57 protein-coding genes and 1 pseudogene are annotated in these 57,026 nt (G+C 54.4%); 18 read left to right on the plus strand and 40 right to left on the minus strand.

Annotated features, from left to right (window positions below; translation table 11 throughout):
- Positions 1–149 precede the first annotated feature (149 nt).
- The 6 genes from I6E39_RS03220 (at position 150) to ftsH (ending at position 8,254) form a co-directional block, all read left to right on the plus strand.
- Entirely contained in the window at positions 150–2,132 is a 1,983-nt protein-coding gene (locus I6E39_RS03220; RefSeq protein WP_235379982.1) for a DHH family phosphoesterase, read from the plus strand.
- A gap of 122 nt (positions 2,133–2,254) precedes the next feature.
- Positions 2,255–2,704, plus strand: a complete 450-nt coding sequence (gene rplI, locus I6E39_RS03225) for a 50S ribosomal protein L9 (RefSeq protein ID WP_235379984.1) — start codon at positions 2,255–2,257, stop codon at positions 2,702–2,704.
- A 147-nt stretch (positions 2,705–2,851) separates the two neighbouring features.
- Positions 2,852–4,207 (plus strand): replicative DNA helicase, encoded by a 1,356-nt coding sequence (gene dnaB / locus I6E39_RS03230; RefSeq protein ID WP_235379986.1) that lies wholly within the window; start codon positions 2,852–2,854, stop codon positions 4,205–4,207.
- 127 nt (positions 4,208–4,334) lie between these two features.
- Positions 4,335–5,765: a tRNA lysidine(34) synthetase TilS gene (gene tilS / locus I6E39_RS03235; RefSeq protein WP_235379987.1), complete on the plus strand. Its 1,431-nt coding sequence runs from the start codon at positions 4,335–4,337 to the stop codon at positions 5,763–5,765.
- Positions 5,759–6,301 (plus strand): hypoxanthine phosphoribosyltransferase, encoded by a 543-nt coding sequence (hpt, locus tag I6E39_RS03240; RefSeq protein WP_235379989.1) that lies wholly within the window; start codon positions 5,759–5,761, stop codon positions 6,299–6,301. Before tilS ends, hpt begins: the two co-directional genes overlap by 7 nt.
- A 78-nt stretch (positions 6,302–6,379) precedes the next feature.
- A complete protein-coding gene (gene ftsH / locus I6E39_RS03245; protein ID WP_235379991.1) occupies positions 6,380–8,254 on the plus strand; it encodes an ATP-dependent zinc metalloprotease FtsH in 1,875 nt (624 codons plus the stop codon).
- Positions 8,255–8,357: 103 nt separating this feature from the next.
- Here ftsH and I6E39_RS03250 read toward each other — a convergent pair whose 3' ends face one another.
- From I6E39_RS03250 to yabP, 7 genes and pseudogenes are all read right to left on the minus strand, one after another.
- Positions 8,358–9,350 (minus strand): biotin--[acetyl-CoA-carboxylase] ligase, encoded by a 993-nt coding sequence (locus I6E39_RS03250; RefSeq protein ID WP_235379993.1) that lies wholly within the window; start codon positions 9,348–9,350, stop codon positions 8,358–8,360.
- 158 nt (positions 9,351–9,508) lie between these two features.
- Positions 9,509–10,060: a ribosome hibernation-promoting factor, HPF/YfiA family gene (hpf, locus tag I6E39_RS03255; protein ID WP_235379995.1), complete on the minus strand. Its 552-nt coding sequence runs from the start codon at positions 10,058–10,060 to the stop codon at positions 9,509–9,511.
- Positions 10,061–10,192: 132 nt separating this feature from the next.
- Complete coding sequence (locus tag I6E39_RS03260; RefSeq protein ID WP_235379997.1) at positions 10,193–11,353, minus strand: amidohydrolase; 1,161 nt, start codon at positions 11,351–11,353, stop codon at positions 10,193–10,195.
- A 204-nt stretch (positions 11,354–11,557) separates the two neighbouring features.
- Entirely contained in the window at positions 11,558–12,028 is a 471-nt protein-coding gene (locus I6E39_RS03265; RefSeq protein ID WP_235379999.1) for a S1 RNA-binding domain-containing protein, read from the minus strand.
- An 81-nt stretch (positions 12,029–12,109) separates the two neighbouring features.
- Complete coding sequence (locus I6E39_RS03270) at positions 12,110–12,385, minus strand: FtsB family cell division protein (protein WP_235380001.1); 276 nt, start codon at positions 12,383–12,385, stop codon at positions 12,110–12,112.
- 232 nt (positions 12,386–12,617) lie between these two features.
- Positions 12,618–12,878, minus strand: a pseudogene (yabQ, locus tag I6E39_RS11195) (spore cortex biosynthesis protein YabQ); the annotation flags it as partial.
- The gene (yabP, locus tag I6E39_RS03275) at positions 12,875–13,165 is read right to left on the minus strand and encodes a sporulation protein YabP (protein WP_235380003.1); all 291 of its coding nucleotides are present in this window, start codon (positions 13,163–13,165) and stop codon (positions 12,875–12,877) included. The gene yabP and the pseudogene yabQ, both read right to left, overlap by 4 nt.
- A gap of 211 nt (positions 13,166–13,376) precedes the next feature.
- On the opposite strand from yabP, the gene I6E39_RS03280 reads away from it, so the two are divergent.
- The 3 genes from I6E39_RS03280 (at position 13,377) to lexA (ending at position 16,790) form a co-directional block, all read left to right on the plus strand.
- Positions 13,377–14,975 carry an MBL fold metallo-hydrolase RNA specificity domain-containing protein gene (locus I6E39_RS03280; protein ID WP_235380005.1) on the plus strand — a complete coding sequence of 533 codons (1,599 nt, stop codon included), beginning with the start codon at positions 13,377–13,379 and terminating at the stop codon, positions 14,973–14,975.
- Between the two features lie 66 nt (positions 14,976–15,041).
- On the plus strand, positions 15,042–16,010 hold the full coding sequence (locus I6E39_RS03285; protein WP_235380006.1) for a DUF975 family protein: 969 nt from the start codon (positions 15,042–15,044) through the stop codon (positions 16,008–16,010).
- A 162-nt stretch (positions 16,011–16,172) separates the two neighbouring features.
- Positions 16,173–16,790, plus strand: a complete 618-nt coding sequence (lexA, locus tag I6E39_RS03290) for a transcriptional repressor LexA (protein WP_235380008.1) — start codon at positions 16,173–16,175, stop codon at positions 16,788–16,790.
- A 58-nt stretch (positions 16,791–16,848) separates the two neighbouring features.
- Here the strand turns inward: lexA and I6E39_RS03295 are convergent, their stop codons facing one another.
- From I6E39_RS03295 to I6E39_RS03330, 8 genes are all read right to left on the minus strand, one after another.
- Complete coding sequence (locus I6E39_RS03295; protein ID WP_235380010.1) at positions 16,849–17,412, minus strand: chromate transporter; 564 nt, start codon at positions 17,410–17,412, stop codon at positions 16,849–16,851.
- The gene (locus tag I6E39_RS03300) at positions 17,409–17,966 is read right to left on the minus strand and encodes a chromate transporter (RefSeq protein ID WP_235380012.1); all 558 of its coding nucleotides are present in this window, start codon (positions 17,964–17,966) and stop codon (positions 17,409–17,411) included. Before I6E39_RS03300 ends, I6E39_RS03295 begins: the two co-directional genes overlap by 4 nt.
- Positions 17,967–17,977: 11 nt before the next feature.
- A complete protein-coding gene (gene ychF, locus I6E39_RS03305; protein WP_235380014.1) occupies positions 17,978–19,066 on the minus strand; it encodes a redox-regulated ATPase YchF in 1,089 nt (362 codons plus the stop codon).
- Between the two features lie 110 nt (positions 19,067–19,176).
- Entirely contained in the window at positions 19,177–20,358 is a 1,182-nt protein-coding gene (locus I6E39_RS03310) for a tyrosine-type recombinase/integrase (RefSeq protein ID WP_235380016.1), read from the minus strand.
- A gap of 121 nt (positions 20,359–20,479) precedes the next feature.
- Positions 20,480–20,689, minus strand: a complete 210-nt coding sequence (locus tag I6E39_RS03315) for an excisionase (protein ID WP_235380017.1) — start codon at positions 20,687–20,689, stop codon at positions 20,480–20,482.
- Positions 20,690–20,820: 131 nt separating this feature from the next.
- Positions 20,821–21,216: a cysteine-rich VLP domain-containing protein gene (locus I6E39_RS03320; protein WP_235380019.1), complete on the minus strand. Its 396-nt coding sequence runs from the start codon at positions 21,214–21,216 to the stop codon at positions 20,821–20,823.
- Entirely contained in the window at positions 21,206–21,589 is a 384-nt protein-coding gene (locus I6E39_RS03325; protein WP_235380021.1) for a replication initiator protein A, read from the minus strand. Before I6E39_RS03325 ends, I6E39_RS03320 begins: the two co-directional genes overlap by 11 nt.
- 223 nt (positions 21,590–21,812) lie before the next feature.
- Positions 21,813–22,148 carry a plasmid mobilization protein gene (locus tag I6E39_RS03330; protein ID WP_235380139.1) on the minus strand — a complete coding sequence of 112 codons (336 nt, stop codon included), beginning with the start codon at positions 22,146–22,148 and terminating at the stop codon, positions 21,813–21,815.
- A 279-nt stretch (positions 22,149–22,427) separates the two neighbouring features.
- On the opposite strand from I6E39_RS03330, the gene I6E39_RS03335 reads away from it, so the two are divergent.
- The 5 genes from I6E39_RS03335 (at position 22,428) to I6E39_RS03355 (ending at position 31,294) form a co-directional block, all read left to right on the plus strand.
- Positions 22,428–23,021, plus strand: coding sequence for a type IV toxin-antitoxin system AbiEi family antitoxin domain-containing protein (locus I6E39_RS03335; RefSeq protein ID WP_235380023.1), 594 nt, complete (start codon positions 22,428–22,430; stop codon positions 23,019–23,021).
- Positions 23,018–23,842 carry a nucleotidyl transferase AbiEii/AbiGii toxin family protein gene (locus I6E39_RS03340; protein WP_235380025.1) on the plus strand — a complete coding sequence of 275 codons (825 nt, stop codon included), beginning with the start codon at positions 23,018–23,020 and terminating at the stop codon, positions 23,840–23,842. The genes I6E39_RS03335 and I6E39_RS03340 overlap by 4 nt, the downstream gene beginning before the upstream one ends.
- A gap of 160 nt (positions 23,843–24,002) precedes the next feature.
- The gene (locus I6E39_RS03345) at positions 24,003–25,997 is read left to right on the plus strand and encodes an ATP-binding protein (protein ID WP_235380026.1); all 1,995 of its coding nucleotides are present in this window, start codon (positions 24,003–24,005) and stop codon (positions 25,995–25,997) included.
- Positions 25,998–28,529, plus strand: coding sequence for a site-specific DNA-methyltransferase (locus I6E39_RS03350; RefSeq protein ID WP_235380027.1), 2,532 nt, complete (start codon positions 25,998–26,000; stop codon positions 28,527–28,529).
- On the plus strand, positions 28,529–31,294 hold the full coding sequence (locus I6E39_RS03355; protein ID WP_235380028.1) for a BPTD_3080 family restriction endonuclease: 2,766 nt from the start codon (positions 28,529–28,531) through the stop codon (positions 31,292–31,294). The genes I6E39_RS03350 and I6E39_RS03355 overlap by 1 nt, the downstream gene beginning before the upstream one ends.
- Before the next feature lie 606 nt (positions 31,295–31,900).
- Here I6E39_RS03355 and I6E39_RS03360 read toward each other — a convergent pair.
- Positions 31,901–32,233 (minus strand): RNHCP domain-containing protein, encoded by a 333-nt coding sequence (locus tag I6E39_RS03360; RefSeq protein ID WP_338127110.1) that lies wholly within the window; start codon positions 32,231–32,233, stop codon positions 31,901–31,903.
- Positions 32,234–32,240: 7 nt separating this feature from the next.
- Complete coding sequence (locus I6E39_RS03365) at positions 32,241–33,005, minus strand: tRNA 2-thiocytidine biosynthesis TtcA family protein (protein ID WP_235380029.1); 765 nt, start codon at positions 33,003–33,005, stop codon at positions 32,241–32,243.
- 343 nt (positions 33,006–33,348) lie between these two features.
- Between I6E39_RS03365 and rplM the strand changes: the two genes are divergently transcribed.
- Both rplM and rpsI read left to right on the plus strand, forming a co-directional pair.
- Positions 33,349–33,780 carry a 50S ribosomal protein L13 gene (rplM, locus tag I6E39_RS03370; RefSeq protein WP_235380030.1) on the plus strand — a complete coding sequence of 144 codons (432 nt, stop codon included), beginning with the start codon at positions 33,349–33,351 and terminating at the stop codon, positions 33,778–33,780.
- Positions 33,781–33,796: 16 nt separating this feature from the next.
- Positions 33,797–34,201: a 30S ribosomal protein S9 gene (rpsI, locus tag I6E39_RS03375; protein ID WP_235380033.1), complete on the plus strand. Its 405-nt coding sequence runs from the start codon at positions 33,797–33,799 to the stop codon at positions 34,199–34,201.
- A gap of 232 nt (positions 34,202–34,433) precedes the next feature.
- Here the strand turns inward: rpsI and I6E39_RS03380 are convergent, their stop codons facing one another.
- The 16 genes from I6E39_RS03380 to I6E39_RS03455 all read right to left on the minus strand — a co-directional run bounded on the left by I6E39_RS03380 (position 34,434) and on the right by I6E39_RS03455 (position 49,109).
- Positions 34,434–35,318: a tyrosine-type recombinase/integrase gene (locus I6E39_RS03380; protein ID WP_338127111.1), complete on the minus strand. Its 885-nt coding sequence runs from the start codon at positions 35,316–35,318 to the stop codon at positions 34,434–34,436.
- A gap of 230 nt (positions 35,319–35,548) precedes the next feature.
- The gene (locus tag I6E39_RS03385; protein WP_235380037.1) at positions 35,549–35,779 is read right to left on the minus strand and encodes a hypothetical protein; all 231 of its coding nucleotides are present in this window, start codon (positions 35,777–35,779) and stop codon (positions 35,549–35,551) included.
- 50 nt (positions 35,780–35,829) lie between these two features.
- A complete protein-coding gene (locus I6E39_RS11200; RefSeq protein WP_420908175.1) occupies positions 35,830–36,234 on the minus strand; it encodes an LPD16 domain-containing protein in 405 nt (134 codons plus the stop codon).
- A 387-nt stretch (positions 36,235–36,621) separates the two neighbouring features.
- The gene (locus I6E39_RS03395; protein ID WP_235380040.1) at positions 36,622–38,724 is read right to left on the minus strand and encodes a DNA topoisomerase 3; all 2,103 of its coding nucleotides are present in this window, start codon (positions 38,722–38,724) and stop codon (positions 36,622–36,624) included.
- 72 nt (positions 38,725–38,796) lie between these two features.
- Complete coding sequence (locus I6E39_RS03400; protein WP_235380041.1) at positions 38,797–39,495, minus strand: hypothetical protein; 699 nt, start codon at positions 39,493–39,495, stop codon at positions 38,797–38,799.
- 120 nt (positions 39,496–39,615) lie between these two features.
- Positions 39,616–40,773 carry a CD1107 family mobile element protein gene (locus I6E39_RS03405; RefSeq protein WP_235380042.1) on the minus strand — a complete coding sequence of 386 codons (1,158 nt, stop codon included), beginning with the start codon at positions 40,771–40,773 and terminating at the stop codon, positions 39,616–39,618.
- The gene (locus I6E39_RS03410; protein WP_235380043.1) at positions 40,763–41,038 is read right to left on the minus strand and encodes a DUF4315 family protein; all 276 of its coding nucleotides are present in this window, start codon (positions 41,036–41,038) and stop codon (positions 40,763–40,765) included. The genes I6E39_RS03405 and I6E39_RS03410 overlap by 11 nt, the downstream gene beginning before the upstream one ends.
- A gap of 9 nt (positions 41,039–41,047) precedes the next feature.
- Positions 41,048–42,676 (minus strand): C40 family peptidase, encoded by a 1,629-nt coding sequence (locus tag I6E39_RS03415; RefSeq protein WP_235380044.1) that lies wholly within the window; start codon positions 42,674–42,676, stop codon positions 41,048–41,050.
- Entirely contained in the window at positions 42,677–45,028 is a 2,352-nt protein-coding gene (locus I6E39_RS03420; RefSeq protein WP_338127112.1) for a VirB4-like conjugal transfer ATPase, CD1110 family, read from the minus strand.
- A 28-nt stretch (positions 45,029–45,056) separates the two neighbouring features.
- Positions 45,057–45,473 carry a PrgI family protein gene (locus I6E39_RS03425; protein ID WP_235380046.1) on the minus strand — a complete coding sequence of 139 codons (417 nt, stop codon included), beginning with the start codon at positions 45,471–45,473 and terminating at the stop codon, positions 45,057–45,059.
- Positions 45,474–45,488: 15 nt separating this feature from the next.
- Positions 45,489–46,352, minus strand: coding sequence for a VirB6/TrbL-like conjugal transfer protein, CD1112 family (locus tag I6E39_RS03430; RefSeq protein WP_235380048.1), 864 nt, complete (start codon positions 46,350–46,352; stop codon positions 45,489–45,491).
- A gap of 22 nt (positions 46,353–46,374) precedes the next feature.
- The gene (locus tag I6E39_RS03435; protein ID WP_087184127.1) at positions 46,375–46,590 is read right to left on the minus strand and encodes a Maff2 family mobile element protein; all 216 of its coding nucleotides are present in this window, start codon (positions 46,588–46,590) and stop codon (positions 46,375–46,377) included.
- Between the two features lie 177 nt (positions 46,591–46,767).
- Positions 46,768–46,941, minus strand: coding sequence for a hypothetical protein (locus tag I6E39_RS03440; RefSeq protein ID WP_235380050.1), 174 nt, complete (start codon positions 46,939–46,941; stop codon positions 46,768–46,770).
- Between the two features lie 11 nt (positions 46,942–46,952).
- Positions 46,953–47,315, minus strand: a complete 363-nt coding sequence (locus I6E39_RS03445) for an HNH endonuclease (protein WP_235380052.1) — start codon at positions 47,313–47,315, stop codon at positions 46,953–46,955.
- Positions 47,316–47,797: 482 nt separating this feature from the next.
- On the minus strand, positions 47,798–48,007 hold the full coding sequence (locus I6E39_RS03450) for a Maff2 family mobile element protein (RefSeq protein ID WP_235380140.1): 210 nt from the start codon (positions 48,005–48,007) through the stop codon (positions 47,798–47,800).
- Between the two features lie 421 nt (positions 48,008–48,428).
- The gene (locus I6E39_RS03455) at positions 48,429–49,109 is read right to left on the minus strand and encodes a hypothetical protein (protein ID WP_235380053.1); all 681 of its coding nucleotides are present in this window, start codon (positions 49,107–49,109) and stop codon (positions 48,429–48,431) included.
- A 192-nt stretch (positions 49,110–49,301) separates the two neighbouring features.
- Here I6E39_RS03455 and istA point away from each other — a divergent pair, with 192 nt between their 5' ends.
- Both istA and istB read left to right on the plus strand, forming a co-directional pair.
- Positions 49,302–50,822 (plus strand): IS21 family transposase, encoded by a 1,521-nt coding sequence (istA, locus tag I6E39_RS03460; protein ID WP_235380054.1) that lies wholly within the window; start codon positions 49,302–49,304, stop codon positions 50,820–50,822.
- A complete protein-coding gene (gene istB / locus I6E39_RS03465; protein ID WP_235380055.1) occupies positions 50,822–51,559 on the plus strand; it encodes an IS21-like element helper ATPase IstB in 738 nt (245 codons plus the stop codon). Before istA ends, istB begins: the two co-directional genes overlap by 1 nt.
- A 215-nt stretch (positions 51,560–51,774) precedes the next feature.
- On the opposite strand, the gene I6E39_RS03470 is transcribed toward istB, so the two are convergent.
- From I6E39_RS03470 to I6E39_RS03500, 7 genes are all read right to left on the minus strand, one after another.
- Entirely contained in the window at positions 51,775–51,990 is a 216-nt protein-coding gene (locus I6E39_RS03470; RefSeq protein ID WP_087184127.1) for a Maff2 family mobile element protein, read from the minus strand.
- A 188-nt stretch (positions 51,991–52,178) separates the two neighbouring features.
- Positions 52,179–52,376, minus strand: coding sequence for a hypothetical protein (locus I6E39_RS03475; protein WP_235380056.1), 198 nt, complete (start codon positions 52,374–52,376; stop codon positions 52,179–52,181).
- 9 nt (positions 52,377–52,385) lie between these two features.
- Positions 52,386–52,913: a hypothetical protein gene (locus I6E39_RS03480; protein ID WP_235380057.1), complete on the minus strand. Its 528-nt coding sequence runs from the start codon at positions 52,911–52,913 to the stop codon at positions 52,386–52,388.
- A 13-nt stretch (positions 52,914–52,926) separates the two neighbouring features.
- The gene (locus tag I6E39_RS03485; RefSeq protein WP_235380059.1) at positions 52,927–54,681 is read right to left on the minus strand and encodes a VirD4-like conjugal transfer protein, CD1115 family; all 1,755 of its coding nucleotides are present in this window, start codon (positions 54,679–54,681) and stop codon (positions 52,927–52,929) included.
- Positions 54,678–55,163: a PcfB family protein gene (locus tag I6E39_RS03490; protein WP_235380061.1), complete on the minus strand. Its 486-nt coding sequence runs from the start codon at positions 55,161–55,163 to the stop codon at positions 54,678–54,680. The genes I6E39_RS03485 and I6E39_RS03490 overlap by 4 nt, the downstream gene beginning before the upstream one ends.
- Positions 55,164–55,194: 31 nt before the next feature.
- On the minus strand, positions 55,195–56,646 hold the full coding sequence (locus tag I6E39_RS03495; protein ID WP_235380063.1) for a DUF5688 family protein: 1,452 nt from the start codon (positions 56,644–56,646) through the stop codon (positions 55,195–55,197).
- Positions 56,647–56,657: 11 nt separating this feature from the next.
- Complete coding sequence (locus I6E39_RS03500; protein ID WP_235380064.1) at positions 56,658–57,002, minus strand: hypothetical protein; 345 nt, start codon at positions 57,000–57,002, stop codon at positions 56,658–56,660.
- Positions 57,003–57,026: the final 24 nt, after the last annotated feature.

Here is a 57,026-nt window from a genome sequence, read left to right on the forward strand (position 1 = left end):
CCCGGGCAAAGCCCGCCCCTTTCCTCTTGTTTTCCCCCCGGTAATCTGCTATAATAACATGTATTTGATTGGATTTTTCCAATTCTTTCCCCGGCGGTCCGTCCGGCCGCCGCTTTCCCCCATTCTTTGATGGAAAGGAGACGTTTTCGTTGAACCGGAAGATCGCACAGCTGCTGCAGCCCAGCTTCCAGCTCTACTTCGTCTGCCTGATCGTATTCGCCCTGGCCTCCGCCTTCTTCTCCCTGCCTCTGGCGGGCGCCGAACTGGTGGCGGTGGCCTGTCTCGGTCTCTACAACCGGGAAAACAACCGCCGCCGCCGCCGGGAGATCTCCAAATATCTGGAGAGCGTCACCGGCACGGTGGACACCGCCACCAAGGACACCATGACCAACTCGCCCCTGCCCATGATCATCTTCCGGCCGGAGAGCGACGACATCATCTGGACCAACGACCGCTTTCTCCAGCTCACCGGCGAACGGGAGCACCTCTTCGACGCCAAGCTGTCCGCCCTGATCCCCGGCTTCGACACCCGGTGGCTCATGGAGGGCAAGAGCGAGTGCCCCACCGAGGTGACCTACAGCGGGCGGCGGTTCCTGGTCTTTGGCCATCTGGTCCGCACCGGCGGACGGAGCGGCGGCTTCCTGGCCACCACCTATTGGGTGGACGTCACCGAGTTCTGCGCCATCCGGGACCAGTTCCAGGCCACCCGCCCGGTGGCCGCGGTGCTGCTGCTGGACAACTACGACGAGCTGATGAAAAACCTGACGGAGAACGAGCGCTCCGCCATGATGTCCGAGATCGACTCCCGGCTGGACGCCTGGGTGGCCCACACCGGCGGCCTGCTGCGCCGCTACCAGCGTGAGCGGTACCTCTTTGTTTTTGAAGAGCAGTACCTGACCCAGTTCACTGAGAAGAAATTCGACATTCTGGACACGGTCCACCAGGTCAAGAACCCCAGCGGCATCACCGCCTCCCTCTCCATCGGCGTGGGCAAGGACGGCGAGTCCTTCCAGGAGCTGCTCCAGTTCGCCAACCTGTCCATCGACATGGCCCTGTCCCGGGGCGGCGACCAAGCGGTGGTCCGGAACAAGTTCACCTTCGAGTTCTACGGCGGCCGCTCCAAGGAGACGGAAAAGCGCACCAAGGTCAAAAGCCGGGTCATGGCCAACGCCCTGTCCTCCCTGGTCTCCGACTCCTCCCAGGTATTCATTATGGGCCACAAGGCCCCGGACAACGATTCTGTGGGCGCCGCCGCCGGCGTGTGCGCCCTGTGCCGGAAAAACGGGGTCCCCGTCCATATCATCAAAGACGCCAATCCCTCCCCCGCCCAGGAGCTGGTGGACCGGCTGTCCCAGCTGCCTGAGTACCAGGACTGCTTCCTCACCGCACAGGAGTCCCTGCTTATCGCCGACTCCCGCTCCCTGGCCGTGGTGGTGGACACCAACCGGCCCGAGCAGGTCCAGGCGGAGGAGCTGCTCCAGTCCTGCAACCGGGTAGCGGTCATCGACCACCACCGCCGGGCTGCCACCTACATCGAGGGCGCGGCCCTCAACTACCACGAGCCCTATGCCTCCTCCGCCTCCGAGCTGGTCACCGAGCTGCTTCAGTACATCGTGGAGCCCAACCAGCTGCTGCGGGCCGAGGCCGAGGCCCTGCTGGCCGGCATCGTGCTGGACACCAAGAACTTCACCATGCGGACCGGGGGCCGGACCTTTGAGGCGGCGGCGTTCCTGCGCCGCTCCGGCGCCGACACCGCCGAGGTGAAAAAGCTCTACCAGAACGATCTGGCCGGCACCATCACCAAGTACGCCATCATCCAGAACGCCAAGCTGTACCGGGACCACATCGCCATCGCGGCCACGGACAAGCCGGTGAACCGGGTCATCGCCGCCCAGGCGGCGGATGAGCTGCTGAACATCATCGGCATCGACACCTCCTTCGTGCTTGCCTCGGACGGGGAGCGGGTAAACATCTCCGCCCGGTCCATGGGGGACACCAATGTCCAGGTCATCCTGGAGCAGCTGGGAGGCGGGGGCAACGCCGCCGCCGCCGGCGGCCAGGTCTCCGGCAAGAGTCTGGAGGAGGTCACCCTGGAGCTGGCCCGGGCCATTGACCGGTATCTGGAGACTTAAAGGAATTGTCAGCAGGGTGGGGGCTTGCCCCCGCCGCCAAATATGAACCGCCCAAACGGCGGGGGTAAGCCCCCGCCCTACCCGGTCTACGGAACAGGGCAAAAGAAAGGATTGAATCAATTATGAAAGTGATTTTACAGCAGGACGTGAAGGGCCAGGGCAAGAAGGGCCAGCTGGTGGACGTGTCCGACGGTTACGCCCGCAACTTCCTTCTCCCCAAGAAGCTGGCCGTCCCCGCCACCGCCGAGAATGTGAACACCATGAAGCAGCAGGAGAAGGCCCGGAAGGCCCAGGAGGCCGCCGAGAAGGCCGAGGCCCAGGCTACCGCCAAAAAGCTGGAGGGGCTGACCACTAAGATCGCCGCCAAGGCCGGCGAGGGTGGCCGCCTCTTCGGCGCCGTCACCGCCAAGGAGGTTTCCGAGGCTCTGGCCGCCCAGCACGGCATCAACATCGCCAAGACCAAGCTGGTGCTGGACGAGCCCATCAAGGCCTGCGGCGGCTACCAGATCAAGGCCAAGCTGGGCTATGAAGTGGTAGGCACTGTCAGCGTGATGGTCACTGAGGAAGCATAAGCGTCCCGCTTATGCTTCCTGCGGCAGGAGTTAGGAGCGGTGGTATTCCGCCTATGGCGGAATACCTTGAAACAGTCCGGCATCGCCGGACTGCACAACTCCTAACTCCTGATTCCTAATTTTCAACTCAGAGAAGGGGGTGTACCTATGTCAGTGGAAGATGAAGAACTGTTATTGAAGCAGCTTCCCCACAGCGTGGAAGCGGAGCAGGCGGTGCTGGGCTCCATGCTCATTGACCCCCGCTGCGTCCCCGAGGTCATCGACAAGCTCCGGCCCGACGACTTCTATCTCCGGCAGAACCGGGAGATCTATGAGACCATCTACTCCATGTTCAACTACTCCCTCACCATCGACCCGGTGACGGTGCTGGAGAACATGAAGCAGAACGGGTACTATGACGAGAACCTGTCCCACGGGTACATGCTCCAGCTCATGGATACCACCCCCACCGCCGCCAATGTCAAGGAATACATCGACATTCTCAAGGACAAGACCCTTCTGCGCCGAGTGGCTGAGACTGCCGGAGACCTGACCGCCATGATCCAGCGGGGCACCGACACCGGCCAGGACATTCTGGAGGCGGCGGAGCAGCGCATCTATGCCATCCGCCAGGGCCGCGCCGCCCGGGGGCTGACCCCCATCTCCGACGTGCTCATCGACGTGTATGACCGGCTCAGTGAGCTGGCCGCCAGCGACAACGCCATTCCCGGCCTGTCCACCGGCCTGCGGGACCTGGACCGGGCTATCTCCGGTCTGAACCGATCCGATCTGATCCTGCTGGCCGCCCGACCCGGCATGGGCAAGACCTCCATGGCGCTAAATATCCTGCTGGAGGCCGGCAAAAAGTCGGGGAAGAACGTGGCCTTCTTCTCTCTGGAAATGAGCCGGGAGCAGTTGGCCCTCCGTCTCATCTCCGGGGAGTGCTTTGTGGACAACAAAAAACTGGTCACCGGCAAGCTGACCGAGGAGGACTGGGAGAAGGTGGCGGTGGCCGCCGACTCTCTGAACAAGTCCAAGATCCTTATCGACGATGACTCCTCCGTCACCGTGGCCGACATCAACGCCAAGTGCCGCCGGGTGGAAAATCTGGGTCTGGTGGTCATCGACTACCTCCAGCTGATGCAGTCTGCCGGCGGAAAGACCCGCTCCGGGGACAACCGGCAGCAGATCGTCTCCGACATCTCCCGCTCCCTGAAGATTATGGCCAAGGAGCTGAACGTGCCGGTGCTGTGCCTGTCCCAGCTGTCCCGCGCCAACGAGTCCCGCCAGGACAAGCGGCCCATGCTGTCCGACCTGCGTGAGTCGGGCGCCATCGAGCAGGACGCCGACATCGTCCTTTTCCTCTACCGGGAGGGCTATTACAACAAGGACACCGAAAACCCCAATCTGGCCGAGTGCATCGTGGCCAAAAACCGCCACGGCGAGACCCGCACCGTGGAGCTGCAGTGGCTGCCCGAGTTCACCACCTTCAGCGACATTGAGTGGCAGCATTCGGAATACTGATCCAGGCAGGAGTCAGGAACGATGAGTCAGAAGCGGCGGTGCTCTGCCTAACGCGGGAGGATGCAGAATTCTTCCGTGCGGCCGGACTTTAATCCCCCAAGCTTCTCACTCAGGAAAGGGACGCGCCATGCTGGAATCCATGGAACAACTGATTCGGGACCTGGAGCTGCTTCCCCGTGGGCGCACCGTGCTGTGCGCCGTGTCCGGCGGGGCCGATTCCATCTGCCTACTCCACGCCCTGTATCATCTGCGGTCCCGGCTGGGCTTCTCGCTGGCCGCCGCCCACTATGACCACCAGCTTCGGGGGGATGCCTCCCGCCGGGACGCCGCCTTTGTGGCCCAATTCGTGGAGCTGTGCTGCGGTGCGGAGCGGCTGGGAGACGGGACCCTGCTCCCCGCCGTCCCCCTGTTTACCGGCTCCGGCGACGTGAAGGGTGAAGCGGAGCGCCGGGGAACCGGGCTGGAGGAGACCGCCCGGGACATGCGGTACGCCTTTCTCCGTCAGGCGGCCCGGGAGGCCGGCGCCGATGTGATCGCCACCGCCCACACCGCCGACGACAATGTGGAGACCATTTTGTTCCACCTGGCGCGGGGCTCCGGACTGCGGGGGCTGACAGGCATTCAGCCGGTCCGGGGCGATTTGATCCGCCCTCTGCTCACCACCTCCCGCGGCGAGATTGAGGCCTACCTCACCTACTATGGTCTGCCCCACGCGGAGGACCACACCAATTCCGACGACGCCTTTGCCCGCAACCGCATCCGCCACCAGGCGGTACCGGTTCTGGAGGGTGTCTGCCCCGGCTTTGCCGCCCGGCTGGCCCGCACCGCAGCCCTGCTGCGCGCGGACGAGGACTATCTGTCCGGCCAGGCCCGGGCGCTGTCCGACCAGGCTCTCCCGCTGGACGGCGGCCTGTCCATCTCCGCCTCCCTCCTGGGGACGGCCCCCGCCCCTCTGGCTTCCCGGGCGGTGCGGCAGCTCATCGGCCGGCTCAACGGGGGGGACCAGGACTGCGGCATTGCCCATCTGGAGGGCGTGCTCCGGCTGTGCCGGGGGAGCGATCCCTCCGCCCGGATGGACCTGCCCTACGGGCTCACCGCCCGACGGGAGTACGGCAATCTGGTGCTGACCCGCCAATCCTCCCCCCCGACCCTGAAGGAAGTTCTCCTTCCCCTGCCCGGGGAACTCCGGTCAGGCGACTGGCAGATCCGTGCTGAGGCCGCCTCCTACGGCGGCCAGCCCCAGGGGCCCTATGACTTCTGGCTGGACCGGGAACAGCTGCCCGCCCTTGCCCTCCGGTCCCGGCAGACCGGCGACCGGCTGAAGCTGCCGGGTCGGCCCACAAAAACCCTTAAAAAATGGTGCGTGGACGAAAAGATTCCCGCCCGCCTCCGGGACTCCCTGCCCATTCTGGTCTTCCGGGACCGGATCGCCGCCGCGGCAGGGCTGGGTCCCGCGGAGGATTTTCTGCCCCAAATGGACGCCGACGCTTGGCACATCACCATTCTGCCCTCGGCGGACCGCGACATTTTATCTGGAAAGGAAGCGTCCCCATGTTAGAAAACGACATTCAGGAGACTTTGTTCAGCGAAGCGCAGCTGAAGGCCCGGGTGGCCGAGATCGCCCGGCAGATCGAGCAGGATTACGCCGGCAAGGAGATCATGCTCATCAGCGTCCTGCGTGGCTCCTTTATCTTTATGGCCGACCTGTGCCGGGCCATCCGGCTGCCCTGCACCCTGGACTTCATGGCTGTGTCCTCCTACGGCAAGGGCACCACCTCCAGCGGACAGGTCCAAATCACCAAGGACCTCTCCGAGGACATTTCCGGCCGCCACATCATTGTGGTGGAGGACATTCTGGACAGCGGCAACACGCTGAGCTATCTGCTGAAGATCCTGGAAAACCGGCACCCCGCCTCCATCCGCCTGTGTACCCTGCTGGACAAGCCGGAGCGCCGGGTGAAGCCGGTGAAGGTCCATTACTCCGGCTTTACCATTCCCGACGCCTTTGTGGTGGGCTACGGACTGGATTACGCGGAGAAATACCGCAACCTGCCCTATATCGGCATCCTCAAGCCCGAGGTCTACGGCGGCTGACCGCGCTGCCTCCACTTCAAAACCGGGTTGGCGGACCCCGCTGTGTCCCTCTTCTGCCGCCGGAAAGGATTTTTGCCCATGAGACGAATCACGCCCCGGGACCTGATGCTATACCTGCTGGTGGTACTGATGATGTTTTTCACCGTCAGCACCCTCCAGCGCATGGATCAGGAGGACGCTCCCGATTACAGCCAGATCCGCATCTATTTCAGCCAGTCACGGGTAAAATATTTTACCCTGGAGGACAACACCCTGACCCTCACCCTTCGGGAACAGGGGGACCAGACCTCTACCCTCACCTACCAGCTGGCCGACCCCTACCTGTTTTATTTCGACCTCCGGGATGAGATCGACCAGCAGCTGGCCTCCGGCACGCTGGAGGGCTATGACTACATTCCCGGTCTGGAGAGCTCCTGGTGGTACAACATGCTGCCCCAGTTCCTGCTCCTGCTGGCGGTGGGCGTTTTCCTGTTCATCCTCTACCGCCAGCGCATGGCCAGCATGAACGGAGGCGGTGCCCCGGGGGCCGCCCGGTTCGGCCATGCCCGGACCCGGACCCTGGCCGACCAGGGAAAGAAGGTCACCTTTGAGGACGTTGCCGGCGCCGAGGAGGAGAAGGCCGAGCTCCAGGAGATCGTGGAGTTCCTCCGGGACCCCCAGAAGTTCACCGCTCTGGGTGCCCGGATCCCCAAGGGCGTCCTGCTGGTGGGCCCTCCGGGCACCGGCAAGACTCTGATCGCCAAGGCGGTGGCCGGCGAGGCCGGAGTCCACTTTCTGTCCATCTCCGGCTCCGACTTTGTGGAGCTGTATGTGGGCGTGGGCGCCAGCCGGGTCCGCGACCTGTTTGACCAGGCCAAGAAGGACGCCCCCGCCATTGTGTTCATCGACGAGATCGACGCTGTGGGCCGCCAGCGCGGCGCCGGTCTGGGCGGAGGCCACGATGAACGGGAACAGACCCTCAACCAGCTGCTGGTGGAGATGGACGGCTTCGGCTCCAACGAGGGGGTCATCGTCCTGGCCGCCACCAACCGGCAGGACATTCTGGACCCCGCCCTGCTGCGGCCCGGCCGCTTCGACCGTCAAATCTATGTGGGCCTGCCCGACATCAAGGGCCGGGAAGCCATTTTGAAGGTCCACGCCAAAAAGAAGCCGCTGGCGGAGGACGTGTCTCTCAGTGAGGTGGCCCGGGCCACCGCCGGCTTTACCGGCGCCGACCTGGAAAACCTGCTCAACGAGGCCGCTCTGCTGGCCGCCCGGGAGGACAAGCGGTTCATCACCATGTCCGACCTCCACGAGGCCATGCTGAAGGTCATTGCCGGCCCCGAGAAAAAGAGTCGGGTGGTGACCGAGCACGCCCGGCGGCTCACCGCCTACCACGAGGCGGGCCACGCCATTGTCATCCACCAGCTGGACAGCCAGGACCCGGTCCATCAGATCACCATCGTCCCCCGTGGTCCCGCCGGCGGCATGACCATCTCCCTGCCCAGCGAGGACAAGGCCTACCTGTCCCGGAAGGAGCTGGAGGAGCGTATCGCCGTCTGTCTGGGCGGCCGTGTGGCCGAGCAGGTGGTGCTGGGGGACATCTCCACCGGCGCCTCCAGCGACATTCAGAAGGCCTCTCAGATCGCCCGCTCCATGGTCACCAAGTACGGTATGAGCGACAAGCTTGGCACCATCGCCTACGGCAACGAGAGCGACGAGGTCTTCATCGGCCGTACCATGGCCCAGGCGCGCTCTTACTCCGAGGAGGTGGCCGGCCAGATCGACCAGGAGGTCAAGGCCATCGTGGACAAGGCCTACCGCCGCTGCGAGGATATCCTCAACGGCTGCCGGAGGGAACTGGAGCTCACCGCACGCTACCTGCTGGATCACGAGACGATGGACGCCGAGACCTTCGCAAAGGTATTTGACGACCCCGGTGCGGAGGAATTTGCCGCCTATGGAGAAGCTTAAATCAAAAACGCACCGCCGCCCTGACCGTTCGGTCAGGGCGGCGTTCTTTTAGCCGCGGGCTGGCCTCAGAGGGCGGCAGCCTCAAATTTCCGCTTTCGAATTTTCACACATACCCGTACATCCCCCGGACGGACACCTCCCCGGCGGACAGGGCTTTTCTGGTCCCGTCGGCCAGCTCCACCACCAGACGGAAGTCGTCGTCGATGGCCAGGGCATAGGCCTCCTGCCGGGAGGCGGGGGTAATGAGCTGGACCTGGTTCCCCGGGGTCATACAGTCGGAGCGGTATTTGTCCAGATACTCCTGCTTGTTATCCGGGAACCGGGCATACATCCGGTCCAGCGCCCGGATGACCTCCGCCGCCAGCAGAGAGCGGCGCACGGGATGCCCCAGTTCCTGGGCCAGAGAGGTGGCGATGGGCCGCACCTCCTCGGAAAAGTCCTCGGGCCGGTGGTTGACATTGATGCCGATACCCGGGACCAGGTACTCCAAGGCGTTGCTCTCGCTCTCCAGCCCCAGCTCGGTCAGGATGCCGCACAGCTTTTTCCCGTTCATCACAATGTCGTTGGTCCACTTGATCCGGGGCCGGACGCCGCAGGCGGCCTCAATGCCGTCGCACACCGCCACCGCCACCCAGGCAGTGAAGTCAGTCACCGCCGCCGGCTCCAGCCGGGGCCGCAGCAGGGCGGACAAGTACAAGCCGCAGCCCTTGGGGGACTGGAAGGAACGGCCCAGCCGCCCCCGGCCCCCGGTCTGCTCTTCGGCCAGCACCACCAGACCCTCAGGCGCTCCCGCCATGGCCCGGCGCTTGCACTCGGTATTGGTGGAGTCGATGGTATCCAGGCAGGCCAGGGTCCCACCCACCAGACAGCCCGCCAGCGGTCCGGCCAGCTCCCCCTCCCGCACCCGGTCGGGGGCGGACTCCAGCCGGTAGCCCCGGTTGGGGGCGGAGGAGATCTCATACCCCTCCTGACGCAGGGCCTCGATGGCCTTCCACACGCCTGCCCGGCTGATGCCCAGAGCGCGGCTCATCGCCTCCCCCGACAGGTACTCCGACGGGCGCTCCAGCAGAAGGGACAAAACTTTTTCACGGCTCATGTCCGGTTCCTCCCCTAATTCTCAATGGTTTGTCCTCATTATAGTAGGGAAATAAAAAAACGTCAACCGGAGAGCGGCCCGGTTGACAATATTTCTCTTTTTCGATCCCGAAAAAACCGGGGAGCGGCCTGCGCCGCTCCCCGTAATAAATTCAATATTTACTGCTCGTCCTCGATCAGACCGTAATCCCCGTCGTAGCGGCGGTAGACCACGGCAAAGGCGCCGTCGGCCTCTTCATCCTTGAAGGCGAAGAAGCTGTGGCCCAGCAGATTCATCTGCAGGATAGCCTCGTCCCGGGTCATGGGCTTGATGGGGAAGGTCTTGCTGCGGACGATGCTGTACTCGCCCTCTTCCGGCTCGTCAGGAGCGAAGGAAGAGACCTCTGCCGCATCCAAGGCCCGCTCAAAAGCGCCCTGACGCAGCCGCTTCTCCAGACGGGTCTTGTTCTTCCGGATCTGCCGCTCCAAAGTGGTGACGGCGGCGTCGATGGAGGCGTGCATATCAGAGGTGCTCTCGGACACCCGGAAGATGGTGCCGCTGGACCGGATGGTGATCTCCACCTTGTTCAGCCGCTCTTTTTCCACACTGAAGGTGATTGCGGCGGTGGCGTCCTCCTTAAAGAAACGGTCCAGTTTTCCTACCTTTTTCTCTGCGTAAGCATGGATGGCATTGGGCAGGTCCACCTTTTTGTCCGTAAACACGAATTTCATACTATCCGCTCCTTTCGCCCCGAAGGGCTGGTATAGGGAGGGGAGGGTTCCCCCGCCTTTATCTTATTATACCATATCCACAGAAAAAAGCCATAGGTTTTTGTGAATTTTTTCTAAACTCTCCTTTGTGCGTCATCCGTGGACCCGCACGCCCCCGATGTACACCGCCTCCACCCGGCTGAGCAGGTTGATGGGGTGGCCGCTGGTGATGACGATGTCGGCGTCCTTTCCGGGAGCCAGGGAGCCCACCCGGTCGGAGATACCGGCGATCTCGGCGGCGTTGATGGTGATGGCGGCCAGGGCGGCCTCCGGGTTCATGCCCCCCTTCACCGCCATGGCGGCGCACAGGGGCAGGTGCTGGACGGGGACCTCCGGGTGGTCGGTACAGATGGCCACCTTGACCCCCCGCATGGTCAGCACCGCCGGGGACTCAATGGTCATGTTGGCCAGTTCCGGCTTGGACCGGTCCCCCAGGCAGGGGCCGGTGATGACAGGGACCCCCTCCTGCTCCAGCAGCTCGGGGATCAAATGGGCCTCGGTGCCGTGGACGATGACGCACTTCAGACCGAATTCCTTGGCGATGCGGATGCCGGTGGCGATGTCGTCGGCCCGGTGGGCGTGGATGTGGACGGGCAGCTCTCCCCGGACCACGGGGAGCAGCGCCTCCAGCTTGGCGTCGTAGTCGGGCTTCTCCTCATCCTCGTCCTCCGCCGCCCGGTCCAGCTTCCCAGCGTATTCCAGCGCCTTGGCCAGATTCTCCCGGATGATGGCGGCGGTGGCCATCCGAGTCACCGGGGTCTCATGGCGCTCGTTGTAGACGCACTTGGGATTTTCCCCCAGAGCCAGCTTCATGGCAACGGGTGCCTTCACCACCATGGCATCCACCCAGCGGCCGTTGGTCTTGATGGCGGCAAACTGGCCGCTGATGGGGTTGGCGGAGCCGGGGCCGGTAAGGACGGTGGTGACGCCGGCGGCCCGGGCCTCCTGAAAACAGCGGTCCAGGGGGTTGATGGCGTCGATGGCCCGCAGGTGGGGGGTGCAGGGGTCGGTGGCCTCGTTGCCGTCGTCCCCCTCAAAGCCCAAAGCATCCCCGAACATGCCCAGGTGGCTGTGGGCGTCCACAAAGCCGGGGAGAATGTGCCCCTCCCGGGCGTCCACCCGCTCCCCCTCCCAGTGTTCCGGGCACTCCTCCATGGGACCCGTCCCGGCGATCTTGCCCCCGGACACGGCCACATAGCCGTTGGGAATGGTCAGACCCTCCATGGTATGGACGGTCCCGTTGACGATCAGCATAGCATTTTCCTCCAAATCACGGGCGCTGGCCAGAGTTCGACAAAGGTTCTCATTGCCATCCCTGTCAAAATATGGTATATTATTCTGGCAGCTTATCCAATATGATCTATGTGCGGATCCTCCGCACGCTGGACGCCCTCAGGGGCGTCTTTTTTTGCCGCAAAAAGGGGCTGCCGAAACAAATCGGCAGCCCTTCTGTCTTGTTTACCGGCGTCCGCCGCCGCCGCTGCGGCGGTTCCCGCCCTTCTTTTCAATATAGCGCAGCTCAGACAGCTTGCTGTCCGAGGACTGCATAAACTGCTTCAACCGGTCCTCGAAGTCGGTGGGTTCCTTGGGAGCCTGACGGACATAGCCCATGGGCCGGGGACCGCTCTGGTGGGGACGGCCGCCGCCGGGACGCTGGCCGCCGCCGGCCGCCGGCCGCGGGGTGCGCTGGGGGGGCGGAGCGACCTGCTTGATGGACAGGTTGATCCGGTTGGCCTGGTCGATACCGATGACCTTCACCTTGACCTCCTGCCCCTCGTGCAGATGGTCGGAAACCTCATTCACATAGGAATAAGCGATCTCCGAAATATGGACCAGTCCAGACCTGCCGTCCGGCAGCGCCACAAAAGCGCCAAATTTTGTGATTCCCGTAACCTTCCCGTCCAAAATGGACCCAACACCAAACTCCATAAGCGACCGAAATATCCTCCTTGTAAATTTCCCTCTGCCCGGACCCGCACACAACCGCGCCCGGGGCAAAAGACTCTCTCTTTAGTTGGCCACGTCAAAAAACAGGACCTCGTTCTGTTTCACATAGCCTTTCTCCCGGGCCACCCGCTCCAGCATCTCAGGGTCGTCGCTGTGCTCGATGGCGTCGGCCAGCTCCTGATTTTCCAGACGCTGGTCGGCCACCTGCTGGGCCAAAGTGTCCCGCTGGCTCTGGGTGGCCTGGATCTGGCCCCGGAGATCCAACAGAGAGGTGGTCATATAGATCAGCAAAGCCAGCACTACGATCTTCGTCAAAAAACCGGCCTGTTTGAACCGCATGAGACCCCTCTCCTCTCTCCCGGGCGGCACGCCGCCGGAACGCTTGCTCCATGCCCCCAGTTTTATGCTTTATTCTATACCATTTCCCGCCGAAAAGAAAGGTGTTTTTTCCAAGTTTTCTGATTTTTTTCAAAATGGCCAGAAGGACCCGCATTGGAACCGTCAAAATCCCCAAAAGGATGGCCGCCCCGTCGGCCATCCGGTAGCCCAGCCACAGGAAAAACCGGCTGAGGCCCCAGAAATAGACCCCTCCGCCCACCACGCAGAACACAGCTCCGTACAGCCGGATGCGGCCGCCCCAGGCCTCCTGGGACCAGAGAAAGAGGGTCAGCGTGGCCACGATCCAGAACAGCAGGTCCAGCGCCGGTCCCAGCAGAGGAACCTTCACCCGGACCCGGAGGATCCGGAACAGGTCGTACAGCATCCCCAGGACCGCCCCCAGCAGCAGGGCCTGACACAGGGCTCTGCCCTGCTGGATCACGTCGATGGTCATCCGCCCAGCAGGCGGCTGAGCAGACCGCCCCGTTCCCGGCCCCTGGGCTCATAGATCAGGGCGTTGACGGTCCCGTCCACCTTCAGGTCCCCGCCATCCAGAGACAGCTTTTCGATGTGCAGTCCCTCCCCCTGGACCTCCAGACCGCCGCAGGCGGTGGACAGCAGGATGGAGTTCTCATCAAAGCTCTCCACCTCCTCCACACCGGAGATGGTCAGCTGCTCCCGGTCCTCCAGCACCACCTGATGGGGCGCCCCAGGACGGAGCCGCTCCTCCTCATATGCCATATGCTTCCCCCCTTCCCGTTTCTCCATCCTATGGCGCGTCCGGTACCGTTTATGCCATGTTTTCCCGCCAGCGGACCGAAAGCCCCGGTCCCCATGAGGAGGCGTCCGCCTCCCTTTTACGCAATGTTTACAATTAGGTGTGGAATTTCCTCCCTGCAGGGTGTACAATAAGAACAACTTTTCCATTTCGATCAAGGGAGGAGCATATCTGATGAAACTGACCTTTTTCGGCGCGGCCCACGCGGTCACCGGCAGCTGCCACTGTCTGGAAGTCAACGGGACCAAGATCCTCATCGACTGCGGCCTTCAGCAGGGCCGGGATGAGCACGATGACAACGCGCTGGACTTCGCCCCCGGCTATATCGACTATGTACTGGTCACCCATGCCCACATCGACCACTCCGGCCGCATCCCCCTGCTGGTCAAGGAGGGCTTTAACGGCCAGATCATCACCACCCGTCTCACCGGGCAGCTCATGTCCATCATGCTGCGGGACTCCGCCCACATCCAGGAGAGCGACGCCCAGTGGCAGAACCAGAAGGGCAAGCGGGCCGGCCGGGAGGAGGTGGAGCCCTTGTACACCGTGGCCGACGCCGAGGCGGCTCTTCAGCTCATCCGCACCTATGAGTACGGCGAGACCTTCGAGCTGTGCGAGGGAGTCAAGGTCCGGTTCAACGACGCGGGCCATCTGCTGGGCTCCGCCGCGCTGGAGATCTGGGCCACCGAGGGCGACGTGACGAAAAAGATCGTCTTTTCCGGCGATCTGGGCAACGTGGACCAGCCCGTCATCCGGGACCCCGCGTTCCTGGACCAGGCCGACTATGTGGTTATGGAATCCACCTACGGCGACCGGAACCACGAGCCCCCCGAGAGCTACACCGAGGCTCTGGCCGCCCTCATCGACGACGTATTCTCCAAGGGGGGCAACATCATCATCCCCTCCTTTGCCGTAGGCCGCACCCAGGAGCTGCTTTACTTCCTGCGTGAGATCAAAAACGAGGGTCTGGTCAAGACGGTGCCCAACTTCACCGTCTGCGTGGACAGCCCCCTGGCCGCCGAGGCCACCAAGATCTATGCCGGCGACCTCCGGGGCTACCTGGATGAGGAGGCCATCGCCGTCCTCCAGGGAGGCGATGATCTGTTCACCTTCCCGGGGCTCACCCTGTCCCAAACCTCGGAGGAGTCCAAGGCTCTGAACGCCGACAGGACCTCCAAGATCATCATTTCCGCCTCCGGCATGTGCGACGCCGGCCGCATCCGCCACCACCTGAAGCATAACCTGTGGCGCCCCGAGTGCGCCGTGGTCTTTGTGGGCTACCAGGGGGAGGGCACCCTGGGCCGCCGTCTGCTGGAGGGAGCCAAGACCGTGAAGCTCTTCGGCGAGGAGATCGCCGTCCGTGCCCGGATCATCAATTTCAAGGGTCTCTCCTCCCACGCTGACCGGGACCACCTGATCGCCTGGGCCGAGCATTTCTCCCCCAAGCCGGAGCAGGTCTTCGTGGTCCACGGCGACGCCCCCGTCACCGAGCTGTTTGCCGACACCTTGAACGATCGGGGCATCCCCGCCCACGCACCCCTGTACGAGGAAGTCTACGACCTGGCGGCCAACACCATGCTGGCCAAGGGCGTGGTGCTGGAGACCAAGCCCAAGTTCGGCGGTGCTTCCGCCGCCTCCCCCGCCTATGTCCGCCTGCAGGATGTGTCCAAGGAGCTGGAGCTGCTCATCAGCCGCAGCCGTGGCCGTCCCAACAAGGATCTGGCCCGGCTGGCCGATCAACTGCGCCAGGTCATGGACAAGTGGGACAGCTGAGGTCCCTCCCACCGCAGAAATGCGCCTGTTTTTTCCAGATAGAAACAGATTGGAGTTTTGCCGCTTATGGAAATCGACCGCAAGGAACTGAAACGACGGGCCCGGGAGGCCATGGGCCTTACCCGCCCCCGCTTCTGGGTGGTCGCGCTGGTCTATTTCCTGATGACCACGGGCCTGTCTTATCTGCCCAACCAGCTGATCCCTTTTCTGACCAATGAGGAGGCCGCCTTTACCGTCTCCCTGTTTTGCAGCATCCTCATGTCCCTCTATGTGGTCATCGTCCAATTCAGCTTCGACCTGTGGTCCTTGTGGACCAGCCGCCGGCTGGACCCGGGGCTGGGATCCCTGCTTCAGGGTTTCTCCGTGGCAGGCCGGGTCATTCTGATGGAGCTGAGCATCCTGGGGCGGATCATGTGCTGGTCTGTGCTTCTGAGCATCGTAGCGGTATTCCCGCTGGTATACGCCTCCCTGCTGCTGAACTCCGCCCTGCTCTATCCCCTGGTGCTCCTTCTGGTCATCGGGCTTTCCGCCGCCGTCTGGGCCATTACGCTGCGCTATTCCCTGGCTCCCTATCTGCTGGCCGACAGCCCCGACGACGGAGGCGGCGCCGCCGTTCGCCGCAGCGTGGAGCTGACCCGGGGCTGGAAGTGGGAGCTGTTCAAGCTGGAGTTTTCCTTCGTGGGCTGGAGCCTGCTCTCCCTGCTGTTGGCCGCCCTGGTACTGGTTGCCGCCCTGTGGCACGCGGGCTTTTTCCAGACTCTGGCCGCCTTCCCTGCGGCGGAACTGCCCGAGCTGCTGGCCAATTACTTCCTCTGGCAGAGCGGAGCGACCACCTATTTTCTTGGGCTGACCCAGGCTCAGAACGACCTGTTCATTCTGTACAGCTCCGTCTCCGGCGGAGTGGGGACCGCGGTTCTCACCGATCTGGTCACCCTGCCGGTCTTCCTTTGGCTCACGCCCTACCGCTCCGTGTCCCGCGCCGGGTTCTACGACGCCCGGCTCCGCCTTCAGCGTGAGGGCGCCCCGCTCCTCTGAGCATGGCAACAGTCATACCGCCCGCTACGTAGTGCCGCAGCGGGCGGTTTTTTACGGATTTCGTTGCCTAGGGAAAGAACATTCGTTTGACATTAGCACAAATGTATGATAAAATACACCCAAGAATTGATTTGCCACCGTCTGCGCGAAAGGAGCTTTCCTATGGCCAAACTGACCGCAAAGCAGCAGCAGATTTATGATTATATCCTGGCCTTCACCACCGATCACGGCTATCCCCCCTCCGTCCGGGAGATCGGCGCGGCGGTCGGACTGAAATCCCCCTCCACCGTCCACTTTCACATGAAGGGGTTGGAGGAGGCAGGCGTCATCGTCAAGGCCGAGGGCAAGACCCGGGCCATCTCTCTTCCCGGCGCCTCTCTGGGCCCGGTGGCCGAGGAAACGGACCCCCACGCCAACCAGGTCCCCATCCTGGGCAATGTGGCCGCCGGTTCCCCTATCCTGGCTCAGGAATGCATCGAGGACTACCTCACCTTCGACACCAACGGGCTGTCCGGGGAGCACTTCGCCCTGCGGGTCCGGGGCGAGTCCATGCTGAACGCCGGCATCCTGCCCGGAGACCTGGTTGTGGTCCACCGCCAGCAGGACGCCCACAACGGGGAGATCGTGGTCGCCCTGTTTGAGGACGAGGCCACGGTGAAGACCCTGTGCCGGAAAGACGGCCAGACCTGGCTGCTGCCCGAGAACCCGGATTACGAGCCCATCGACGGCACCCAAGCCGAGATCATCGGCAAGGTGGTGGCCGTGGTACGGCGGTACTGATTGAAACACAACCGGAAACACAAAAACCTCCGCCCGTAGGCGGAGGTTTTTTTACGGATCAAAACCGGAACACCGCACCCACCAGGGCGGAGATGCCGATAAACACGATGGGGTGGAGCTTTTTCAACTTGGTATACCGCAGGCACACGAACACGGCCACTGCCAGAAGCAGGGCGGGCCAGTGGACGGTGAAGAGGTGCTCCTCCAGTCCGCCCACCGTGATCAGCACCGCGGTGGCCACTGTCAGGCCCGCGGAGGCGATGAGGGCGGTGGAGGCGGGGCGCAGGCCGTAAAAGACCGCGTCCACCGTCTTGGACTGGCGGAACTTTTGCAGGAAGCCGGCAATCACAATGATGACCACAATGGAGGGGAACACCAGCCCCAGCGTGGCAACCACAGCTCCGGGGACGCCGGCGGTGGCATAGCCCACATAGGTGGCCATGTTGACGCCCATTGCCCCGGGGGTGGACTCGGACACGGCGATCATGGTGGTCAGATCCGCGTCGCTGAACCACTGGGTACGGGCGCCCAGGTCCTGGAGGAAGGGGATGGTGGCCAGGCCGCCGCCCACGGCGAAGAGGCCGGTCTTGGCAAACTCGAAAAACAGGCGCAGCAGGATCATTTCTCCGCACCTCCCCCGGACAGCTTCACCAGCCGGCGGGCCACATAGCCCACCACACCCGCACAGACGATGAGGATGACGGGCGACAGGCCCACAAAGAAAGCCAGCATCAGCGCCGCCAGAAAAATGGCCGCAGTGACCGCGTCCTTGACCGTGGACTTGCCCAGCTTGATGACGCTGGAGGCGATGAGCGCCACCACGCAGGCGTTGACGCCCACCAGAGCGTGCTGCACCACCGGGATGTCGGCAAAATTGGTCAGGAACGCGGCGATGACAGTGATGATGACGATGGAGGGCGCCACCACACCCAGGGTCGCCAGAATGCCGCCCGGCACACCTTTATACTTATAGCCGATAAAGGTGGCGGTATTCACCGCGATGATGCCGGGAGTACACTGGCCGATGGCGTAATAGTCGGTGAGCTCTTCGTTGGTGGCCCAGCCTTTCTTCTCCACCACCTCCCGCTGGAGGATGGGCAGCATGGCGTAGCCGCCGCCGAAGGTGCAGACTCCCATTTTCGCAAAGGTCAGAAACAGGTCCAGATAGATGCTCACAACATATCCCCTTACACGTTGAACCGGAACAGAATGATGTCGCCGTCCTGGACGATGTACTCCTTGCCCTCGGAGCGGATCAGGCCCTTCTCCCGAGCGGCGGCCATGGTGCCGCAGGCCATCAGATCCTCGTAGGACACCACCTCGGCCCGGATGAAGCCCCGCTCGAAGTCGGAGTGGATCTTGCCGGCGGCCTGAGGCGCCTTGGTCCCCCGTTTGATGGTCCAGGCGCGGCACTCGTCCTCGCCGGAGGTCAGGTAGGAGATGAGGCCCAGCAGGGTGTAGCTAGCCTTCACCAGCCGGTCCAGGCCAGACTCGGCAATGCCCAGGTCGTCCAGGAACATCTTCTTCTCTTCGGGCTCCAGCTCGGCGATCTCCGCCTCCAGCTTGGCGCACACGGGGATGACCTGGGCGCCCTGCACCTTTGCCCGCTGCTCCACCAGCTTATAGTATTCCACGCTTTCGGGATCGGCAAACCCATCCTCGTCCAGATTGGCGGCGTAGATGACCGGCTTCAGGGACAGCAGCTCGCAGTCAGGGTACTCCTCCGCGATGTCCACCGCCTCATAGGACCGGGCGGACTTGCCGTCGTTGAGCCAGTCCCGCAGGCCCTCGAAATCAGCGGCCTCCTGGAGGAACTTCTTGTCCCCCTTGGCGGCCTTCTTCGCCTTGTCGATACGGCGTTCCACCATCTCCAGGTCGGCCATGATCAGCTCCAGGTCGATGGTGTCGATGTCCCGGAGGGGATCGGTGGATCCCTCCACATGGATCACATTCTCGTCGTCGAAACAGCGGACCACATGGACGATAGCGTCGGTCATGCGGATGTTGCCCAGGAATTTGTTGCCCAGGCCCTCGCCCTTGGAGGCACCCTTTACCAGCCCGGCGATGTCCACAAACTCAATGACAGCGGGGGTGGTCTTCTTGGGGTGGTACATTTCGGACAGCTTGTCCAGACGGTGGTCGGGCACCGCCACCATGCCCACGTTGGGGTCGATGGTGCAGAAGGGGTAGTTGGCGCTCTCGGCGCCGGCGTTGGTAATGGCGTTGAACAGGGTGCTCTTGCCCACGTTGGGCAGACCCACGATACCTAATTTCATATATCTTCATTCTCCTTTGTTTTCTCTGTATTTTCAAGGGGTTCCGGGTGTGTGGCTTTCGGTGTCTACTCCATTTTTACGCCATTTTGGTGCAGAACCGCGGCTCTCATTCAGATAACCCCATTCATTTCAAATTGCCGTACCGCTTGATCCAGAGATTCGGTTGTCACATGGACATACCGATCCATGGTGGTTTTGATGCTGCCGTGTCCCAGCAGCTTTTGCAGTACTTTGGGCTGCATCCCGCTTTCAATCGCCCGCGTGGCGTAGGTGTGACGCAGCGCGTGCATACAAAAGCGCCCAATTCCCGCTTCGTCGCAGAGCTTGTAGAGGTGGGTGTCATAGGAGCTGTTCTTTGCCGGTTCTCCGGTACGCCAGTTGATAAAGACCAGATCACGCATCACCAGCTTTGCCATGCTGCCGCTTCGACGATCCATGTACTCCAAAGTCTGCTCCAACACAGGAGAAGATTTTCGTTCTTCCCGGCTGTCCCACACTTCACGGAGGATGCCATAGGCCGTGTCTGTCAGCGGAATGGTACGGTAGCTGTTGGGCGTTTTGGGAGGTCCCGCCCGCCACGATTTTGTACCGTGCCGGAACTCCAGCGTCTTGTTCACCGTCAGCGTCCGCTTCCCGAAGTCAACGGCATCCCATGTCAGGCCGATCAGCTCGCCAGTGCGCAGCCCCGTTTCGAGGATCAACGCATATTGGTTATAGTTGTGAGAGCGTCTGGCCGTTTCCAGAAAGATACGCTGTTCTTCGCGAGTGAGGAACTTGATGTCGTTTGCCGCACGGACAGGCTTGGTAAACCTTACCCCATCCATGGGATGCTTGGAGATGAGATCGTTCATCTTCGCCGCTTTCAGCATCGTCCCCATGGTGATGTACGCCTGACGGATGGTGGATCCGGAATAATCGGCATCCATTTCGATGAATACCTTTTTGCAGTGCATGGGTTTCACATCCGTAAGTTTTATCCTGCCGATCACCGGCTGGATGTTGTGCTTGTATCTGTCACGGTAGTTGCGGAGCGTATTGGGAGCCAAATCTCCGACAATATTCTCGATCCAGAAATCAAACCACTCATCCACCGTAATATCGGTGCCGACAAAAACCTCCGCGTGTGCATCCGCATACTTTGCATCGGCGATCCAGTTTCTTGCTTCGGGAACCGTCTGGAAGTATTTCTCATGCCGCTTACCGGCTCTGTCTACAAACCGGGCGCTGTATAAGCCGTCCTTCCTCTGGTAGATACCCTTGCCACATTCTCTGCCTTTGAGATTCTTTCCCATGTATGAACTCCTTTTCCCTGGGAGAAAAGAGCACACCACTACAACATAAGTATAACACAATGCACTCTTTCTCTCAAGGTCATTTTTCAAAACTTCTTGCGGCCAGTCGCCGCTTTTTCGCTCAGATCACCAGCTTGGAACTGATGTACTGCTCAAACTCCTTGCGCTTGACCAGCTTTTTCGTACCGACGAACAGGACGAAGGGACACTTGGGCGCACGGAGCATACTGTCGATCTTGTTGATACCGATGTTGCTGTACTCGGCGGCCTCCTTGGAGGTGAGGGCCAGCTTGAGGTGAATGGGAACTCTTTCGATCTTATTGCTTTCCATGGTTTTGACTCCTTTCATCAATCAAAAAATGTAGACGGTTTGAATCGGTTTTTTCGGGGGTTAAGTAAAAACATACGCGCTCTTGAAAAGTGGCCTTTGGAAAGCCTTGTGTACAAAGGGTTTGCGAGGGGTTAATTGTCTACGCCTGACCTCTTTTTTCGGGCGTGTGCTGCCTTTTGCTTTCGGTGTACTTTGGCGGAACATTCCACACAGTATTTGGCTCGTCCGGAACCGGCCATAAAGTATGCACCGCAGACCTTGCAGCGACGGGTCCCTTTGGGACGGAGGATCGCGTCCTCCAATTCCGGCTCCAGCGGGAGAACTCCGCGCCGGAAGTGCTTGCAGATCAGACTGTAGGATATGGTCTGCGGACAGACACAGGGATCGCCATCGTCCAGCAGAAGGCAGTTTCCATTGTCGTTGTTGCAGCACTGGTGGGTGAGCTTTCGGACGCTTCGGGCTTGTCCGGGCGTGAGCCGCGGCAGTGTTTTCGCCGGGTATTTCGTATTTGTAACTTCACTTTTCATCGGTTTCCTCCTTCGTGATGAGCTTGGCGTCTGCCGGGTAGTTCAGCGTGATGACTGCCGGTTTGCCGAGGCCCTGTTTCTTACGAATGATCAGACCGCTGTATTCCAGCTCGCGGAAGATCCGGGTAGCACACTGTCGGCTGCGGTGCAGCTTCTTCTGTGCCTGTTCCAGCGTAAAGTACAGACGAATCGTTCCATCCGGCTCAACATATCCGTTTTGCCGGGATACGCTTGCTCTGTCCAGCAGGAGGGCATATAACACCTTGGCATCGTTGCTGATGTCCCGCAGCTGTTCATCCTGCAACAGAAATCGTGGCAGCGGTATGTAAGAAGCCGCCGAGCTTTTCACAGTAAACTTGCAAAAACTTTTCATAACGCCTCCATCCCATCCATCCTATCCAATCCGGTATTGATTGGATTGATGGATGATTCTCTTGAGAGATTATTTATTTCTTATTATTTAGGGGATGAATTTCATCCCCGGTGGCCGTGCCGAAAACCGTTGTCCAGAAATCCAACAACGGGACGCTCCGGAGTGTCAGCTTATCCATCGTCTGAAAATCCGGTGACGGAAAACCCACACATGGAAAATCCCGTTATGGCGGAATCTCGTCTTTCTGGCTTTGTTTCAGCAGCTGCCAGATCTCGGCTTGTCTGGCTTTCAGCTCGGCAACATCGTCTGCATAGAATCGCCCGGCATGATTGATGCGGCGGCAGATGTGATTGATGTTAGCAGCCACGTTGCTGACGGCAGCGGCCAGCTTTTTCTGCTCGGTGTAATCCACCTTGATGATGTAGCCGTCAATCGCCATCTTGCGAAGATAGGCTCCCATATTTTTAGTGCCAAGCTGCTCCATCTTTTTCCGGATTAGTTGACATTCCTGCTCGGTGACACGGAACTCAACGCGGACCGGTCTGGTGCGATTTTTCATCATTCAATTCCCCCTTTGTGAGTCATTTTGAAAATAAAAAGCGCCCTCGGTTTTGAAATCGAGAGCGCGTGATAACGAAGATGATTCAGTTTTTCAGAGAATAGCAAGCACATCCGGTGTCCGTACACTCGGAGATTTTGGGAATATCCCAAGCCCTTATTGTGTTTACTTTGATAACGAAATTATGATTTATTTCATTGTAAAAGTTCTCTTGCGCTGTTGACTTTGATAACGAAATCGCCTATAATATTTTTAAGTTGGTATCGCGAGGTGATCGATATGGATTACATGGCCGAGCTTGCCGCCATTGCTCAGGAACATGGCGGTATCATTGAAACGAAAACTGCCATAGCGCACGGCATCTCCAAAGCCATGCTTTATAAACTGTGCAGAGAAGATAAAATTCATAGAATCGTTCAGGGACAGTACATCCTGCCCGACGATATGCAGGATGAGCTGTTGTCCATCAGCAAACGTTCCAATCAGATCATTTTTTCCCACGAAACTGCCCTGTTCCTTCATGGCATTTCGGATCGGACACCCTTTGAGCATACGATCACAGTGCCGTCCGATTACACGGTATCGGCAGCAATCAAAAACGAGTGCAAAATCTATTACATCAAGCCAGAGTTGTTTGATCTTGGCCGGACTACGCTGAACACACCCGCTGGAAACGAAGTGCCGGTGTATGACCTTGAGCGCACAATCTGTGACATGATCCGCAGCCGCAGCAAAGTAGGTACGGAAACATTTCTTGCCGCCTTGAAGCTCTACGCCGCCAGCCCCAAAAAGGATTTGAACAAACTTCACTCTTATGCGAAGAAAATGCGCGTGGCAAATGTCCTGCGGCAGTATTTGGAGGTGCTTCTGTGAGCAAAGCAATGAGTCTGAAAGCGAAGATCCGCAACATCGCAAAACAGAAGAATATTCCGGCACAGGTCATTCTGCAGAACTATATGTTCGAGCGGTTACTGGTGCGCCTGTCCGCTTCTGAATACAAAGAAAAGTTTGTTTTGAAGGGCGGTATGCTGGTGGCGGCCATCGTCGGTCTGGACAACCGGGCTACGATGGACTTGGACACCACATTGAAAAACCTGCCCCTCACACCGGATGCGATCCGCAGTGCGTTGGAGCAGGTCTGCGCCATTTCTTTGGACGATGGCGTGGCATTCGAGATTGGAACCATCTCTCCCATCCGTGAGGACGATATTTACGGAGGTTACCGTGTGGCGCTGACTGCCAGGTTCGACACCTTGGTTACTCCTTTGAGCATTGATGTGTCCACCGGCGATGCCATCACACCTCACGCGGTGCAGTACAGCTTCACGCAGATTTTTGATGATGAAAAGTCCTATGAGCTGTGGGCGTATAACATTGAAACAGTCATGGCAGAAAAGGTGGAAACCATCCTGCGGCGTGGTGTGTTCAATACCCGCCCCAGAGATTTCTATGATGCCTACATACTGACCACAACACAGAAATTTGATAAAGCCGTGTTTGCTGAGGCGCTGAGTGCAACAGCCAAGCATCGCGGCACTGCGGAGCAGATCACAGATGTCCCTGGAATACTGCACAACATCGAAGAAAACCTGGAACTCCGCGTCATGTGGGATAAATACCGCAAGCAGTTTGCTTATGCCTCAGATATTGAATATGAGCAGATCATTGAAATTCTGAAAACGCTGGTGGCGTAAGTTTCCCGGCGACCCGGACTCGAAATAATGCGGCGTATTCCACCTCAGGGGTGCGAATGGGCGCACTAACCCCTTGGTTTACAACGCTTCCTAAATCGTCTATTCGACAAACAACGACAAAAACCTTTTGTTTGTTTCTTCCGGAAAAAGGAGAGGTGTTATGGCATATAAATCGATAAGTGTCGAAATCACGCAAGAGCATTTTGAACGCAGTATAAAGGGATCCCCCCGTGAAGCCATCAAAGAACTGATTTGGAATGCCTGCGACGCAGACGCTCAGAACATTGAAGTAACTTTTGGATATGCCGGTCTTCCCGGCGCAGAAACCGTGTCTGACATCTATGTAAAAGATGACGGTCACGGCATTCCGGTTGACTGCATCGAGGAATATTTCGGCAAATATGGACTCTCTCGGAAAAGTGTTGCCGAAAAAAGCCCCGCAGGACGAATTTATCACGGCAAACTCGGACAGGGCCGCTATAAGGCGATGGCCGCCGGAAACTTTGTCGATTGGCTTTCTGTGTTCAGAGATGAAGATGGCAACCTCTATTCAAGCGAAGTCCACATTAACTCGGGTTCTCGCATGGATATCCGCTATAGCGAAACTGCTGGAAAAACAGATGCAGAGCATACTGGAACTACCGTTCATATTCACGGGATTGCCGATGATAAGATCGGCGCAATTTCCAAAATAACTGATCCAATGGAAATGATGCCGGATCTTTTGACAACATTCGCTCCGTATCTGCTGGCATATACGGATATCACCATCAAATACGACGGTGCAACGATAGACCCTGTACGCCAAATCAAGAAGCAAGACGAAAAAGAACTCGTTTTTGTAGAAGAAGGAAAAGGCCCAGTAAAAGCAAGGGTCAGCGCGATTACTTGGAAGCAGGCACAATTCAACAAACTATTTATCTGTGGTAATTCCGGGGTTGTATATGCAGAGCTAGATTACGGTCCACTGCAGAAATCTTCTACTTCTATCTACCTCATGGGAGATCTCTTTGAGCATATGCATCGCGAAAACCTGCTGGCAATGGGTAGGGCAAACCCTGCGTATGCCTATTTTGAGGATGAGGCGAAAAAATTTGCGAAAGAACTCATAGGGGAGCAGGAGGCAGATGATGCTGCAACAGAGGTAACACGCATCAAGGAAGAGGGTATTTATCCTTACGAGGGCGAGCCGGAAGACGAAATAAGAAAAGCCGAACGGGATGTTTTTGATGTGCTTGCAGTCCAGGTAAACCGCGCCGTTCCTCAACTGAAAACATCTCCCAGGCAAACCAAAAAGCTGACCTATCGCCTGATGCGCGAGGCGATCAATACAAATCCAGCCAGCATCAAAACGATTTTAACGGAAGTATTTAATCTGACACAGCAACAGCAGGATGATCTGGCCGAGCTACTTACACATACGCATCTGCCGGAAATCATCGATACGGCCAAAACAGTAAGTGACAGGCTTGTATTTCTGCAGGTGCTCGAACAGATGGTGTATAACAATTCGATAGGTGCACCAATCAAAGAACGAACCCAGTTCCATAAGGTGCTGCTGAAAGAATTGTGGATTTTCGGAGAAAAATACACACTTGGAACTTCAGATCAATCGCTCAGAAATCTACTGAAGGCGCACATTAAGTGCCTTGGTCGCGATGAATTGCTCCCCGAAATCCCGCCTGAAGCCATAGATGATCTGACTCGTATACCAGACATTTGTTTGTTTCAGCAGATTTGTCCCAGCTACGAGAACTTTGAACATCTGGTCATTGAACTCAAAAGGCCGACGTTAACCCTAACCCTAAAGGAACTTGATCAGATTCGAGACTATGCCCTGACAGTGGCAGATAATCCAATGTTTGATAAAAACCGCACTAAATGGCATTTTATATTGCTTGGTCAGGACCTTGATCAGCGGGTACGAAGTGCCCTCGAAAATCAAGTTATTGGTGACGGTAATTACTACAATGCCGGAAACATTTCTATTTCTGTATTTGAATGGTCGAAGATTATTCAGGACAACAAGCTCAAATATGAATATCTCCGCAAGAAACTAAATCACCAGCTGAGTGATGATCCAAATTTTGCTGTGGACTATCTGCGCGCCAAGCATGCAGAACTATTCCCAACCAAGGAAAAGGAGGACAAATAAATGGCTCGTCCAAAGAAGCAGCTGACAGATGCTGAAGCCGCAAAAATGCGCGACGTTGAAGCATATACCCATGATGATAAAAAGCGCACAAACAATCCTCCGGTCGGAATGGCACAGCATGATAAGGCAGAGGAAAGGGTCAAGACCTATCAGTTTGATCCTCATCTGGATCCGACCCTGCAATGGGCAGGCAAGGCTGAGGGTATGAGTTTTGATGTCCCGACTTCCTCTATTCATATTCATGAGTCCATCAAGCCCCACAGTATCGTGGCGCGTGTCATGAAGGAATACTCCAATGCACTGGAAGGACAAGTGGAAGGTCAGCAGTCCATGTTCGAGGCTGAAACCCCGGCTGAGCGTATGCGCCGCCGCAGAGAAAGTATTGAGTTCTATCAGCACGGTGTCAACTGGACCAACCGCATGATCGCCGGTGACAGTCTGGTCATCATGAACTCTCTCCTGGAAAAAGAGGGTATGGCCGGTCAGGTTCAGATGGTCTATATTGACCCACCGTACGGTATCACATACGGCTCCAATTTTCAACCTTTCGTTGATAAAAAAGATGTAAAAGACCGTAGAGACGATGATTTAAGCCAAGAGCCGGAAATGATAAAGGCATTTAGAGATACTTGGGAATTGGGTATTCATTCCTATTTATCTTATTTAAGAAGTCGTTTGAAACTGGCACGAGAGTTGTTAACCGAGAGCGGCAGCGTCTTTATTCAAATTAGCGATGAAAACCTACACTATGTCCGAAATTTGTGCGATGAAGTATTTGGAGCACAGAATTTTGTGAGTATGATTACTTTCCAAACGAAGGTTCCTTTGCGGAACAAGTACATCGCAAATGTAAGTGATTATATTGTTTGGTATGCTAAAGATTTCTCGGGAGCATTCAAGTATCGTGCAATTTTCGAGAATCAAACCTTAGCAGAATCTCCTCAATTTAGCGTGGTTGAACTTGCAGATGGAAGCACCAGAGCAATCGCAAAAGAGGAGCGGGAAAATCCGTCCCTTTTACCCAAGGGAAGTCGCGTGTTCACCAGCCTGGATTTATCTTCTTCTGGTAGAACTGAAAGTTGTGTTTTCGATTACGAATTTAACGGCAAAAAGTATTCCCCGACGCAAGGAAAAAGCTGGAAAACCAATCTTGAAGGAATGAAAAGACTTGAAAAGGCTGGGCGACTGTATGCTACTGCAAATGCATTGCGCTACAAGCTATATCACGAGGATTTTCCAGTTAAAGGTATCACAAATCTGTGGAGTGATTCTGTTGGTGTATCCGGAAAGATTTATGTTGTTCAAACGGATACCAAGCCAATTCAGAGATGCATGTTGATGACTACCGACCCAGGTGATCTTGTGCTTGATATAACGTGTGGTAGTGGAACAACGGCATATGTTGCAGAACAATGGGGACGCAGATGGATTACTTGTGATACATCAAGGGTTGCTATTACACTGGCAAAACAGCGTCTGTTAACTGCTACCTACGATTACTATAAGCTCGCCCATGAAGCGCAAGGTGTAGAAAGTGGTTTTCAATACAAAACCGTTCCACATGTCACAATTAAAGCTATTGCTCAAAACGAGCCTACAGCGCGAGAAGTTTTGTACGATCAACCGGAGATCGACAAAACCAAGATCCGTATCACAGGCCCATTTACGGTCGAAGCACTTCCTGCACCCGTTGTGAAGCCCTTGGATGACATCGGTGATATTGAAGAAGACTTCAGCGCCAAGCAGACCGACTGGCGTGACCAGCTTTTGGCCACCGGTATCCTTGGCCGTGGCGGCAATAGATTGGAGTTCAGCCGGGTAGAACCGCTTTCCGGCACAAAATTCCTGCAGGCAGAGGCGGAAACCAAAGAAGAGACGCCCCGCCGTGCTGTTATCTGCTTTGCCGGTGAGACAAAGCCTCTGGATTCCCGCATGGTGGCTATGGCGCTGGATGAGGCAGAAACTCTGCGCCCTGCTCCCAAGCTGATTATCTTTGCAGCTTTTCAGTTTGATCCGGAAGCCGCCAAGGATATTGACGAAATGAATTGGCCGGGCGTCACGATCCTGAAAGCGCAGATGAATACCGATCTGATGACAGAAGATCTGAAAAAGAAGCGCTCCTCCGACCAGTCCTTCTGGCTGGTGGGTCAGCCGGATGTGGAACTGATCCGTGATGGCCGCAGCAAGCGCAAATTCAAGGTCAAGGTTAATGGCTTCGACTACTACGATGTGAAGAAGGGTACTGTGGAGTCCGGCAGCACATCCAGAATTGCCATGTGGATGCTGGATACCGACTATGACGGCATGTGCATTGAACCGAAACAGGTCTTCTTCCCCATGGGCGGCAAAAAAGACGGCTGGAACAAGCTGGCCAAGACTCTGAAAGCCGAAATTGATCCCGATTTAATTGAAAAGTATGCCGGTAATGAATCCCTGTGGTTTATGGCAGAACCGAATACCCGTATTGCTGTGAAAATCATTGATGATCGCGGCATTGAAAGCCTGAAGGTGATAAGGATAGGTGATGAGTAATGGCAGGCATTGATCAGTTAATTATTAACTCTGCATACCGTGAGCCGACACATCACTGGAAGTATGATTTGAACAGACAGACCTTTATCCGCGAGGAAGGCCGTCGTCCTGCCGGTTATTTCGTAGCAGGCCAAGGCTCCAACCAGTACAATGACATTGGGCAGTTTATCGAACTTCCACTTGTCAACCGGATCCGTCCCCGTGTGAAAGCATGGCGTGAGGCAGGCTATCCCGGTGTGACTGGCGTGACAAGAAAGCTGCTGGAACACTGGAACGATAAAGATGCACGGCAGTATCCGTTCTTCTACTGCCAGATGGATGCCATAGAGACACTGATCTGGCTGACCGAGGCTCCTGATGCGGAGAAGGTCGGCATTGATATCCCTTCTGATGGCGGAGCATTCCGGCGCCTATGTACCAAACTCTGTACCGGCGGCGGTAAAACAACGGTCATGGCCATGCTGATCGCGTGGATGATCTGCAATAAAGTTACATATCCACAGGACAAGCGCTTTACAAAGTATGTGTTCATTGTTGCGCCTGGATTGACGGTCAAGAGCCGCCTACAGGTTTTGCAAACAGGCGGCGATGATAATTACTATGTCCAGTTCAACATCGTTCCTATCGGACTGATGGACAAGCTGCATCAGGGTAAAGTCATGATCACAAACTGGCAGGCTCTGGCATGGGACAGCGAAGAGACCATTGCCAAGAGGCGCAGTGTTGATAAGCGCGGCGCAAAGAGCGATGAAGCCTATACCCGCGAAGTTCTGGGCGAAATGGCTAATGCCTCCAACATTCTGGTCATCAATGACGAAGCCCACCACGCATGGCGCAAGAACCCGGAAAACAAGGTGAAGCTTACCAAGGAACAAAAGGAAGCAGAACAGCAGGCCACTATCTGGATTAGCGGTTTGGATCGCATTCACAAGACCAGGAGGATCCTCTCTTGCTATGACTTCTCTGCTACGCCCTTTGCTCCTTCAGGAAAAAAGAACGATGAAGAAGCCCTGTTCGGATGGATCGTCAGCGACTTTGGACTGAATGATGGTATTGAGTCCGGACTGGTAAAAACACCGCGCGTTGTTGTACGAGATGACGGAACACCGGATGCAGAAAGTTTTCGGTCAAAGTTATACCACATCTATGCAGATGAAACCGTTAAGGATGATATCAACCGCGCTGCCGACCCGGAAGAACCCTTGCCTGATTTGCTTACGCAGGCGTATTACCTTCTGGGAAAGGATTGGCAGGCCCTGTATTATGCATGGAAAGATGCTGGTGCAGATGTCCCTCCGGTGATGATTACTGTAGCAAACAGGACGGAAACTGCTGCACGTATCAAATATGCATTCGATCATGGGCGTATTCCTGTTCCCGAACTCTGCGATTCGAATTTAACAATCCATATTGACTCCAAGACAATGGACGCGGCTACAAACGTGGTTGCGCCAACTGCTGACGAAGATAGTGAAGCAAAAATTAGCAAAGCAGATGCAGCAGCAATTCTTCGTGAGACTGTTGACACAGTTGGCCAAAAAGGCAAACGAGGCGAGCAAATTCGAAATGTGATTTCTGTAGGCATGCTATCGGAAGGATGGGATGCAAAAACAGTAACACATATTTTGGGATTGCGGGCGTTTTCCAGCCAGCTTCTCTGCGAACAGGTTGTTGGTCGTGGCCTTCGCCGGACCAGCTATGATCTGGCTGAAGGCAGTGACATGTTTACGCCGGAATATGTCAATATCTTTGGAATCCCCTTCACCTTTTTGCCTCATGAATCGGATGAACAAGGAACGCCTCCAACGACTCCGCCCAAAACTCAGGTCGAGGCATTAAAAGAGCGCTCTGAATATGAGATTCGCTGGCCCAATATCATCCGATTGGATCGTGTGTTCAAACCACAGTTAACAGTAGATTTGGACAAAATTGATACGCTGGAACTGAATGCAGCAGATACCCGATTGAGAGCTGACCTTGCTCCGATCATTGACGGCAAAACGGATCTGACGAAGTGTACCGAAATTGATCTACAGAAACTGGATGCGGAACTGCGTATGCAGCGCATTGTTTTTGAAGCATCTGGACAGGTCTACGATCTGATGAAAACATCGTGGCAAAACGAGGCAACGAAGTTTGCTCTGTTGGGACAGGTCATTCGACTTGTGGAGGAATATCTAAAATCTGGTGCCATTGTAATCAATCCGCCGCTCTTTAATACAGATCCCGTGCGTCAGCGAATTATCTACATGATGAATATGAACAAGATTGTTCAGCACCTGTGGAGTTTCATCAAACTGGAGCAGACGGAAAAAATCGCACCTATTTTTGACCCCAACAAAAAAATCCGATCCACAGCGGATATGCCTACCTGGTTTACAAGCAAACCGTGCTACATAACCAAGACTTCGCAAATCAGCCATTGTGTGTTTGACAGCGCATGGGAATCCACAGAGAGTTATGTGATTGAAAAGAATCCACATGTTATCGCGTGGGCAAAGAATGACCATCTTGGATTTGAGATTTTATATGTTTTCGATGGTGTCGTCCGAAAGTATCTTCCAGATTTCTTGATTCGATTGGATAACGGAAAAACACTGATTCTTGAAACAAAGGGGCAAGAAACTCGCCGCGATAAGGAGAAGCGAAAGGCTCTGTCCGAGTGGGTTTCCGCAGTCAATAGTTTGGGTGAGTATGGCGAATGGTGCAATGATGTTTCTTATAACATCGCTGATGTGGATGGTATCATTGCCAGATACATCTGAGCAAAATCTAAACGCAAAACAACAGGCATGACCAAAGCCAGTCATGCCTGTTGTCGTTCATTTTCGCTTGTGTAGTGGTGGCCTTTTACCCTGTAAATCCGTTAAAATTTCTACTCCATTTTTACGCCATTGGCGTATGGATCCGCAGTGAAAACCGGTGGGTTTCATACTGCCGTGACTTCTATAAAAGTCAATGTTTTCAAGCGTCAGCGGCTTTCATCACAGAGGCGGAGATCCTTATGAAACCGGCTCGGATACGCCGATACCTAATTTCACGGCGTTTCCTCTTTTCCGTTGGCAGTTTTAGTCATTGGCCCAAATATTATATCCGGTTTACCGGGAACTTGCAAGGGCAAAGGCCGGCTATTTCCACCAGGCACCGCCGTTTTTTCATTCTTACACCGTTTTCTCCATGATAATGTCTGCTGAACAGACCGCCTTGCAGTGTATTCGTGGGGCCGCGGCCGCACCATTCGGCCAAAAGGACAGGGCCCTGTGTCTCTGTCCTGGCATTCTCTCTGTCTCCCCGGCGTCCAGAGAATGACTGGGGATGGCAAAAACACATGCAAGGGGCAGCCCAATGGGCTGCCCCTTGCGGTTTGGGTCCTACTTGCTCAGGCTGCCTTCTCCGCCCATCAGGGCGACCAGCTCCTCTATTCGTTCCAGCGGGAACGGCGCCTCCGCCAGGGGCCGCAGGGCAATGGACATCAGCTTCATGGGGTCGTCGTTCGCTGCCGTCCGGTTGGAATCCAGCTTGCCGCAGCCGCGGCAGCGGTGGATGACGGCCCACTCTCCGCCCTTTCGCACCCAGACGCCGATCGGGTCCATAAGCCCGCCGCAGTCGGAGGCCCGGTCACCGGGCTCCTGATCCACATGGAGGCTGGTCAGGCAGTTGGTGCAGTGATTCCGATGGCCTCTGCCCACGCCCTCCGGGACCACCGGCCTCTCAGTCCTCCAGCTCCTCGGGCAGAGGCCGCCGCCGGTGCTCCACCGGGCCCCACTCGGGCAGGGGCAGCCGCTGCATGGCCCCGAAGGCCCGGGCCTTCAGCCCGGGGTAGCGGCCCTGGAGCTCATAGACCAGCTCCTTGATCTCCTGCCGCTTGGTATTGCCGTCGGCGGGACAGGGGTTGAAAACCACGGGAAAGTTCAGCCTCTCCGCCGTGTGGCGGATCAGGTTCTCCCCGCAGTACAGCAGGGGCCGAATCTGGGTGATACCCGTCCGGTCCAGGTAGGTGACGGGCTGGAAGCAGGACAGCCGCCCCTCGAAGATCAGGGACATAAAGAAGGTCTCGATGGCGTCGTCATAGTGGTGCCCCAGGGCGATCTTGGTGATCCCCCGCTCCAGCATGGCGTTGTGCAGCGCCCCTCGGCGCATCTTGGCGCACATAGAACAGGGATTCTTCTCCTTCCGCAGGTCAAAGATGACATGGTGGATCTCGCTGTCTATAATAGTGTAAGGCACGTCCAACTCCCGGCAGAAGTCGGCCACCGCCGAAAAGTCCATCCCCGGCCGGCCGTCAGCATGGCCCATGTCCAGGGTGATAGCCTCCACCGTGAAGGGGACGGGATAGAATTCCCGCAGCTTGGCCAGGGCGGCCAGCAATGTCAGAGAGTCCTTGCCTCCCGAGACCCCCACGGCGATCCGGTCTCCGGACTGTATCATGTCATAGTCCTCCACGCACCGGCGGGTCAAAGATAGGATCTTGTTCATAGGCGCCTCCTGTTCTGAAGGAAATGTTGGGTGTATTCGGAAAAAATCCGAAAAAGCCGGGGCAACCGCGGGATTTTCTTTGGTTTTTCCTCTTTTTCGTGGAAATTCATTTTGAAAAAATGAAAATCGAAATCGAAAATCAGCGAGCTTTCAAGAGAAATCAGAAGAAAACAAGAGATTTCAATGTGTTAAATTAAAAATTTCCAAAAAATCCGTTGACACTTGAATACCCCCGTACTATAATACAAAACGCTCCGCTTGTACAGAGTCGGAGCGAACTATTTTTATCACAGACCCAGTGGTTAAGATAAGTTTTAAGTAGAGGAAAATGGAGGTTTCACCTATGTCCACTTTCATGGCAAACAAGGGGAACATCGTGCGGAACTGGTATGTCCTGGACGCCGCCGGTAAGCCCATGGGTAAGACCGCTGCCCTCGCCGCCGATCTGCTGCGCGGCAAGCGGAAGCCCGAGTACACCCCCCACGCCGACTGCGGCGATTTCGTCATCGTCATCAACGCCGAGAAGGCCGTTCTGACCGGCAAGAAGCTGGATCAGAAGTACTACCGCACCCACTCCGGCTGGGTGGGCGGTCTGAAGGAAGTCAAGTACCGCACCCTGATGCAGACCAAGCCCGAGCTGGCCATGAAGCTGGCCATCCGCGGCATGATGCCCCGCAACGTCATCACCAAGGACTCCCTGACTCGCCTGCACATCTACCGCGGCGGCGAGCACGAGCATGCTGCCCAGAAGCCCCAGGTCTGGGACGCCGAGTAAGAGGAGGATTTAGATCATGTATAAGAGCAAGAAGCCTTATTTCTATGGCACCGGCCGCCGGAAGTCCTCCGTGGCCCGCGTCCATCTGTTCCAGAACGGCACTGGCACCATCACCATCAACGGCCGTGACATCGACGATTACTTCGGTCTGGAGACCCTGAAGCTGCTGGTCCGCCAGCCCCTGGTCGCCACCGAGCAGCTGGGCAAGGTGGACATCGTCGCCACCGTCACCGGCGGCGGCGTCACCGGCCAGGCCGGCGCTATCCGCCACGGCATCGCCCGCGCCCTGCTCCTGGTCAACGAGGAGTACCGCCCCGTCCTGAAGGCCGCCGGCCTGCTGACCCGCGACCCCAGAATGAAGGAGCGCAAGAAGTACGGCCTCAAGGCTGCCCGTCGTGCTCCCCAGTTCTCCAAGAGATAAATTCCATCGCTTTTCAGTCCGTCTTAGGACGCTGTTTCGCCGGATTTATCGAAGTTTTTGGAGTTCTGAGCGTTCCTGGATTGCGCTGTGCCTGACTGCGTAAGGAGCGAGCAAGGAGCAAGCAAGGAACAAATATCGCAAGCGAAAACCGAAACCTGATGAGCAGGAGATGTATCCGCAAGGAGAACATCTCCTGCTTTTTTGCTATCAGCTGTTTTCATGGTGTACTCTCTTAAATTTGGTTGATTGCCTCCACCAGGGTCTCAATGTCCAAGTGGGTGTAAACACGTTCGGTGAGCGTCATGGCACCGGAGTGTCCGACAATCTTCTTAATCATGGTCTGATCCACATGCGCTTCTGTCAGCATGGAGATACAGGTGTGTCTGGTGTCGTGGGGCGTGTGGTTGAAGCCGATCTGCTCCATCAGGGGTGTAAAATAGCTGTCATAATAGTTTCTGTAGTCAAAGTGCTTCTGGTCAGGGGTATGCAGCAGGTATTCGCATTTGGAGCCTTCATACCATGCCTTGTAAAATGGAAGCACTTTGTCTGCAATCGGGACTTTCCGCAGACCGTTTTCCGTCTTGCTGGCAATCACATCGAAGTATTGTTCTTCCAGGTGGACATCTTCCTTTTTCAAGTCCAGAAACTCCGAGATGCGGCAACCATTGTAAATCAGCATCAGCACGATCTGATAGAACGGGTCCTCCGCCAGCTCCCATAGCCGCTTGATCTCGGCTTTGGTAAACTTGTTCCGATCACGTTTGTCAGGATTCTTGTCCTTGTACCGGACAATATCCACAAACTCGGAATAGTCCTTGTTGCAGATGTCATTCTTCATGGCATAGTCATACAGCTGACTGAACAGGCCCTTCAGCTTCTTCAAGGTGGGATAGTTCTTCCCGCAGGTGTCTACCACAAGCTGTAAATCCGCCAGCTTGATCTCCCGGAACACCTTATGGTATAGCGTTCCGCACACCTTGTAGGAGGCTTCATAGCCCTTCACATTGGAGGCCGAGATGGTGGGATACTTCCCCTTGGACCAGCACTCATAGACCTCCTGGAAGGTGGCCTTGGACGCTTTCACATCGAAGGGGTTATTGTTGTACTCCGCCAGCATTTGAAGGCCCTCCGCTCTGGTGGCCGCATAACCGATAGTGATTTGCTCCTGAATTTGTTTCTGTTTCGCTTCGTCCCAATGCCAGCCTACGGTCTTTTTGACAGCATAGGGCCTTCTTCGTTTTCCGGACATTTTCTTGACGCTTCCATATCCGTTGGGTAATCTCAAATAGTATCAAACTTCCTTTCTCCCAGTGACTAAAGATAGAATTTGAAGGTACTCTCCCTTCATCACTGCTGGCTGCCGCTTTCCTCGGCAGCCTTTTTCATTTGCTCCAGCCGCTGGCGATCCAGTTCGTTGCGGCGCTGGATGCGCTCCATCTCGGTGAGAACTTCCACTTCCCTGTCCTGCAGCTTGGCTTCCGCATAGTAGGCCAGCTCTTTTTCCATCCAGCGGTCGAAGCCATCCTGATCTGTCCAGTAGGTTTCCAGCTTCTCACGTTCGTCCCGGAAATCCTCCAATATCAGGCACATCCTCTGTGAAATGGAGCCTGGTCGCTTTCTTTGCCATATCACACCGCCTTTGCTTCTGCCACCTCGGACAGCTTTGTGGTCATGATACGGTAGAGCTCCAGATCCGTCGGGAAATGATCCACGAAGGGCAGGATGACATTTCTTACCGCAAGCATGGACAGCTCCGGAGCATCGATTTGACCGCCGTCAATCTCGTGAAAGTCCAGGTCACAGACCGTGTAATCCCAGCCGGAATCATATTCCTGAATGGCAAGATAACCCTTGCCCTGGATCTCCCAGCCGGAAGTATCGGTAAGCATCTCGTGCTCCGGCTGCACAAGGCAGTTGTTCTGCTCCGTCAGTTCCGCAAACTGACAGATATGATAGAGCTCGCCGCCAACCCTGGTGTGATAGTCATCCACGTACTCACATTTTCGGATCAGATCTCCATCCGGATAGGTCATCTGGATGCAGGTCCCGTTGTCGATGCGGAACAGTTCATCATAGGAGCTGTTGATAAAACGGATGCTGTGATCATGGGAGTCATGGCCGTGCTTTCTGCGATAGGCACGCCTGGCCTCCGGGATCTTCTCCAGCGTTTTCAGCGCCACGCTCTGCACGGTAAGCCCGTAAGCGCCATAGTCCTCAAAGGCAAGAATTCTTGCTGCGGCGATTGGATTTCGGATCGGACTTTCCAGAATATCCTCACTGCGAATCAGATCCGATGCCAGAAACTGCTTGGTGTCCGCATCGTATGCCGCATAGCGAAAGCCCTCTTTTACCTCTTCGAGGTGAAAATAATAAGACCCGTCTACCAGGTAGAGGGCCTCATCGAATTCGTTCTTCACTTTTTACTTTCCTCCTTTGTCAAACTCCAAGGAGAACTGCGGCCTGCCGTCTGCTTCGATGGTCATGAGCACGGTGACATTATAGGTCTTGCCGGTTTTCTGACTCTTGCAGTCCCTCAGCTTAGCCCGGCCGTCACGAACCAGTTTCTCTGCAAGCTGCCCGGTCATATGCTTGCCCAAGCGAGAGAAGTAGGCATTGTCCTTCCAGAGGGCAAAGCGGCATTCTCTGTTGCTGCAGAACCAGCCCTTATTGCGCTCGATCACCTCGGCCCCGCAGTGCGGGCACTTGCCAATTACCTTATTCTCAGACATCAGTACATTTGCTCCTTTCACAACTTCATAGTTTCTGATCAGTCCTTCGATCATTTCCGTGATCTCTTTCATAAACGCCTCCGGATCATATTCGCCCCGCTCGATCAGTAAAAGCTTCTGCTCCCAGTCGGCTGTCATCGTCGGAGACTGGATCATCTCCGGCATGACCGTAATCAGAGAATTGCCCCTGTGAGTGGGAACCAGATACTTGGTCTTCTTATCACCCTTTCGCTCCAGAAAGCCCTTCTGCACCAGCTTTTCAATGATACCAGCACGGGTTGCGGGAGTTCCAAGGCCTTTTCGCTCGACTTCATCCGGCATCTCATCTGCACCGGCAGTCTCCATCTTGGAGAGGATCACATCTTCCGTGAACCGCTTCGGAGCCTGAGTTTTTCCTTCCTTGATCTCGCCGGAGAGGATAGGAATGATCATTCCCTTTTCGAAAGGAGGAAGAACCTTCGGCTCCTTATCATCGTTCTTTTTCTCCTTGGGATTAAAGAACTGATCCACAGCCTTCCAACCATCGGCAATGATTTCCTTGCCCTTAACAGAGAATTCCCGACCCGCACTGGTAAGCTTCACTACAGTCTCCGCATAGCGATGGGGATCACTCACTGCAGCAAGCAGTCTGGCAGCAATCAGGTTCAGCACCTTCATTTCTCCGGACGGAAGCTCTGAGAAAGCTGCAGAGAGGCAGGTCTTCGTCGGGATAATGGCATGGTGATCAGTGACCATCTGACTATCACACACAATCTTTGTATGAGTTTGTGTATGGTTGTCCGCATTCTGTAGACAACTGGATGCACCGAACTTCGCCGCAACCTTCATAATCAGTCCAGGGAGCATAGGTTCCATGTCATTTGTCAGGAACCGACTGTCGGTACGAGGATAGGTCACCAGCTTTTTCTCATACAGGCTCTGGGTGTAATCCAGGGTCTGCTGAGCAGTAAAGCCGAGGATACGGTTGGCATCTCGCTGCAGGGAAGTCAGGTCATAAAGAGCAGGTGACTTTTCTGATTTCTCCTTACGTTCTACGGAAACCACTTCAAAACAATGACTCTGAAGACAGGAATCCATGGCGGACTGTGCAGCTGCCTGCTCCTTAAAGCGTTCACTGCTTACAACAAAATCCCTGGTCTTCAGCTGTGCCGTAAAGAAAGGCTCCGGCTTGAAACCCATGATCTCAGCCTCACGCATGACTGCCATACCAAGAGTCGGAGTCATAACACGGCCAACATTCAGAGTGCTTCCGTACAGGCATGAAAAAAACCGGGTGGCGTTCATTCCGACGATCCAGTCGGCACGCTCCCGGCAAAGGGCTGCTTCATACAAAGCATCATATTCAGTTCCCGGACGAAGATTTCGGAAGCCTTCTCGGATGGCTTCATCCTCCATGGACGAGATCCACAGACGTTCAAAAGGTTTACGGCATTTCGCCTGATTGTAGACCAGACGAAAGATCAGCTCACCCTCACGGCCTGCGTCGGTCGCACAGACAAGGCTTTCTATATCGGCCCTTTTCATCAGATCCTTCAGAATGCCATACTGCTTGCGGGTAGAAGAAGAGACCTGATAGATCCAGTCATCAGGGAGGATGGGAAGATCCTCAAGTCTCCATTTGTCATACTTTTCGTCGTAGACCTCCGGCGCTGCAAGCTCCACCAGATGCCCGACACACCAGCTGACGATATATCCGTTACCTTCCAGATATCCGTCACAGCGTTTGTTCGCGCCCAGAACTTTGGCAATGCTCTGGGCCACAGACGGCTTCTCAGCCAAAACAAGTTTGCTCAAGACGAGTCCTCCTTACATAAAAATTACCCCTCCAATCTCCGGGATGGGAGAAGGGAGAGGTATGTAAGTTGATTATATTTCTTGTTTCCAAATATTATCATCTAAGTATTTGACTAACCTATAGTCGTATCCATGAGCAACTGTTTTGATTTTAGAAAGCTCAGGCCTCTTGCTTAGCGCCTCTATCAAATTATCATTTTGCTGTTTTATCCCATTATAATAATTAGAAGTGATAAGAAACAGATTGAATGTCGAGAAAATCGTACTAATAGCCTTAACAAATTCTATATCTGCGACCGAAAAAACACCTTCTGCAAGATACCACGCTTGATTACTGAGGAGTTCATCGGCCTGCTTTTTAACCTTGTCAATATATGACGTCAAGTCTTCTTTCGAGATACCCTCAAATTCTGAGTCTTCTTTTGTCCTTTGGAGATAATACTCGTTCCACTCAGGAAAAGTTTTGATTTCATTTCTTTTTTGGAGATCATGATAGCATGATGCAAAAGGAAATAAATCCATATACTCAAAGACGCTCTTCAATAAAGGATAAAAAAGCCTATTTGCTATTATTTTGTTTTTTCGTTCAGCTGAACAATCGTCTTTTATCTGAATAAACAAGGCAACCATCACAGAAGCAAACATGCCTATTGCGATATCATTTATTGCTTCATCCCAATGTGTACCTATACTTGCAGGGCTTATCCTAACGATAGCTGTTACAACCAACAAAGCAAAGTATAACCAGTACTTCTTTAAAATCTTTTTCATACTCAAGACCCTTTCTTCTTTCTTTGCTTTTCTGTATTGATTATACACAAAATGTTGTCCAATATATAGGACTTCTATGTAACAGGCGACCCTTCGGCCGCCCGGGCATCGCCCTTTCGCTTATTCGTCCCCTTCATCAGGCTGATAGCTTTCAGTATAGTCATCATCACCCTCAGAATCTGTCTCAGTGTCATCTACTTCGTCCTCCTCAGGAATATCGTAGACATCCTCATCGTCATCATCCTCGGTGTAATCAGCATCAGGATCCGGACGCTGCTGTTCGGCAGTCTTTTTCTTCTTGGTCTGCAGATAGAAGTAACCGCCACTGGCACCTAACATCAGGAGAATGACCAGAATGACCGGCATGGGATTCATGCCTTTCTTTTCAGGCTTAGCCTCAGGTTCCTTCTCGGTAGTAGTCTCATCTGCAGGCTTCTCTTCAGTCGGAGTCTGCTCAGCGGGGACAGTTACCGTAGGCTTCTGATAAGCTGCCTGCTGGTCCTCATCAAGCAGCGCGAACAGGTCTGCTTCATCAACCAGGTTCAGGAAGTGGACATTTTCTTCGCCCTTATCATCACGATCGATGATTAGATAGAAGGTATTTCCGGACTTGGTAACCATGGTGATGAACTGCTTGCCTGCACCGGTAGGACTACCCACATCATCAAGCAGAGTCAGGTTGCCATCGGGAGTGAGGGGCGGGGTGGAAGTGTCCTTGAAGAACAGACCCATTGCCAGATCCATCAGACCATTCAGTGCTTCCTGATCAATGGTGATATTGAAGCTACCGTCGGGATTGATGTTGGAGATATTCAGATAGTCCTTATACACATAGCCGACCTGCTCGGGAACAGTAATCTGATACCAGTCACCGTCCTCACCGGTCACTTCGACCTTCTGGCCGTTTAACAGATGCATCAGCACCTGGTACTCCTTACCGGCACCATCGCGGACATTCAGGTAAGAGCCGTCAACACCGGTCACGGTACCTACAGGATTATCGGCCAAGGAGCCATTGCTTCCCAGGAACAGGCCCATAAGGCCCATGATATCCTCCTGGGAGAATGAAAAGTCGCTGTCGATAGTGAAGTTTCCGTCCCACTCGACCTCATCGCTGATATCGACGATCTCCACAGCATCGGAAGTAGTCTCTGCAGTAGATGCCGCAGTGGTAGTCTGATTTTCCTCCTCTGAATAAGCATAGGCAGTCATTCCGGGAATGGCTACCATCACAGTAGCGCAGGCCATGAAGCCTGCCATAATCTTCTTAAGTCTCATCGTTGTAACGATCCTCCTCTTCGTAATCTTCATTCTCGGAAACCATGCGTTCCGGGTAGGCTCCGACATTTCCCTGAGTGGCCATGGCAATGATCTGTGCCAGCTGCTCAGGGGTAAGGTTTGCCGCATGGACCATGGTGTGAATGACGGAGTTCTCCTCTTCGGAGTAGCGCTCCTCGAGATCCTTCACACGGCGGCCCCACTCGGCGTATTTGACACGGGCCTTTTCCAGTTCTTCGCCCAGTCTTTCAAGCTTAGTAGCCATAAAACCTCCTTACGGCAGCCTGCCAAAGCAGTAGAAATGTTGCTGCCAGTACGTTGTGTTGATAGATGCATAGGATATCGGGTTGCCGCAGTGGATCATCATGCCGTCACCGACATAGATGCCGACATGAGAGGCACCCGAAGTGTTATAGGTTCCCTGGAAAAAGATCAGGTCACCCGGTTTTGCGGAAGAAGCAGGGATAATAGAGCAGATGCCCTTCAGGCCATTGGCCGTCAGTCTGCCCACACTCCAGCCATTGCCGCAGTGATTGATGACATAGGACACGAAGCCGGAACAGTCAAAGCTGGTGGAAGGACTGCTTCCGCCCCAGACATAAGGGTAGCCCAGGTACTTTTCAGCTTCCGTGATCATCTTTCGGAAACGCTCATCCGTCAGTGCTTCGCCTGGGATGTCGTAATGAAGGTATTCGCTGGATGCCACATAAGGGTCATCGGCAAAGAGATCCGCCTTATTGCCCTTGGTCTGCAAGAGAAGTGCATAGCGTTCCTGCTGATCTGCATCCATGCCGCCGGACTCTGTGATCACATGTCCCAGGTTATTGTTCTTCAGAGTGACATTGAGGATATAGTAGTCATAAGGAACCTGAACCTCATATTCCTCTTCATAGCTGTCATCGACGACCTCGCCGGTCACCGGATCAGTATAGGAGGAATCTACAGTTCGCGTTCTGGTCTCAGTGCGATACCTGACCTCAACGACCTCCTCAAAGGTCAGCTCATACTGCCTATCGAACAGACTTCTGAGCATACTCTGAACTTCAGATCTCGTGTAATCCTCATACATGACAGTCAGATAGGCTGCCAGCTGATAAGGATCATGGCCGATCTCATCCAGATAGTAGTTGTACTCGTCATAGCCGGGATGGCTTCGCTCCGCATTGTTGGCCTGGGCAAGCAGTGCCTGGGCTAATGCTTTGTAATCATCATTGGCACCTCGGATATCTGCATCCTCCGCAGTGAAGCTGGTAGCGATCACCACATTGGTGCTGCTCTGCAGAAAGGCAGAACAGGAAGATACCGATGACGCTATGACCATCACGAGAAGTCCAAGGGCTGCAACGAGCAGGATCTCCTTGGAATGCTCTTCGATAAACTTGGTCAGCTTATCCAGAAGCTCACTGCCTTTTTCAGCGGCTTCCTTGGATTTCTTTGCGCCGTCCTTCGCTTTTCCTGCACCAGAGGCTGCAGCTGCACCACCTTCGCCTCGTTTTGCAGAAGCATACTGTCGCTTGATATCCTCCTTCTGCTTGAGCTTCGAAGCAGGATTGGAACCACCGGTCTCAGCATCAACCGTTTCCGGCTGTTTTCTGCCGTGCATCTTGGCACTGTAGACGGCCTTATCTGCAGTTCTGACAGCACCTTCCGCAGCTTCGGTACCGTAATCCATCGCTTCCGTTCCGACGTTTTCATCCTCATTTGCCTTGTGGACTCTGCTGTGAACAGAGCCGGAGGCAGTAGCGGCAGCCCCTCGCTGGGCTGCTCGCTTGTTGCGGGCTTTTCTTCCGCCAAGTTCCTCAGGACTTACTTCCTGCTTTGAGAAGCGCATTTTTCTTCCCCTTGCAGAGGAACGATCCGCTTCCGAACGGAACTTGGATCTCTTCGGTTTCTTCTTCGCCATTTACGCCTCCTTGCTTTCCTGAACCTCCGAAAGCTTGGTGGTCATGATCTTATACAGTTCAAGGTCCGTCGGGAAACGATCCACGAAGGGAAGGATGACATTTCCGTAGAACAGAAGTCCCTGACCTTCACCGGAGTGAGTGACATAGGACAGCTGATGAGGGGAAATGTTCAGCTGCTGTGCCAGGATCTGACGGTCACCGGCAGCCTGGTTCAGCATATACACGAAGTCAGAGTTCTCGAAGATGTTCTCAACCTCTCGGGAAGACAGAAGGTCCTTTACGTTCTGCGTGATACCGGTAGGAATGCCGCCCCACTTTCTGAAACGCTTCCAGATCTCAACGGAATATGCCGCTGTCTGTTCCTCCTTCAGAAGAAGATGGAACTCGTCCATATAGTAGCGGGTGGTCTTACCGGCACTGCGGTTTGCAGTTACACGGCCCCAGACCTGATCCTGAACGACCAGCATACCGATCTTTTTCAGCTGCTTACCAAGCTCCTTGATGTCATAGCAGACCAGGCGGTTCTGGATATCGACATTGGTGCGGTGGTTGAACAGATTCAGGGAGCCCTTTACATAGATCTCAAGAGCAGTTGCCACATGGCGGCCTTCCTTTTCCTCCTGAGCCATCAGTGCATCGTATAAATCTTCAAGAATTGGCATGTTTTCGGGCCTCGGATCCTCGAAGTATTTCTGATAGATCTGATGCACACAACGGTCAATAACCGTCTTTTCGATAGGCTGGAGGCCTTCCTTGCCGCCCACGATCAGCTCGCAGAGGGAGAGGATGAAGTCACTCTTCAGAGCAACAGGATTGTCCTCTTCGGAGTAGGACTCATTGATATCCATCGGGTTGATATACTGGGTGCTGGCCGGACTGATCTTGATGACCTGGCCCTCGAATTTCTGCACCAGCGCAGTGTACTCGGCCTCAGGATCGCAGATAATAACATCGTCATCCGTTACCAGGAAGGCATTGGCGATCTCACGCTTGGCAGAAAATGACTTACCGGAACCGGGAGTACCCAAGATCAGGCCGTTCGGGTTCTTCAGCTTCTTACGGTCTACCATGATCAGGTTGTTGGAGATAGCATTCAGGCCATAGTACAGAGCACCTGGCTCTTCCTGGAACAGTTCCTGGGTGGTGAAGGGAATGATGATTCCGGTGGCACTGGAGGTCATCTGTCTCTGGATATTGATCTGGTTATAGGCAAGAGGCAGGCTGCTCATCAGGCCCTGCTCCTGCTGGAAGTCCAGCCTTCTCAGGTTGCAGTTATACTTCTGCGCCAGAGAGCTGGCACGGAAATAGTTCATCTCCAGTTCCTGCTCGGTCCTGCCGGTGGACATGACAAGGAAAGTCAGAAGGAACATACGCTCATTCTGAGACTGCAGCTCCTTTAAGAGTGCCTTCGCATCCTTACCGTAGGTGGCAAGGTCGGAAGGAATGATATCCATGTCGTAACCGGCACGGACTGCCTTTTTCTGCTCCTCGATCTTGCTTCGGTCAAGCTCCGTAATGGTGTGCTTGATCTGCTTAATGGCTGCATTCTGATCCACGGACTGCAGGTGCATGGTGATGACCTGGCTGGAGTCCATTTCCAGAAAGTACTTCAGCATCTCATCAGACAGATCCGATGCCGTGATCTGCAGATAGCTCATACAGCCATAGGTGCCACCCATTTGAAACTTCCTGCTTCCGGGGAAGGCGAAGGAGGTGGGGGCAATGAAGTCCTTTACGGAAAGTCCGCTTTCTGCAAGCCAGCTCCAGTCGAAGTAGAACTTATCCGGTTCTCCCATGTGGAACATGGCATGCATGAGCCTGAGTCTTTCCATACCGTCAAGCGGCTGTGCCGTAACACCGATACGCTTGAAGTTATTAAGGAGACTGGTCTGGATGTGCTCCAGCCTGGGCTTGGCTTCCTTCATGGAAGCAGCCTCAATGCCGAAGGTAATATATTTGGTCTTGGTCAGGCCATTATTGCCCTGGGCCAGCTGCATCTTCAGCATGTCGCTGTACTCGGTTCGGATGGGATTGAAGTTATCGTGTCTGGGTGGGATCCGGATGCTCTGCTCGAAGCTTTCCGCATCGGTCGCCATGTTCATGAAGGACAGCTCGAAGTGAATGGAGCTGTCGAAAAAGTTCAGGAAACCGCACCATTCCTCAAAGATGGCTCTCTGATCCTCCTGCTGTGCCAGCTGGTAGTTGATATCCTGAAACTGGATGGTTTTAGTGTAATAGTTGTCCGTCACACGGCAGATGCCATCCGCGAACATGCGCTGAAACGGGATGGACTGCTGAGCGGTGCGGGGAATGCCGTCATTTCTTCTGGCCGTCTCCACAATCTGATTGATCTGCTTATACTCTTCCTTGGTAAGGTTCTTAGGAAGATTTACGGGTGCTGCCTTTGCCTGGCTGCGCCCTTTTTTCAGCTTTGCAAACAATAGCGTTAACCTCCTTTTCCGCCTGTTCCTGACGCATCAGGATGGCATAATAGTTATCCGTCTGATAGGGACGGACCTTCGGCCTTACGAATTTGGCCTGAATAAACTGCTTTGCGATGACCTCAAGGGGCTGCCCATCTCTCTCATACATTCCGAGGAAAAAGAGAGGAAGCATGATGACGATCATGCAGATGGCTGCCATGGAAACATTTCCGGCCTTCTTGAGTAAAAAGAAAGACGGCACTCCGATGAGTGCCGCCGCTCCGAAGCAAAGCAGCTGACGTTTGGTCAGGTTGAATAAGATTTTACTTTTGACCCTGCTTAAATCGCGGGGCACACTGATATACGCTGCCAATTTGAAACCTCCTTCTTAGTGTGCGTGCAGGACGCTCTTTGCGAGACTCCCTGTCTTAAATAACGTGAAGCACAGAAGCACGGTATATCCAATCAGACCCCAGATCGCATTGATGGGATCCGCAACTGCGACTGACTGGACCAGCACCGCATAGATCGCGACGCAGATCATGATAAGAAAGCCCTGGAAGCCGAGGGCAAACAGGGATCTCAGATAGTTCTGACCGATCTGACTCTGTTCTCTGTTTGCAAAGGTGGCAAAGGGAATGGGAGCCAGGCTCGTCATCAGGTAGATCTCCACCATTCGTCCGTAGACGATCACAAAGATAATGATACCGATGACCTTCATGGTCAGGCCTATGATCATGCTTTGGGCAAACAACCCCAGTAGTGGTCCGAGGTCCATGTCTGCCAGGTTAGTCTCAAGAGTCGTCAGCATACTGTCGGTCACTGCCGTACTGCCTCCGATGATACCGCCGGAGCTGCTTATCACATGCTGCGAAACATCGAACACCGCCATTACGATATTGAAGGTGTTGGTGATCAGAGTCACAGCGACAAAGGTCTTGAAGATCCATTTGAAAAAGATCCAGGTCTCAAAATTGGCCAGGTTGTTATGGTCGATGATCAGCTGAATCAGCTCATAGCACACGATAAAAGTCAGGATGATTCCTGCTATCGGGACAATGACTGACTCGGAAACGTTCCGGATCAGAGAGAACACCCCCGGCGAAAAGCTCGCCGGAGAGGTTCCCACCTGCGTTGCGATATCGCCAACCTGGTCGTTCACCGAGTCAAACAAGCCCGACAGATTATTCATGATTCCGGAAATGAGCATTTCCTTGAGCCAATCCTGAATCTGTTGGAGAATGCTTTCCAAGGGTGATTACCTCCTTTGCCGATTAACCGAAGAGACCGGAAAGCAGAGGTACCAGAGTGATACCGATGAGAGCTACGCCGCCGCCAGCCATGAGCTGCTTCATACCCTGGGACTTAGCGCCCGGGTTATCGTTGCCGTAACCTTCCAGAAGATTGATTGCACCCCAGATACCGAGACCTGCACCGAGTGCCACTACGAGAGTCTGCAGTACAGTGACTGCGCTGTTGAAAAATGCCATAGTAATTTCCTCCTTGCCCGGATCCCGAATATAGTTTGATGGACCTGCGGGCTGATCATATGGTTGATAAACAACAAAGCTCCTCTGACCGCATGTGCACCTGCGGACGGAAGGGCATAAAAATAGCCAGGTAACCGATCAAGTCAGTTCCTGGCTATGTAATATTATATTTAATTGTTATTCTTCATCATCCGAAGTATCTGAAGATATGATATGAAGTTCTCCTGAATCAAGATCCATTGCCATGCTATCACCCATGCGCTGCATTAGGTTTCCTTTTGCATCAATAAGCAAATCCCGGGATAATTCAATCCCAAAGTCTCCATCAGAATAATCAAAAAAGTGCTTCATGCTAGTACTCCTTACTTAATACGCACGATTTCATGGTCTGACGTGCCGTTTATCCTTTTTACTTGATAAAGACAATCATCAATCCAAAAGGTGATTTTGTCTTCGGCCTCATCATTTGTTGCAATATTCGTACAGGTCAAGTTGTCCTTTGCATTTGTTCCGCCAAGTGCTAAAGGAAGAATATGGTGAATGTTCCAACCGCAATAGATCTTATTGCGCTGACCTGCAAAAGACCAATCTGTATCATATACATAATAGTCTGGATCACCGTATCCATCTTTACACATAAGATTGCCATGGAAATCCTCGGCAAATCTTACATCGCCAAATTCCTCTTCCCAGAATCGCATAGCATTCTTTCGATTTATTTTCATATTGTTCACCTCCAATCCGGACCAAAAAATAAGAGCCCATACACTATACGTGTACAGACCCAATAGATCCGAATTGGTCGCCTTACACGCATAGTAACACAGACAGTTGCTGAACAACTGCCAATGAACATATGGTGTAAAGCTTAAGAACAATAGATTACCTACCTAGAGTTTTCTCTACTTTCTTACGGGCATAACCGGAATCGAAAAGCCGTAATAGTTCTCTCAGGTTTACAATATACACAATACCCAACCGAGGACCAAAAGCCGATTTGCAAACAGCTAAGGACTCATCCCGTTCACAGCTTTCCGGTATGACTGAATAAGAAGCTTCCAGAAGCTTAGTTTACACACTGTTGGATATTTACAGGGCCAATATAGCAAATATATACTGGGATGTCAAATTTTCATTTCTATGTAGCAGGCAGCTTGCGCCGCCCGGCCGGATCACTGCTCCGGCCAGCAGTCAGACTCTGTCCAGATTAACCGAAGAGACCGGAAAGCAGAGGTACCAGAGTGATACCGATGAGGGCTACGCCGCCGCCCGCCATGAGCTGCTTCATACCCTGGGACTTTGCGCCGGGGTTATCGTTACCGTAACCTTCCAGAAGGTTGATTGCACCCCAGATACCAAGACCTGCACCGAGTGCTACTACGAGAGTCTGCAGTACGCCGACTGCGCTGTTGAAAATGCCATAATTAATCCTCCTTGCCCGGATCCCGAATATAGTTGGATGGACCTGCGGGCTGCTTCATATGGTGAATAAACAACAATGCCCCTCTGACCGCATGTGCACCTGCGGACGGAAGGGCATAAAGATAGCCAGGACTGATTTGTGGTCAGTCCTGGCTATGTATTGGTTTATTCTATTGTCATCCCGGTGCCCATTCGTTTCGGGTACTGTTTCTAAGAAGCAGTTCTTGCACTACTTCAAGGTAATGTTCCTGATCCTCCGGGGAAAGAAGATAGAACTCAGCAAGTATCAGCTTTCTCAGTAAATCCCATCTGTCATCTTCCATATAGGAACTTCCGTCGTTTGATAGAGACATTATATCGTTTCCTATTGCTATGTCCAGAAACAGAATGTGTATATTTTTATATTATCACCTGATTTATTCTATCAACGTTCCGGTAACAGATACTACTTCAACATTTTCTACACTAATCCACCCGTAATAGGTTACCCACTTATTCTGGCCATAAATATCAATAGGGTCACAGTGAGCAAATCCATTACCAGATATATCCAACTCAATGGTAAAGGTCATATCGTTAACTTCAGTTTCACCAGTTTTATACTTATCAAAAGGGGCGACATAGTTATACTTACCATCAACTTTAAGTTCAATAACGACATCGGAAAATTCATATTTATTCGAGATAGGAGTAGCCGTCACACTAAATACTAAGCCTTCAGAAAACTCCATTCGAGTAGAAGTGCTCGACACTTTTACCCCTTGAGGTATTCTGAAGTTTGAGCCCGATTCGGACCCGATTACATCTAAATTGATATATTTACTATAGTTATCAACTGTTAATTGGATAGGTTTTGGAATTGCATTGTAGGATGATCGAGCAGCTATCAAATTACTATAATTGGATACTTTTGCTTTTTCTTTATCAGATAATGCAGAATACGCATTTTCTGCCGCCTCGATTGCGTTTTCGCTATCAATAGTAACAATTCCTATCGACGTAATGGCCTGCTCTACTGCTTTCACAGCGGAACTTTTACATGCTCCTAAAGATGTCATAATGACAATGCAGAAACAAATAACAAGAATTCTTTTCATGATTTCCTCCCATAAATTGATATTGCTAATTATACTGTTAACGCTCATGTAAATGGTAAAATAAAGTGCACAGATTTCAGCCAATAGGAGTACACAGATTTTCGCCACAAAATGCACAGTTTTTCGCCAGAGACTACACAGCCTCCGAGAAGTTGGTAAAATGGAGCCAACCAAAGACGGAGGCGGCGGGAAATGAAGGGATATTCTGTGTACAATGCAATCCAACAACTGAAAGAGCGCGGCTTTAAGAAAGCGTCAGTAGCCAGGCAGCTCAATCTCAACCGTAGGACAGTCATTCGTTATTGGGATATGTCGGTTGAGGAGTATGAGCAGAAGCACCTCGGCCTTTGCCGGGAGAAAGCACTGGATACTTACCGGGACCAAATTATTGGCTGGCTGAGAACCTATCCGACTCTCACGGCAGCACAGGTCTGCGACTGGCTCAAAGAGCATTACCATGAACAGTTTGCCGAACGAACGGTATCCCGGTATGTGAAGGCACTTCGAGAGGAGTACCAGCTCAAAAAGAGCGTTCGGCCCCGGGATTACGAGGCAGTGCCTGAACTTCCCATGGGGCAGCAGATGCAGGTGGATTTCGGCCAGGTGTCCATGCAAAATGTGGACGGAGGCTGGACGAAAGTTTATGTGGCAGCATTCCTGTTAGCCTGTTCCCGATACAAATATGCCGAGATGCAGAGTCGTCCATTTACCGCGGTAGATCTGGTGCATATATGCCACAACTGTTTTCGCTACTTTGGCGGGATGCCACAGGAGATGGTATTTGACCAGGACAGCATTGTTTGCGTGAGCGAGAATGCCGGAGACATCATCTACACCTATGAGTTTGAGAAATTCCGGCAGGAGTGCAAAATGTCCATCTATATGTGCCGTGGTGCAGACCCCGAGAGCAAGGGGAAAATTGAGAACACCGTGAAGTACATTAAAGGCAATTTTCTAAGCAACCGCCTTTACGTGGATGATGACATTCTGAACGGGAGTTGCCTGGACTGGTTGGAGAGAACGGCTAACGCCAAGGTGCATGGCACCACAAAGCGTATCCCGGCTGAAGTGTTTAAGGAAGAACGGGAACATCTCCGGCCTCTGCCCATCCATGAGCAGAGGCAGCGTCCGGTGGTTTGCAGAACTGTCCGCAAGGACAACACCATTATCTACGACAGCAACCGTTACTCTGTCCCTCTTGGTACTTACAACACGCAGCCAGAAGTACGAATAGAAACGGTAGATGGAATCCTCTATATCCAAACGATCTTCGGTGAACCGATTTGTGAGCACAGGATCTCCACGGGCCGCGGGCTACTGATCCAGAACAAGAGCCACACCAGAGACCGCACAACGGCCATAGATAAAGTCCAGTCCGAACTGGATGCCCGGTTACAAGGCAAAGCCATGGATTTCCTGCAGGCCATCCGCACGGAAAAGTCTCGCTATGCCAGGGACCAGTTCCGGCTGATCCAGTCTCTTCTCGACCAGTATGGCCTGGATGCGACCCTCAATGCCGTTGCCTTCTGCGAACACAGCCGGATCTACAGTGCGAACACGATGAAGGATTATCTGGAACACCAGGTATCTTTAAACCCCTCTCTGAAGCAGTCTCCGGCCGCACCCACACTGATTCCGGTGGACAAGGCCGAATACCATATAACGACCCAAAAGCGGCCGCTTGAGGTCTATGCGAGAATGGGGGTGCGGTGATGCTGACTCCATTGGAGCGAGTGAACAATCTGCTTGCCGATCTCCGTATTGCGCCGGTGGACTTTGATGCAATCTACCGCGGGAAAAACAAACTGAGCCCGCTGGAAAGCGTGGAATTGTTTCTCTTGGAAGAGCAGAGGATCCGTATCCAGAAACAGAATGATTTGCGCAGAAAGCGTGCAGCGCTGCCTGCGGAGAAGACGCTGGACTCCTTCGATTTTGGCTTCCAGCGCAGTGTCTCCAAAGAGCAGATGCTGCGTTTAAGCGACATGACTTGGGTGGAACAGGCATTTAATATCTGCTTCCTTGGCCCGCCGGGCGTTGGGAAAACGCATCTGGCGCTCTCCCTGGCAGTGCGGGGGCTGGACCTTGGATATGCGGTGATTTTTGAGACACTGGACAACCTCATGAAGATCCTGAAGACTGCTGATATTTCCGGTACCAGCAAACGGCGCATGAAGCAGCTGCGAAAAGCCGCATTGATTGTGGTGGACGAAGTGGGGTTTATGCCGCTTTCCCCGGCCGAAGCCAATCTGTTCTTTAGCTTTGTGTCCTCAATGTCCGAAAGAACCTCGCTCATTATTACATCCAACAAGGGCTTTGATGAATGGGCCGATTTCCTTGGGGATGCCACCATTACGACGGCGATTCTGGACCGGCTCATCCACCGCTGCGAGATTATTAACATGACCGGCAACAGCTACCGCTTAGAACACCACCAATCCATTACTGGCTGAACTGGCATTCTTGAGGCGAAATACATTCCTCAAAAGTGTGCACTTTCTGGCGAAAAAATGTGTATTTTACTTGACTGCTTACAGCTCATCAATACTGTTGCAAAAAACTATTCAAATCAATCAAAAAAGTGGAGAAAATAATTTTGATATGTAACAGGCAGCTTGCGCCGCCCGGCCGGATTACTGCTCCGGCAAGCAGTCAGACTCTGTTCGGATTAACCGAAGAGACCGGAAAGCAGAGGCACCAGGGTGATACCGATGAGGGCAACGCCGCCGCCCGCCATGAGCTGCTTCATACCCTGGGACTTTGCACCGGGGTTATCGTTACCATAGCCTTCCAGAAGGTTGATTGCACCCCAGATACCAAGACCTGCACCGAGTGCTACTACGAGAGTCTGCAGAACAGTTACTGCGCTGTTGAAAAATGCCATATTCATTTCCTCCTTGCCGCTTAGGGCTTCATAAAAAATAGTGGTTGCTGCCGTGTTGCTTCGCCGTGTCACCTATGGCCAGTCATCTTTTGTGCGCTAACCGCGCCGGTTTGCCATTGGACATGTTCCCGCGTCAGGGCAAAAGAAAAGCCCTCTGTTTTCTCACAGAAGACTTACAAACGAAGTGATTAGATGTGAAACTCGATCTTTTTGCTGTCGTAATAGCCTAAGATATCGAGGATCTCTTCCAGGTACTGTTTGCTCCTGGCGTACTTTTCTCCGGTATCCAGACGGATCCAGATGGTTGAGTCGTTCGGCACAGTATCAATGCTGATGATGTGGTCAGCATTCAGATATTCCTGGCCGGTGTAGATGAATTTTGCCATGCTTCCTCCTTACCTTGACTGGTCCTGTTTCTTCGGGGACTTAGGTGCTGCTGGAGCATGGCCCTCCGCTTTTTTTGCGGACAGATCCGAAAGAACGGAACCCTTGTCCCTGTCCTTATAGGCTTCCAGCATGCTCTTAAGCTCCGTACTTGAAACCTGACGGGACTCCTTAGTCCAGATGCCCTTGCCGCTTTCATCGACCCCGGTCCTTACCTGGCGGGATACGGTAAAGGTCGAATCTTCGGGAACCTTCATCCAGACGCCTTTACCAAACTGGTTGTCATGGATCATCTTCGGGGAGATCACAAAGCTTTCCCAGGGACGTTTATCTGCAGGATCGGGATTGGGGATCTTTACCTCAACCAGCTCCTTGCCTGCCTTGGAAGTGAAGGGCTCACTGACCAGCCCTTTGCCGAACTTGATGGTGATCTCTTCGGCTGCAGGCGGCGTGATCATCTCGCCTCTGGCTATCATTTCCTCGGCTTCTTTGACGAAATCAGGGATCCCGTCATTTACAAAACCGGCTTCATATGCCATTTCATTTTCCTCCTTAACCTTCAGCATCAATGACCAGGAATTCATCGCCCGCCTTGAGCTTTGCCCTGGTATCCAGGAATTTCTCAATGTCGAAGGTCAGCTTCTTGTCACTGTCTGCCGTATATTTGAAGTTCGGGTGCTGTGTCAGATCATACTTATCTGACAGGAAAGGACGAACGCCGCGCAGCTGCAGGATGCATTTGCTGCCTTCCAGCACCGCCAGTTCATCCCGGCTCATCAGCTCCTTGCCAAGCTTCTGATAGTTGGTTCCGTAGCTGGGACTATTGCCTCGCGTATCCGAGGTATTGAAGGTATCGATCGTTTCCTTGCCCAGGGCTTCGGCCAGGTCTTTCAGAGTGGATGGCTCGCTGCCGCCTAAGAATATCTGCGTATCGCAGTTACCGATGATGGTATCGGCGTTGTCCTTGTAGATCGCTTTCAGCTGTGACTTGGCCTGCAGCACCAGACAGGCCGAGATCTCACGGCTTCGGATGGTGGCGATCAGCTTTTCCAGGTTCGGGATCTGACCGATGTTCGCCATCTCATCGATCAGGCAGCGCACATGCACCGGAAGTCTGCCTCCGTAAACATCGTCTGCCTTCTCACACAGCAGGTTGAACAGCTGTGTGTATATCATACTGATCAGGAAATTAAAGCTGCCGTCTGTATCTGACATCATCAGGAACAGGGCAGTTTTTTCATCTCCCAGGGTATCCAGCTCCAGTTCGTCGTACATGGTGATGTCACGGATCTCCTGAATATCGAAGGGGGCAAGCCTGGCACCGGCCGACACAAGTATCGACTTCAGGGTCTTGCCCGCCGCAAGCTTGAACTTGGCATATTGGCGGACTGCGAAGTGGTCGGGCTTCTGTTTCTTCAGTGCTTCAAACATCAGATCCACCGGATTCTGGAACTCTTCGTCATCCTCACGGACCTCCATGGCATTGATGAACTCGATCAGAGTGGCGAAGTTCTGTTCCTCCTTCGGCGCTTCATAGTGGATATAGCCGATCAGTGCACAGTAGAGCAGTGTTTCCGCCTTGTCCCAGAACGGATCGCCGCCCTTACCATCGCCTTTGGTGTTGGCCATGAGTGTCGTGGTCAGCTTCAAGATGTCCTTCTCCGAATGGATATAGGCAAATGGGTTGTAGTGCATCGACTTCTTGAAGTTGATGGTGTTGAAGATCTTGATCCGGTAATTCGCATGGACAAAGGCGTTGCCGACCTCTAACAAGGTGGTGCCTTTCGGGTCAGTTAAAACATAGGAGCTGTGCAGCTGAAGCAGGTTCGGTTTGATCCAGAAGCGGGTCTTACCGGAACCGGAACCACCGATGATCAGTACATTCTTATTCCTGGCATGTGCCGGGTTCTTTGGACGGTTGCCCATCATAAGGCGTTCCGTCCTGGTGAGGATCACATTGTTCTCGAATACCGGGTCCATAAAGGGCTCGATGTCCTTTGGTCCACCCCAGCGGGCAGAACCATATTCCTCATTGTGCTTATAGTGCTTGGCATTCTTACCGCGAAGATACACGGCAAGTCGTAAACCACCGCCGCAGATCGTACCGATGAAGAGATCCAATGGATGGAAGCTCGGCATCGGGTTACTGAAGGCCACACCTACCATACTGAAAAAGGAGACCAGCTTTTTGGAGTAGTCAGCTCCTTCTGCCAGTCTCCAGGCTTCACCGATATTCGTGCAGATCAAGCCAAGCAGTACATAAGGTAGGGAGAGGATCAGGATCTTTTTCAGTTTCTTTGTATTCATCGGTCCTGAACCCTCTCTTTCTGTCTCTGCATTACCTTTGCAGGCAGTGCAGCCACGATCTCCTTCAGCTTGCTCAGCTGCTTCAGAACGCTCGGCTTTTCCTTACTCTTCAGAACATCTGCCGTATACGCATTGAAAGCAGACATCAAAGCATCCGCATCTCTTGCCTTGAAGAAGCAGACATACTTCGGAATCTCACCGGTCTTATCCTTCACGATGGCATAGTCAACACCATAGCTCCTGGCATATTTCTCAAAGCCCCGGATATCGGTTTTGGCGATATCGATACTGGAAACGCCCTGGTTCTGACCGATCAGTTCCTTGATTGACTGCTTACCGACAGGCTTTTCGTTGGCATTCTGTGCCTTAACATTTGCCCTGTGCTGCATATACTTTTTGAAGCCTGCAATCAGGGTATTGGCCGTAAGCCTGGTCGTACTGATGGCCAGGTTCACCGTCCTGTTTTCGATTTCTTCCTGCAAAAATGATCACCTCCTTTGCCGGAGCAGAGGATCAGTGACCGTCATGCTCAGGCTTCTTGTGCTTGGGTTTTGCAGCCTTTTCCGCCTTCTCGGCTGCATGTGCTGCTTCCTTGGGCTTTTTCTCCGCAGTTTCCTCGGGAACAGGGAATGCCATGATGCTCTTGCCCATCTTGATGAAGCCCTCGGGCTGCTGGAACATGTCCGAAAACTTGCTGAGCTGTTCCTTGGTAAGGGAACCAAAGCTGTCTTCGGTGAGGCCGACTACCATGAAGGGACCGGCGACGATGTCATAAACCTCGCCCTGGTCATCACGGAGTGCTCGGTTCAGAGGAAGTCCTTCAAGCTTGCCCTCCCCATTCATGATCAGTCCAACATTATCCTCGAAGGGATATGCCACTTCAATACTGCCGCCGACCACGGCCTGCAGATCCTCCAGTTCAGTACCAACCTGCATCTCATAAGGTCTTTCGCCGGGATTGACCATGAGAACGGTAATGGTTTCTGCCTGTTCGGCTTCCCCAAAGCTCATGCCGGGTGCAGGCGCATCTGCCAGCATCTGTTCCTGCATTGCCTCACGGGCCTCAAAGGTTCTGGCATTCTCGAAAATGCGGGCTTCACTGTCATAGTGGAACACGCTGTCAGAAAGCCTGTCTGCCGGAGCCACCTCGGTCTGGTTGATGGACTGGACCATTTCTTCCAGATTGGCAAGCTCCATACTGCCGTCATCCGGGATAAACAGCACCTCATGGACAGAAGAAGGAAGGACGAAGAAGTCTCCGCCCAGAGTCTCTGCCGCCTGGTCCATAAAGCCGGGATACTGAATAGCGCAGGCACCATTCTGGCCGCCTTCAATGGAAGCTACCCACAGAGGAGAAGGCTCATCAGGGATCATGGAAGCACCAAAGTCCCCCATCAGTTCCCGCATGACATCGTTCATGTTGCGGAGAGTCGCCGGATGATTCTGCTGGGCCGCCTCCAAAGCATCCGCATGGAGCTGATCCGGCTCAATGCCGTAGTTCTGGACCATGTTGTTGGTTACCAGAATGCTGGAGGAGCCCTGCTCGTTGCTTTCCATTTCAAAACGGTACACGACCGCCATGTCTTCCACGATCTGGTGAGGAATGTCATTCAGACGATCTTCATTACCGGCAACGGGAATCATCTGCATGGTCAGCGTATCCTTCATCTGCTCATAATCCATGAGAGTGCGGACATCAAGCTGAGGCATGTTGGCAGATACCTGAGAGACCGTATCGAGCACACTGCGGATGGCCGCATCGACGGACATATCTCCGGCTTCCACATGGTCAAACACCGGCTGCAGGTTGATGGTTGCTGCAATGTTGCTGCCCTCGGGCTTTACCGCCATACCGGTGTAGGACTGGCCCTGCAGCTTGTTTACTTCCTGCATTTCCACAGACAGCTCCGGGAAATGCTCCTTCACAGCCTCCATGGCCTGTTCCTGAAACTGTTCAAAATCCATAGCGCACCTCCTTATCGCATCTCAAAGAAGTGGATATCACCATCGGATGCATCCATGATGGCACGGAAGGGACACTGACAGCATTCGTCGCAATCGCCGCAGTCGTAGTCATCATCCTCGTCAATCTCGTCATTCTCCTCATCGTTCTCATCATTGGCGGAGAGAATGCCGGTGAGCATCTCAGAGACAGTGATCAAGGCATCTCCCAGCTCCTCCAGAAGCTCGGCAACTTCACCGATCTCAGCCTCAAGAGCATCGAAGCTCTCACCGATGTGTTCCACTGCGGCGGCCTCAGCCTTCAATCTGTGCATGGCTTCGACCTGCTTTCTCATCTGATTCATATCAAACTTGTTCATCGTAAGTTCTCCTTTACTTGAAAT

Source organism: Pseudoflavonifractor phocaeensis, from assembly GCF_021531375.1.
Lineage (GTDB): Bacteria > Bacillota > Clostridia > Oscillospirales > Oscillospiraceae > Lawsonibacter > Lawsonibacter phocaeensis_B.

What these genes read in the sequence shown, in the direction of transcription:
- rplI (WP_235379984.1), top strand. Translation starts at nt 2,255, where the DNA reads ATGAAAGTGATTTTACAGCAGGACGTGAAGGGCCAGGGCAAGAAGGGC.
- dnaB (WP_235379986.1), top strand. Translation starts at nt 2,852, where the DNA reads ATGTCAGTGGAAGATGAAGAACTGTTATTGAAGCAGCTTCCCCACAGC.
- tilS (WP_235379987.1), top strand. Translation starts at nt 4,335, where the DNA reads ATGCTGGAATCCATGGAACAACTGATTCGGGACCTGGAGCTGCTTCCC.
- hpt (WP_235379989.1), top strand. Translation starts at nt 5,759, where the DNA reads ATGTTAGAAAACGACATTCAGGAGACTTTGTTCAGCGAAGCGCAGCTG.
- ftsH (WP_235379991.1), top strand. Translation starts at nt 6,380, where the DNA reads ATGAGACGAATCACGCCCCGGGACCTGATGCTATACCTGCTGGTGGTA.
- I6E39_RS03250 (WP_235379993.1), bottom strand. Translation starts at nt 9,350, where the DNA reads ATGAGCCGTGAAAAAGTTTTGTCCCTTCTGCTGGAGCGCCCGTCGGAG.
- hpf (WP_235379995.1), bottom strand. Translation starts at nt 10,060, where the DNA reads ATGAAATTCGTGTTTACGGACAAAAAGGTGGACCTGCCCAATGCCATC.
- I6E39_RS03260 (WP_235379997.1), bottom strand. Translation starts at nt 11,353, where the DNA reads ATGCTGATCGTCAACGGGACCGTCCATACCATGGAGGGTCTGACCATT.
- I6E39_RS03265 (WP_235379999.1), bottom strand. Translation starts at nt 12,028, where the DNA reads ATGGAGTTTGGTGTTGGGTCCATTTTGGACGGGAAGGTTACGGGAATC.
- I6E39_RS03270 (WP_235380001.1), bottom strand. Translation starts at nt 12,385, where the DNA reads ATGCGGTTCAAACAGGCCGGTTTTTTGACGAAGATCGTAGTGCTGGCT.
- yabP (WP_235380003.1), bottom strand. Translation starts at nt 13,165, where the DNA reads ATGGCATATGAGGAGGAGCGGCTCCGTCCTGGGGCGCCCCATCAGGTG.
- I6E39_RS03280 (WP_235380005.1), top strand. Translation starts at nt 13,377, where the DNA reads ATGAAACTGACCTTTTTCGGCGCGGCCCACGCGGTCACCGGCAGCTGC.
- I6E39_RS03285 (WP_235380006.1), top strand. Translation starts at nt 15,042, where the DNA reads ATGGAAATCGACCGCAAGGAACTGAAACGACGGGCCCGGGAGGCCATG.
- lexA (WP_235380008.1), top strand. Translation starts at nt 16,173, where the DNA reads ATGGCCAAACTGACCGCAAAGCAGCAGCAGATTTATGATTATATCCTG.
- I6E39_RS03295 (WP_235380010.1), bottom strand. Translation starts at nt 17,412, where the DNA reads ATGATCCTGCTGCGCCTGTTTTTCGAGTTTGCCAAGACCGGCCTCTTC.
- ychF (WP_235380014.1), bottom strand. Translation starts at nt 19,066, where the DNA reads ATGAAATTAGGTATCGTGGGTCTGCCCAACGTGGGCAAGAGCACCCTG.
- I6E39_RS03310 (WP_235380016.1), bottom strand. Translation starts at nt 20,358, where the DNA reads ATGGGAAAGAATCTCAAAGGCAGAGAATGTGGCAAGGGTATCTACCAG.
- I6E39_RS03315 (WP_235380017.1), bottom strand. Translation starts at nt 20,689, where the DNA reads ATGGAAAGCAATAAGATCGAAAGAGTTCCCATTCACCTCAAGCTGGCC.
- I6E39_RS03320 (WP_235380019.1), bottom strand. Translation starts at nt 21,216, where the DNA reads ATGAAAAGTGAAGTTACAAATACGAAATACCCGGCGAAAACACTGCCG.
- I6E39_RS03325 (WP_235380021.1), bottom strand. Translation starts at nt 21,589, where the DNA reads ATGAAAAGTTTTTGCAAGTTTACTGTGAAAAGCTCGGCGGCTTCTTAC.
- I6E39_RS03330 (WP_235380139.1), bottom strand. Translation starts at nt 22,148, where the DNA reads ATGAAAAATCGCACCAGACCGGTCCGCGTTGAGTTCCGTGTCACCGAG.
- I6E39_RS03335 (WP_235380023.1), top strand. Translation starts at nt 22,428, where the DNA reads ATGGATTACATGGCCGAGCTTGCCGCCATTGCTCAGGAACATGGCGGT.
- I6E39_RS03345 (WP_235380026.1), top strand. Translation starts at nt 24,003, where the DNA reads ATGGCATATAAATCGATAAGTGTCGAAATCACGCAAGAGCATTTTGAA.
- I6E39_RS03350 (WP_235380027.1), top strand. Translation starts at nt 25,998, where the DNA reads ATGGCTCGTCCAAAGAAGCAGCTGACAGATGCTGAAGCCGCAAAAATG.
- I6E39_RS03355 (WP_235380028.1), top strand. Translation starts at nt 28,529, where the DNA reads ATGGCAGGCATTGATCAGTTAATTATTAACTCTGCATACCGTGAGCCG.
- I6E39_RS03365 (WP_235380029.1), bottom strand. Translation starts at nt 33,005, where the DNA reads ATGAACAAGATCCTATCTTTGACCCGCCGGTGCGTGGAGGACTATGAC.
- rplM (WP_235380030.1), top strand. Translation starts at nt 33,349, where the DNA reads ATGTCCACTTTCATGGCAAACAAGGGGAACATCGTGCGGAACTGGTAT.
- rpsI (WP_235380033.1), top strand. Translation starts at nt 33,797, where the DNA reads ATGTATAAGAGCAAGAAGCCTTATTTCTATGGCACCGGCCGCCGGAAG.
- I6E39_RS03380 (WP_338127111.1), bottom strand. Translation starts at nt 35,318, where the DNA reads ATGCTGGCGGAGTACAACAATAACCCCTTCGATGTGAAAGCGTCCAAG.
- I6E39_RS11200 (WP_420908175.1), bottom strand. Translation starts at nt 36,234, where the DNA reads ATGACCTATCCGGATGGAGATCTGATCCGAAAATGTGAGTACGTGGAT.
- I6E39_RS03400 (WP_235380041.1), bottom strand. Translation starts at nt 39,495, where the DNA reads ATGAAAAAGATTTTAAAGAAGTACTGGTTATACTTTGCTTTGTTGGTT.
- I6E39_RS03405 (WP_235380042.1), bottom strand. Translation starts at nt 40,773, where the DNA reads ATGAGACTTAAGAAGATTATGGCAGGCTTCATGGCCTGCGCTACTGTG.
- I6E39_RS03410 (WP_235380043.1), bottom strand. Translation starts at nt 41,038, where the DNA reads ATGGCTACTAAGCTTGAAAGACTGGGCGAAGAACTGGAAAAGGCCCGT.
- I6E39_RS03415 (WP_235380044.1), bottom strand. Translation starts at nt 42,676, where the DNA reads ATGGCGAAGAAGAAACCGAAGAGATCCAAGTTCCGTTCGGAAGCGGAT.
- I6E39_RS03435 (WP_087184127.1), bottom strand. Translation starts at nt 46,590, where the DNA reads ATGGCATTTTTCAACAGCGCAGTCACTGTACTGCAGACTCTCGTAGTG.
- I6E39_RS03440 (WP_235380050.1), bottom strand. Translation starts at nt 46,941, where the DNA reads ATGAAGCACTTTTTTGATTATTCTGATGGAGACTTTGGGATTGAATTA.
- I6E39_RS03445 (WP_235380052.1), bottom strand. Translation starts at nt 47,315, where the DNA reads ATGAAAATAAATCGAAAGAATGCTATGCGATTCTGGGAAGAGGAATTT.
- I6E39_RS03455 (WP_235380053.1), bottom strand. Translation starts at nt 49,109, where the DNA reads ATGAAAAGAATTCTTGTTATTTGTTTCTGCATTGTCATTATGACATCT.
- istA (WP_235380054.1), top strand. Translation starts at nt 49,302, where the DNA reads ATGAAGGGATATTCTGTGTACAATGCAATCCAACAACTGAAAGAGCGC.
- istB (WP_235380055.1), top strand. Translation starts at nt 50,822, where the DNA reads ATGCTGACTCCATTGGAGCGAGTGAACAATCTGCTTGCCGATCTCCGT.
- I6E39_RS03470 (WP_087184127.1), bottom strand. Translation starts at nt 51,990, where the DNA reads ATGGCATTTTTCAACAGCGCAGTAACTGTTCTGCAGACTCTCGTAGTA.
- I6E39_RS03475 (WP_235380056.1), bottom strand. Translation starts at nt 52,376, where the DNA reads ATGGCAAAATTCATCTACACCGGCCAGGAATATCTGAATGCTGACCAC.
- I6E39_RS03480 (WP_235380057.1), bottom strand. Translation starts at nt 52,913, where the DNA reads ATGGCATATGAAGCCGGTTTTGTAAATGACGGGATCCCTGATTTCGTC.
- I6E39_RS03485 (WP_235380059.1), bottom strand. Translation starts at nt 54,681, where the DNA reads ATGAATACAAAGAAACTGAAAAAGATCCTGATCCTCTCCCTACCTTAT.
- I6E39_RS03495 (WP_235380063.1), bottom strand. Translation starts at nt 56,646, where the DNA reads ATGGATTTTGAACAGTTTCAGGAACAGGCCATGGAGGCTGTGAAGGAG.
- I6E39_RS03500 (WP_235380064.1), bottom strand. Translation starts at nt 57,002, where the DNA reads ATGAACAAGTTTGATATGAATCAGATGAGAAAGCAGGTCGAAGCCATG.